Annotated in this window: 45 protein-coding genes and 1 riboswitch (2 of these 46 cut by a window edge); of the genes, 14 read left to right on the top strand and 31 right to left on the bottom strand. The window is 68.1% G+C overall.

Translation table 11 applies throughout. The annotated features are described in order from the left end of the window. The 3 genes from cpdA to FG99_RS07570 form a co-directional block, all read right to left on the bottom strand. On the bottom strand, window positions 1-120 hold the 5' end (the start) of the coding sequence (gene cpdA / locus FG99_RS07580) for a 3',5'-cyclic-AMP phosphodiesterase (protein WP_043268558.1). The gene continues 693 nt to the left of window position 1, outside the view; only the first 120 of its 813 coding nucleotides appear in the window; it begins with the start codon at window positions 118-120; its stop codon lies off the left edge, out of view. A gap of 156 nt (window positions 121-276) precedes the next feature. After that, window positions 277-735 carry a DUF1249 domain-containing protein gene (locus FG99_RS07575; RefSeq protein ID WP_009613530.1) on the bottom strand — a complete coding sequence of 153 codons (459 nt, stop codon included), beginning with the start codon at window positions 733-735 and terminating at the stop codon, window positions 277-279. Further along, the gene (locus FG99_RS07570; protein WP_009613531.1) at window positions 726-1343 is read right to left on the bottom strand and encodes an NUDIX domain-containing protein; all 618 of its coding nucleotides are present in this window, start codon (window positions 1341-1343) and stop codon (window positions 726-728) included. The genes FG99_RS07575 and FG99_RS07570 overlap by 10 nt, the downstream gene beginning before the upstream one ends. 193 nt (window positions 1344-1536) lie before the next feature. Here FG99_RS07570 and FG99_RS07565 point away from each other — a divergent pair, with 193 nt between their 5' ends. Further along, window positions 1537-2292, top strand: a complete 756-nt coding sequence (locus FG99_RS07565) for an RsiV family protein (protein ID WP_043268556.1) — start codon at window positions 1537-1539, stop codon at window positions 2290-2292. Window positions 2293-3063: 771 nt separating this feature from the next. On the opposite strand, the gene cytX is transcribed toward FG99_RS07565, so the two are convergent. Both cytX and thiC read right to left on the bottom strand, forming a co-directional pair. Beyond that, complete coding sequence (gene cytX, locus FG99_RS07560) at window positions 3064-4341, bottom strand: putative hydroxymethylpyrimidine transporter CytX (protein ID WP_043268554.1); 1278 nt, start codon at window positions 4339-4341, stop codon at window positions 3064-3066. Window positions 4342-4470: 129 nt separating this feature from the next. Beyond that, window positions 4471-6351 (bottom strand): phosphomethylpyrimidine synthase ThiC, encoded by a 1881-nt coding sequence (gene thiC / locus FG99_RS07555; RefSeq protein WP_043268552.1) that lies wholly within the window; start codon window positions 6349-6351, stop codon window positions 4471-4473. A 112-nt stretch (window positions 6352-6463) separates the two neighbouring features. After that, a riboswitch (TPP riboswitch) is annotated at window positions 6464-6571 on the bottom strand. 182 nt (window positions 6572-6753) lie between these two features. On the opposite strand from thiC, the gene FG99_RS07550 reads away from it, so the two are divergent. Continuing rightward, window positions 6754-8214: a TolC family outer membrane protein gene (locus tag FG99_RS07550; RefSeq protein WP_043268550.1), complete on the top strand. Its 1461-nt coding sequence runs from the start codon at window positions 6754-6756 to the stop codon at window positions 8212-8214. A gap of 264 nt (window positions 8215-8478) precedes the next feature. Here the strand turns inward: FG99_RS07550 and FG99_RS07545 are convergent, their stop codons facing one another. Beyond that, window positions 8479-9264: a class II aldolase/adducin family protein gene (locus FG99_RS07545; RefSeq protein ID WP_051878580.1), complete on the bottom strand. Its 786-nt coding sequence runs from the start codon at window positions 9262-9264 to the stop codon at window positions 8479-8481. A 125-nt stretch (window positions 9265-9389) separates the two neighbouring features. Then, window positions 9390-10433, bottom strand: coding sequence for an ABC transporter substrate-binding protein (locus FG99_RS07540; RefSeq protein WP_043268548.1), 1044 nt, complete (start codon window positions 10431-10433; stop codon window positions 9390-9392). Window positions 10434-10773: 340 nt separating this feature from the next. Between FG99_RS07540 and FG99_RS07535 the strand changes: the two genes are divergently transcribed. From FG99_RS07535 to FG99_RS07525, 3 genes are all read left to right on the top strand, one after another. Beyond that, a complete protein-coding gene (locus tag FG99_RS07535) occupies window positions 10774-11124 on the top strand; it encodes a cupin domain-containing protein (RefSeq protein ID WP_009613539.1) in 351 nt (116 codons plus the stop codon). Between the two features lie 33 nt (window positions 11125-11157). Continuing rightward, complete coding sequence (locus FG99_RS07530) at window positions 11158-13110, top strand: oxidoreductase (protein ID WP_043268546.1); 1953 nt, start codon at window positions 11158-11160, stop codon at window positions 13108-13110. Between the two features lie 202 nt (window positions 13111-13312). Beyond that, window positions 13313-13906 carry a helix-turn-helix domain-containing protein gene (locus FG99_RS07525; protein ID WP_009613541.1) on the top strand — a complete coding sequence of 198 codons (594 nt, stop codon included), beginning with the start codon at window positions 13313-13315 and terminating at the stop codon, window positions 13904-13906. Window positions 13907-14228: 322 nt separating this feature from the next. Here the strand turns inward: FG99_RS07525 and waaA are convergent, their stop codons facing one another. After that, window positions 14229-15497 (bottom strand): lipid IV(A) 3-deoxy-D-manno-octulosonic acid transferase, encoded by a 1269-nt coding sequence (gene waaA / locus FG99_RS07520; protein WP_043268544.1) that lies wholly within the window; start codon window positions 15495-15497, stop codon window positions 14229-14231. A gap of 132 nt (window positions 15498-15629) precedes the next feature. Next, window positions 15630-16508 (bottom strand): LysR family transcriptional regulator, encoded by an 879-nt coding sequence (locus tag FG99_RS07515; RefSeq protein ID WP_043268542.1) that lies wholly within the window; start codon window positions 16506-16508, stop codon window positions 15630-15632. A 112-nt stretch (window positions 16509-16620) separates the two neighbouring features. Here FG99_RS07515 and FG99_RS07510 point away from each other — a divergent pair, with 112 nt between their 5' ends. The 4 genes from FG99_RS07510 (at window position 16621) to FG99_RS07495 (ending at window position 20205) form a co-directional block, all read left to right on the top strand. Continuing rightward, the gene (locus FG99_RS07510) at window positions 16621-16953 is read left to right on the top strand and encodes a DMT family transporter (protein ID WP_043268540.1); all 333 of its coding nucleotides are present in this window, start codon (window positions 16621-16623) and stop codon (window positions 16951-16953) included. Window positions 16954-17008: 55 nt separating this feature from the next. Further along, entirely contained in the window at window positions 17009-18184 is a 1176-nt protein-coding gene (locus FG99_RS07505) for an NAD(P)/FAD-dependent oxidoreductase (RefSeq protein ID WP_043268538.1), read from the top strand. Then, window positions 18181-18984 (top strand): aldo/keto reductase, encoded by an 804-nt coding sequence (locus FG99_RS07500; RefSeq protein WP_043268536.1) that lies wholly within the window; start codon window positions 18181-18183, stop codon window positions 18982-18984. The genes FG99_RS07505 and FG99_RS07500 overlap by 4 nt, the downstream gene beginning before the upstream one ends. Before the next feature lie 309 nt (window positions 18985-19293). Continuing rightward, window positions 19294-20205 carry a hypothetical protein gene (locus FG99_RS07495; protein WP_043268534.1) on the top strand — a complete coding sequence of 304 codons (912 nt, stop codon included), beginning with the start codon at window positions 19294-19296 and terminating at the stop codon, window positions 20203-20205. 264 nt (window positions 20206-20469) lie between these two features. Here the strand turns inward: FG99_RS07495 and FG99_RS07490 are convergent, their stop codons facing one another. From FG99_RS07490 to msbA, 7 genes are all read right to left on the bottom strand, one after another. After that, entirely contained in the window at window positions 20470-21555 is a 1086-nt protein-coding gene (locus FG99_RS07490) for an IS110 family RNA-guided transposase (RefSeq protein WP_081884568.1), read from the bottom strand. 287 nt (window positions 21556-21842) lie between these two features. Next, window positions 21843-23051, bottom strand: coding sequence for an acyl-CoA dehydrogenase family protein (locus FG99_RS07485; protein ID WP_043268532.1), 1209 nt, complete (start codon window positions 23049-23051; stop codon window positions 21843-21845). Window positions 23052-23062: 11 nt separating this feature from the next. Continuing rightward, window positions 23063-24346, bottom strand: coding sequence for an acyl-CoA dehydrogenase family protein (locus FG99_RS07480; RefSeq protein ID WP_043268530.1), 1284 nt, complete (start codon window positions 24344-24346; stop codon window positions 23063-23065). A 258-nt stretch (window positions 24347-24604) separates the two neighbouring features. After that, window positions 24605-26029: a bifunctional D-glycero-beta-D-manno-heptose-7-phosphate kinase/D-glycero-beta-D-manno-heptose 1-phosphate adenylyltransferase HldE gene (gene hldE / locus FG99_RS07475; protein WP_009613552.1), complete on the bottom strand. Its 1425-nt coding sequence runs from the start codon at window positions 26027-26029 to the stop codon at window positions 24605-24607. A 75-nt stretch (window positions 26030-26104) separates the two neighbouring features. Next, complete coding sequence (locus FG99_RS07470; RefSeq protein WP_043268527.1) at window positions 26105-27520, bottom strand: PIG-L deacetylase family protein; 1416 nt, start codon at window positions 27518-27520, stop codon at window positions 26105-26107. A 44-nt stretch (window positions 27521-27564) separates the two neighbouring features. After that, window positions 27565-28461, bottom strand: coding sequence for a GNAT family N-acetyltransferase (locus FG99_RS07465; RefSeq protein ID WP_043269118.1), 897 nt, complete (start codon window positions 28459-28461; stop codon window positions 27565-27567). A gap of 6 nt (window positions 28462-28467) precedes the next feature. Then, a complete protein-coding gene (gene msbA, locus FG99_RS07460) occupies window positions 28468-30288 on the bottom strand; it encodes a lipid A export permease/ATP-binding protein MsbA (RefSeq protein ID WP_043268525.1) in 1821 nt (606 codons plus the stop codon). A gap of 99 nt (window positions 30289-30387) precedes the next feature. Between msbA and FG99_RS07455 the strand changes: the two genes are divergently transcribed. Next, window positions 30388-31035, top strand: a complete 648-nt coding sequence (locus FG99_RS07455) for a lipopolysaccharide kinase InaA family protein (protein ID WP_043268523.1) — start codon at window positions 30388-30390, stop codon at window positions 31033-31035. On the opposite strand, the gene FG99_RS07450 is transcribed toward FG99_RS07455, so the two are convergent. From FG99_RS07450 to glnE, 14 genes are all read right to left on the bottom strand, one after another. Then, on the bottom strand, window positions 31022-32191 hold the full coding sequence (locus FG99_RS07450) for an O-antigen ligase family protein (protein ID WP_256204839.1): 1170 nt from the start codon (window positions 32189-32191) through the stop codon (window positions 31022-31024). The two genes, FG99_RS07455 and FG99_RS07450, sit on opposite strands and share 14 nt — an antisense overlap. Before the next feature lie 71 nt (window positions 32192-32262). Continuing rightward, a complete protein-coding gene (locus FG99_RS07445) occupies window positions 32263-33129 on the bottom strand; it encodes a glycosyltransferase family 2 protein (RefSeq protein ID WP_081884588.1) in 867 nt (288 codons plus the stop codon). 50 nt (window positions 33130-33179) lie between these two features. Beyond that, entirely contained in the window at window positions 33180-34136 is a 957-nt protein-coding gene (locus tag FG99_RS07440; RefSeq protein WP_043268519.1) for a glycosyltransferase family protein, read from the bottom strand. A gap of 25 nt (window positions 34137-34161) precedes the next feature. Beyond that, a complete protein-coding gene (locus tag FG99_RS07435; RefSeq protein WP_043268517.1) occupies window positions 34162-35298 on the bottom strand; it encodes a glycosyltransferase in 1137 nt (378 codons plus the stop codon). Then, on the bottom strand, window positions 35282-37039 hold the full coding sequence (locus FG99_RS07430) for a carbamoyltransferase family protein (RefSeq protein WP_043268515.1): 1758 nt from the start codon (window positions 37037-37039) through the stop codon (window positions 35282-35284). The genes FG99_RS07435 and FG99_RS07430 overlap by 17 nt, the downstream gene beginning before the upstream one ends. 326 nt (window positions 37040-37365) lie before the next feature. Further along, window positions 37366-38850 (bottom strand): lipopolysaccharide kinase InaA family protein, encoded by a 1485-nt coding sequence (locus FG99_RS07425; protein WP_043268513.1) that lies wholly within the window; start codon window positions 38848-38850, stop codon window positions 37366-37368. Beyond that, complete coding sequence (locus tag FG99_RS07420; RefSeq protein WP_043268512.1) at window positions 38847-39602, bottom strand: lipopolysaccharide kinase InaA family protein; 756 nt, start codon at window positions 39600-39602, stop codon at window positions 38847-38849. The genes FG99_RS07425 and FG99_RS07420 overlap by 4 nt, the downstream gene beginning before the upstream one ends. After that, window positions 39599-40333 (bottom strand): lipopolysaccharide kinase InaA family protein, encoded by a 735-nt coding sequence (locus FG99_RS07415; protein ID WP_043268510.1) that lies wholly within the window; start codon window positions 40331-40333, stop codon window positions 39599-39601. The genes FG99_RS07420 and FG99_RS07415 overlap by 4 nt, the downstream gene beginning before the upstream one ends. Next, window positions 40333-41139, bottom strand: a complete 807-nt coding sequence (rfaP, locus tag FG99_RS07410; protein WP_043268509.1) for a lipopolysaccharide core heptose(I) kinase RfaP — start codon at window positions 41137-41139, stop codon at window positions 40333-40335. The genes FG99_RS07415 and rfaP overlap by 1 nt, the downstream gene beginning before the upstream one ends. A gap of 48 nt (window positions 41140-41187) precedes the next feature. Then, window positions 41188-42309 (bottom strand): glycosyltransferase family 4 protein, encoded by a 1122-nt coding sequence (locus tag FG99_RS07405; protein WP_043268507.1) that lies wholly within the window; start codon window positions 42307-42309, stop codon window positions 41188-41190. Beyond that, entirely contained in the window at window positions 42306-43373 is a 1068-nt protein-coding gene (gene waaC / locus FG99_RS07400; protein WP_043268505.1) for a lipopolysaccharide heptosyltransferase I, read from the bottom strand. Before waaC ends, FG99_RS07405 begins: the two co-directional genes overlap by 4 nt. Continuing rightward, on the bottom strand, window positions 43370-44404 hold the full coding sequence (gene waaF, locus FG99_RS07395) for a lipopolysaccharide heptosyltransferase II (protein ID WP_043268504.1): 1035 nt from the start codon (window positions 44402-44404) through the stop codon (window positions 43370-43372). Before waaF ends, waaC begins: the two co-directional genes overlap by 4 nt. An 80-nt stretch (window positions 44405-44484) precedes the next feature. Next, window positions 44485-45408 (bottom strand): branched-chain-amino-acid transaminase, encoded by a 924-nt coding sequence (ilvE, locus tag FG99_RS07390; protein ID WP_043268502.1) that lies wholly within the window; start codon window positions 45406-45408, stop codon window positions 44485-44487. Between the two features lie 82 nt (window positions 45409-45490). Beyond that, window positions 45491-48439: a bifunctional [glutamate--ammonia ligase]-adenylyl-L-tyrosine phosphorylase/[glutamate--ammonia-ligase] adenylyltransferase gene (glnE, locus tag FG99_RS07385; RefSeq protein ID WP_043268500.1), complete on the bottom strand. Its 2949-nt coding sequence runs from the start codon at window positions 48437-48439 to the stop codon at window positions 45491-45493. Window positions 48440-48682: 243 nt separating this feature from the next. Here glnE and aceE point away from each other — a divergent pair, with 243 nt between their 5' ends. From aceE to msrA, 4 genes are all read left to right on the top strand, one after another. Beyond that, window positions 48683-51331 carry a pyruvate dehydrogenase (acetyl-transferring), homodimeric type gene (gene aceE / locus FG99_RS07380; protein WP_009613590.1) on the top strand — a complete coding sequence of 883 codons (2649 nt, stop codon included), beginning with the start codon at window positions 48683-48685 and terminating at the stop codon, window positions 51329-51331. Window positions 51332-51342: 11 nt separating this feature from the next. After that, the gene (aceF, locus tag FG99_RS07375) at window positions 51343-52980 is read left to right on the top strand and encodes a dihydrolipoyllysine-residue acetyltransferase (protein WP_043268495.1); all 1638 of its coding nucleotides are present in this window, start codon (window positions 51343-51345) and stop codon (window positions 52978-52980) included. A gap of 299 nt (window positions 52981-53279) precedes the next feature. Further along, complete coding sequence (locus FG99_RS07370; protein WP_043268493.1) at window positions 53280-55967, top strand: putative bifunctional diguanylate cyclase/phosphodiesterase; 2688 nt, start codon at window positions 53280-53282, stop codon at window positions 55965-55967. An 82-nt stretch (window positions 55968-56049) separates the two neighbouring features. Then, a complete protein-coding gene (msrA, locus tag FG99_RS07365; protein ID WP_043268492.1) occupies window positions 56050-56697 on the top strand; it encodes a peptide-methionine (S)-S-oxide reductase MsrA in 648 nt (215 codons plus the stop codon). A gap of 203 nt (window positions 56698-56900) precedes the next feature. Here the strand turns inward: msrA and FG99_RS07360 are convergent, their stop codons facing one another. Further along, window positions 56901-57671, bottom strand: partial view of a 23S rRNA (adenine(2030)-N(6))-methyltransferase RlmJ gene (locus FG99_RS07360; RefSeq protein ID WP_043268490.1) — the 3' portion only. The gene runs 78 nt beyond the window's last position; only the last 771 of its 849 coding nucleotides appear in the window; its start codon lies off the right edge, out of view; its stop codon occupies window positions 56901-56903.

The raw sequence follows: 57671 nt of genomic DNA, 5'->3' as shown, positions 1-57671 counted from the left end.
TTGCAGGCTGTCCGCGGTATCCATGCCGAGAAGCCGGCCATCGTGCTCGGCGAACAGATGGCTGTCAGTGAGCTGCACCAGCAGCACCGGCTCATTTGAGGAAAATTCTTTCGCAGGCAATGCGCCTTCTCCTGTCAGGCGAGGCGTCGTCGTTGAAGGAAGTATGGTGACAGCCCCGGTGCCGGGCAAACCGGGAAAGAGTCACAGTTCACAGTATGCTCGCCGTCGACCGGACGAACGACATCCTATCATGGCGCAACGCCATCACCCGCGCTTTCAGCGTTGCAGGACCGGTTCCAGCTCGTGGCCGCAGGCCAGGCAGTGGCTCAGCCATTCGCCGAGGAAGAGGTTGAGCTGGCTCTTCTCGTCCGGCTGGTGCATGGCCTGGTTCGGGTAAGGGTAGATGGCCAGCAGGCGGCGCGCCTGCTCGGCGCCGACCACTTCGGCCATGCGCGCGTCATGGTAGACGCGCACTTCCAGGCGCGGCGCGGGCAGCCAGGGCAGGCCCAGTTCCTGGCGCACCTGCAGGGTGGTGGTGTAGGGGCAGGCCTCGATCACTTCCAGGGCCAGCACGCCGAGCAGGCGTTCGCCCTCGCTCAGTGCCACGCGGCGCTGCGACTGCACTTCGCGCATGTCCGGCAGCAGCCGCATCAGGCGCAGGTAGTTGGCCTCGCAGGTGGCTTGCAGCCCGGCCAGGTCGACGCGGTAGCGTTCACGCAGCAGGTTCACACCCATAGGCCACGAACCTCGGCGCGGTTCAGCGCCAGCCATTGCAGGGCGAGCATGCTCGCGGCGTTGTTGACGCGCCCGTCGCGCACGGCCTGCAGGGCATCCTCGAGGGCCAGCACGTGGACGCGGATGTCCTCGCCCTCCTCCTCCAGGCCATGGATGCCCGAGGCCAGGCTGCTGTCGCAACGGCCGACGAACAGGTGCACCAGTTCGTTGCTGCCGCCGGGCGACGGCAGGTACTGGCTGATCGGCCAGAGCGCGCCGAGGTTCAGGCCGGCTTCTTCCACGGCTTCGCGGCGGGCGACCTCTTCAGGTTCTTCGTCCTTGTCGATCAGCCCGGCGACCAGCTCCAGCAGCCAGGGGTTGACCCCGGCCTCCAGGGCGCCGACGCGGAACTGCTCGATCAGCACCACTTCGTCGCGCTGCGGGTCGTAGGGCAGCACGCAGACGGCATCGTGGCGGACGAACAGCTCGCGGCTGATCAGCGGCCCCATGTCGCCGGCGAACTGGCGATGACGCAGGTGCAGACGCTCGATGCGATAGAAGCCGCGGAAGCACTCCTCGCGTCGAGTGATCTCCACGTCGTCCGGACCCGCCTTGAAGATATCCGCCATCCCACACACTCATCGATCGGTTGAACTTCGCGCCATCCTATCGCGACGCCGTGCCCCGCGCAGCCTCTTTCCGCCACCGCCCGGCGGGGAGCCGCGCGACACTGCTACACTCGGCGGCGCGGCGAACCCGGCGCGGCTGCGCTGGTCCAAGCCGCGCGGCCGACCGCCGCCGGACACGCAAAGAAGGACACCCATGAATTTTCTGAAAACCCTTGCCGCCACCGGCCTGCTGCTGGCGCTCGGCGGCTGCCAGAGCCTCTTCGGCCCCGGCCTGGGCGACCCGCTGAGCGCCCGCCACACCGCCTTCGAACACCTGCAGCCGGGCTGCCAGGGCGAGCAGTGCCCGCTGTTCAACCTGGACACCCTGAGCTTCGACGCAGAGCCCGCACTGGACGCCGCCATCGAGACGCAGTTGCTCGACCTCACCCGCAACACCCCGGACGACCCGCGCCCGGCCAGCCTCGCCGGCTACGAGCGGGATTTCCTGGCCAGCGCCAAGCCGGGCTGGAGCAGCTACCTGCAGGCGAAGATACGCGAGCAGCATGACGGCCTGGTGATCGTCGAGCTGTCCAGCTACGTCTTCACCGGCGGCGAGTACGGCCAGCCGGGGCGCGCCTTCATCAACTACGACCGCCGCCTGCACAAGGTGCTGACGCTGCAGGACGTACTGCTGCCCGGCCAGGAAGAGGCCTTCTGGCAGAACGCGCGCCTGGCCCACCAGGCCTGGGTGGTGCAGAACAAGCTGGTGGAGCAGGACGCGAACTTCCTCAGGGACTGGCCGTTCCAGAAAACCCCGCACTTCGCCCTGACCTTCGGCGCGCTGACGCTGAAGTACGACATCGACAGCATCGCCCCGCACTCGGTCGGGCACCCGGAGCTGAAGATTCCGTATCCGCGGCTCAACGGCATCGTCAAGCCGTACTATTTCCCGGGGCGTGGGGCGCAGTAGGGCATCGCGGACAAGGTCCGCTCTTACAGATCACCGTGAGGCATGGCGCTGCCCGTAGGAGCAACTGTCTTGCCGGCCGCGCCGAGACGCTTTTCGTAGGATGGGTTGAGCCTTGGCGAAACCCATGCGGTTGCGGTGATGGGTATCGCTTCGCTCAACGCCATCCTACGAAAGCCATGCTCGCTCATGCGGTAGGAGCCATGCTCGCTCATGCGGTAGGAGCGGACCTTGTCCGCGAACGGTGTTCACCGGCGGCAACGGTGCTTCGGATTGACTCCGTTCCCTCTCCCCAACCCTCTCCCGCAAGCGGGAGAGGGGGCTGTCCGGCATGGACGGGAAGTTCGGCATCGACCTGTAGGAACAACTGTCTTACAGGCTGCACCGAAGTGCTCTTCGTAGGATGGGGTGAGCTTGCGAAACCCCTGCGGTTGCGGGGATGGGGATCGCTTCGCTCAACACCATCCTACGAAAGCCATGCTCGCTCATGCGGTAGGAGCGGACCTTGTCCGCGAACGGTGTTCACCGGCGGCAACGGTGCTTCGGATTGACTCCGTTCCCTCTCCCCAACCCTCTCCCGCAAGCGGGAGAGGGGGCTGTCCGGCATGGACGGGAAGTTCGGCATCAACCTGTAGGAACAACTGTCTTACAGGCTGCACCGAAGTGCTCTTCGTAGGATGGGTTGAGCTTGCGAAACCCATGCTGCCATGGTGATGGGTATCGCTTCGCTCAACCCATCCTACGCTTGAGTTTCTCCCGCACTCCGCCAGGCGCTCAGCCCTTCGCGCCGATACGCCCCAGCGCAAGCTGCAACACCCCGGCCACCAGCAACGCCGGCAGGGTGGCGCCCAGGTCCGGGGCGTAGTTGGCCAGCAGGTGGTAGGTGACCACGCCGCCGGCCCAGGCCAGCAGCGAGCCCCAGCGCAGGCCGGGGCGGACTTCGGCGGCGGCGCGGCGGCGCAGCAGGAAGTGGTCGACCAGCACCACGCCGAACAGCGGGGCGAACACCGAGCCGATCAGCAGCAGGAAGTTCTGGTACTGCGCAAGCGGCGCGAACCAGGCGATCAGGGTGCAGAGCACGCCGATGATCAGCGCCAGGTGCTCGACCTTCAGCGGCACCAGGATGCCGCTGGAAACCGCCGCCGAGTGGATGTCGGCGAAGGCCTTTTCCGATTCGTCGAGCAGGATCAGCAGCAGCGGGATGCCCATGCCGGCGCCGGCCAGGGCCAGCAGCAGGGCGTTGGCGTCGCTGCCCTGGGCGAACGCCAGGGTGTAGGCCACGCCCAGGCCCATCAGCCAGAAGCAGCCGATGAAGAAGCCCAGCGCGGCGCCGCCGAACACCTGCCCGGCGTGCTTGCCGAAGCGCGAGTAGTCGGCGATCAGCGGCAGCCAGGACAGCGGCATGGCGATGGCGATGTCGAAGCCCACCGCCAGCGGCAGCGAGCCGTCGCCGCCGCGGGCCCAGATGGCCGCCAGATCCGCGCGGTGCAACAGGTCCCAGGTCAGCCAGATACAGGCCGCCAGCAACAGCCAGATGCCCCACTTGCGCAGCACCCGGCGAACGAAAGCCAGCGGCCCGCTGACCGCCAGCAGGGTGGCCAGGGCGCCGAACACCAGGGTCCACAGCGCCGGGCTGGTCCAGGCGCTGCCCTCGCCGAAGGCGCGCGCGACCAGCAGGCTGGCGGCATCGCGCATGACGATCACCTCGAAGGCGCCCCAGCCCACCAGTTGCAGCAGGTTGAGCACGGCCGGCAGCGCCGCGCCGTGGCCGCCCAGGCTGAGCTTGAGCGAGGCCATGGCGGCCAGCCCGGTGTCGCTGCCGATTACCCCGGCGGCGGCCAGCAGCAGCACGCCGACCAGGGTGCCGAGGAAGATCGCCAGCAGCGAGCCGGCCAGGCCCAGGCCGGGCGCCAGCAGCGCGCCGGTCTGCAGCACCATCAGGCCGATGCCGAGGGAGAACCACAGGGAGAACAGGTCGCGCAGGCCGAGCACGCGCTGGGCGGCGCCAACGGCGATGGCCGGTGAGTAGTTGGTTGCAGTGGTGGTGGTCACGATGTGCGCAAGGCTCTGGGGTTATTGGGATGTGTCTTCTTTTCGTAGGAGCGAGCTTGCTCGCGAACCGGCCCCGAGCCTGGGCTGTTCGCGAGCAAGCTCGCTCCTACAGGTGCCGCGGTGTAGCGATCAGACCTGTTTGTAGATCACCGAGCCTTCGTCCTTGAAGCGCGCGGCCTGTTCCTGGAAGCCGGCCTCGATGGCCTTCTGCTCGTCGGTCAGGCCGTTTTCCTTGGCGTAGTCGCGGACTTCCTGGGTGATCTTCATCGAGCAGAACTTCGGCCCGCACATGGAGCAGAAGTGCGCGACCTTGGCCGAGTCCTTCGGCAGCGTCTCGTCATGGAAGGTGCGGGCGGTGTCCGGGTCCAGGCCGAGGTTGAACTGGTCTTCCCAGCGGAACTCGAAGCGCGCCTTGGACAGCGCGTTGTCACGGATCTGCGCGCCCGGATGACCTTTTGCGAGATCGGCAGCATGCGCGGCGATCTTGTAGGTGATGATGCCGGTCTTCACGTCGTCCTTGTTCGGCAGGCCCAGGTGCTCCTTGGGCGTGACGTAGCAGAGCATGGCGCAGCCGAACCAGCCGATCATCGCCGCGCCGATGCCCGAGGTGATGTGGTCGTAGCCGGGGGCGATGTCGGTGGTCAGCGGGCCGAGGGTGTAGAACGGCGCCTCGTCGCAGCATTCCAGCTGCTTGTCCATGTTCTCCTTGATCAGCTGCATGGGCACGTGGCCGGGGCCTTCGATCATCACCTGCACGTCGTGCTTCCAGGCGATCTTGGTCAGCTCGCCGAGGGTTTCCAGCTCGCCGAACTGGGCGGCGTCGTTGGCGTCGGCCACCGAGCCCGGGCGCAGGCCGTCGCCCAGCGAGAAGCTGACGTCGTAGGCCTTCATGATTTCGCAGATGTCTTCGAAATGCGTATAGAGGAAGTTCTCCTGGTGGTGCGCCAGGCACCACTTGGCCATGATCGAGCCACCGCGGGAGACGATGCCGGTGACGCGCTTGGCGGTCAGCGGCACGTAGCGCAGCAGCACGCCGGCGTGGATGGTGAAGTAGTCCACGCCCTGCTCGGCCTGCTCGATCAGGGTGTCGCGGAAGATTTCCCAGTTCAGGTCCTCGGCGATGCCGCCAACCTTCTCCAGCGCCTGGTAGATGGGCACGGTGCCGATCGGCACCGGGCTGTTGCGCAGGATCCACTCGCGGGTCTCGTGGATGTGCTTGCCGGTGGACAGGTCCATCACCGTATCGGCGCCCCAGCGGATGCCCCAGGTGAGCTTCTCCACCTCTTCCTCGATGGACGAGCCCAGGGCGCTGTTGCCGATGTTGCCGTTGATCTTCACCAGGAAGTTGCGGCCGATGATCATCGGCTCCAGTTCCGTGTGGTTGATGTTCGCCGGGACGATGGCGCGGCCGCGGGCGATCTCCTCGCGGACGAACTCGGCGGTGATCTCCTGCGGGATGCTGGCGCCGAAGCTCTGCCCCGGGTGCTGGTCCTTGAGCAGGCCGGCGGCGCGGGCTTCCTGCAGCTTCATGTTCTCGCGGATGGCGATGTATTCCATCTCCGGGGTGATGATGCCCTGGCGCGCGTAGTGCATCTGCGTGACGTTCTTCCCGGCCTTGGCCCGGCGCGGGGTGCGCACGTGGGCGAAGCGCAGGGCGTCGAGGCTGGCGTCGGCCAGGCGGGCCTGGCCGAAGTTGGAGGTCAGGCCGGGGAGGATCTCGGTGTCGCCGCGCTCGTCGATCCAGCGCGAGCGCACATCGGGCAGGCCCTTGCGCAGGTCGATGCGCACTTCGGGGTCGGTGTAGGGGCCGGAGGTGTCGTAGACGAACACCGGGGCGTTCTTCTCGCCGCCGAAGGCGGTGGGGGTATCGGCCAGGGAAATTTCCCGCACCGGTACGCGGATGTCCGGGCGCGAGCCGGTCAGGTAGACCTTGCGCGAATTGGGGAAGGGCTGCGCCGACTGGCGATCGAGCTGTTCAAGGCGGGTTACGTTGTTCTTCTGGGTGCTCATCCTGGCTCTCCTGGGTTGATTGTCGGGAGAACCTGGGTGACGCGGGAGCCGCAAGGCACTGCGGAGAAAGGACGCGTCCGGGGAGGGCTGGGGCCGGCCGGAAAGGCACTGGGGACGCGGACTTCTTGTTCCCTACGCGGGTGCTAACCCGATCAGGTTCAACGGGATCCGGAACTATCCGATCTCAGCCCCTCGCAATGGGGCACCCCGACAAGAACGTCCGCAGTCTAAACAAGAGTTCGGCGCTTGGCCAATGCCGCCGGGCCGAAAGTATCGGATGCGACTTCGCGGTCACGCCCCGGCAACTACAATGCTGCAACGAATTGCCCGAAGATGGCGCCTTGACCGCCAATCGGGGCGACCGTAGCCTTGCCCCACCCGCACACTTTCTAGGACGAACGAATGCTGCGCAGACTCTCCCTGGCTGTCGCCGTGGCCGCCTCCACAGGTTTCGTCTGGGCAGCACAGCCCACGTCGAGCGTCGCTCCGCTGCCGACCAAGACCGACCTGATCAGCGTCTACAAGGATGCCGTAGACAACAACGCCGACCTCGCCGCCGCCCAGGCCGACTACCTGGCGCGCAAGGAAGTCGTGCCCCAGGCGCGCTCCGGCCTGCTGCCGCAGATCAACGCCGGCGGCAGCCTGGGCACCAGCCGCACCTCGCTGGACACCCCGGACGTGACCCTCAACCGCAGCAGCCAGTTGGTCCAGGCCAGCCTCAGCCAGCCGCTGTTCCGCGCCGACCGCTGGTTCCAGCTCAAGGCCGCGGAAAACATCAGCGAACAGGCCCAGCTGGAATTCTCCGCGACCCAGCAGCGGCTGATCCTGCAGACCGCCGAGACCTACTTCGGCGTGCTCCGCGCCCAGGACAACCTGGCCGCCAGCAAGGCCGAGGAAGCGGCCTTCAAGCGCCAGCTCGACCAGTCCAACGAACGCTTCGACGTCGGCCTGTCGGACAAGACCGACGTGCTCGAATCCCAGGCCGGCTACGACACCGCGCGGGCCAACCGGATCGTCGCCGAGCAGGCGGTGGAAGACGCCTTCCAGGCCCTGGTGACCCTGACCAACCGCGAGTACAGCGGCATCGAGGGCATCCTTCACTCGCTGCCGGTGGTGGTGCCGACGCCGAACGACGCCAAGGCCTGGGTGGATACCTCGGTGCAACAGAACATCGCCCTGCAGGCCAGCAACTTCGCGGTCACCGCCGCCGAGGAAACCCTGCGCCAGCGCAAGGCCGGGCACCTGCCGACCGTGGACGCGGTGGTGCAGTACCAGAAGGGCGACAACGACGCGCTGGGCTTCACCAACACCGGCACCGCCCCGACCTACGGCAAGTGGGTGGACCAGACCAGCGTCGGCGTGCAGTTGAACATCCCGATCTACAGCGGCGGCCTGACCAGCTCCCAGGTGCGCGAGTCGTACCAGCGCCTGAGCCAGAGCGAGCAGCTGCGCGAAAGCCAGCGCCGCCAGGTGGTGCAGGACGCGCGCAACCAGCACCGCGCGGTGAACACCGACGTGGAAACGGTGAAGGCGCGGCGCCAGGCGATCATCTCCAACCAGAGCTCGCTGGAAGCCACCGAGATCGGCTACCAGGTCGGCACCCGCAACATCGTCGACGTGCTCGACGCCCAGCGCCAGCTGTACAGCGCCGTGCGCGACTACAACAACAGCCGCTACGACTACATCCTCGACAACCTGCGCCTGAAGCAGACCGCCGGCACCCTCAGCCCGGCCGACCTGCAGGCCCTGGGCACCTACCTCAAGGCCGACTACAACCCGGACAAGGACTTCCTCCCGCCGGACCTGGCCAAGGCCGCCGAGCAGCAGCTGGAAAGCAGCAGCAAGGCGCGGACCCAGCAGTGAACAACAAGCCCGGCGGAAGCCGGGCTTGTCGTTTGCGGAGCGGACTCCGTCCGCTCCTACGCCACACCCCCACACCATTTCCATGTAGGAGCGCGCCCTGCGCGCGATTTCGCGGGCAGGACGCGCTTACAAGGAACAGGAGAAACGCCGTCGTAGGATGGGTTGAGCGAAGCGATACCCATCACCACGGCCGCACGGGTTTCGCAAGCTCAACCCATCCTACGAAAAGCACCTCGGCGCGGCCGGCAAGACAAGGCCGGTCGCTCAGTCGCGATACCCCGGCGCAATGCGCTCCAGCATGCGCAGCAGCGCCTCCCAGGCCAGGTCGATGCCGTCCGGGTCGCTCAATTCGCCTTCGGCCTGCGGCTGATACGGTTCGTTGAACTGGCGCTCGGTGCGCCGGCACACCGCGTCCGGCGGGATCACCAGTTCGCCGCCGGCCTGGGCGGCGATCTGGATGTCGCAGGCCTTCTCCAGGTAGTACATGCGCAGGAACGCCTGTTTCACGCTCGCGCCCACGGTCAGCAGGCCGTGGTTGCGCAGGATCATCCCCAGGTGGTCGCCGAGGTCGCGCACCAGGCGCTGCTGCTCGTCGAACGACAGCGCGATGCCCTCATAGTCGTGGTAGCCCAGGCGCCCGTAGAACTCCATGGACATCTGGTTCAGCGGCAGCAGCCCCGCGGCCTGGGCCGCCACCGCGCAGCCGGCGCGGGTGTGGGTGTGCAGCACGCACTGGGCATCCTCGCGGGCGGCGTGGATGGCGCTGTGGATGACGAAGCCGGCCGGGTTGACCTTGTAGCGCGTCGGCGCCACCGGGTGGCCGGCCAGGTCGATCTTCACCAGGCTGGAGGCGCTGATCTCGTCGAACATCAGCCCGTAGGGGTTGATCAGGAAATGATGCTCCGGCCCCGGAAGGCGCAGGGAAATGTGGGTGAAGATCAGGTCGCTCATGCGGAAATGGGCGATCAGCCGGTAGCAGGCGGCCAACTCCTCGCGCAGCTTCCACTCTTCGGCGGAGCAGGTTTCACGGGAAGGCATCGGGATGGTCATGCCGGGGTTCCTCTTGTTGTTCGAACAACAGGCTACAGGCGAAGAGCATGTGCGGGGCTCTTCGCTCTTGCTTGCAGCTTGCAGCTTGCAGCTTGCAGCTTGCAGCTTGCAGCCTATAGCTTGACCTATTGCGCCGCCCAGGCGTTGAAGCGCTCTTCCAGCTCCTCGCCATGGTCGGCCCAGAACTCGTCGTCCATGGCCAGGCCCACCTTGATGTTCGCCGGCGCGGTCGGCACCCAGCGCGCCAGATCCTGCGGCAAGCGTTCGGCGGCCTGCTTGTTGGTCGGGCCGTAGGGGATGTTGTGCACGTACTCGACCTGGGCGTCGGCCTGGTTGGCGAAGGCGATGAAGCGCTTGGCCAGGTCGACGTGCTGCGAGCCCTTGATGATCGCCCAGTAGTCCATGCCGTACAGCGCGCCCGGCCAGACCAGGTCGAGGTTGCGCCCGCTCTTGTGGGCGTCGGCGATGCGCCCGGTGTAGCTGGTGGTCATCACCACGTCGCCGGCGGCGAGCCACTGCGGCGGCTGGGCGCCGGCTTCCCACCACTGGATCGACGGCTTGATCTGGTCGAGCTTGGCGAAGGCGCGGTCGACGCCGGCCTTGGTGGAGAGCACCTTGTAGACGTCCGCCGGGGCGACGCCGTCGGCCATCAGGGCGAACTCCAGGTTGTACACCGCGCGCTTGCGCAGGCCGCGCTTGCCGGGGAATTTCTTCAGGTCCCAGAAGTCCTGCCAGCCGCCGGGCGCGGTCTTCAGCTTGTCGGCGTCGTAGGCGATGGCCACGCCCCACACCAGCGCGGCCGAGCCGCATTCCTTGGCGGCGTTGGGCACCAACTGGTCGGCGCCGCCCAGCTGCTTCCAGTCCAGCGGCACGAACATGCCCAGGTCGCAGTTGCGCGCCAGGTCCGGGCCCTCGATCTGCACCACGTCCCAGTCGGCATGGCCGGTGTCGGTCATCACCTTGATGCGCGCCATCTCGCCGTTGTACTCGGCCTGGGTCAGGCGTGCCCCGCTGGCCTTGGCGAAGGGCTGGAAGAAAGCCACGTCCTGGGCCTTCTGCCCGGCGCCGCCATAGCCGACCACGACCATGGAATCCTGCGCCTGGGCGCTGCCGAGACCGAGTCCCAGGAGCAGCAGCAGGGGTTGCAAAGCGTTCTTGCGCGAAATCATCGAGCGGACCCTCTGTGGATGCGAACCGTGGCCACCGCGGTGGCACGGCGGAGGTGGGTTGGGCGTACCGGAACAACTCGCGGACGGAGGCGACTGGCAGTCAGAGGCGAAGGGGCGCCGCGGCCTGGTGCGGCCGGCGCGGGTAGATACCGTGGGGCACGGTTCATGCGCATCTCCTCTTGTAGTTGTTGTGGAGTACGTCGCTGGATACGCCCCGTCGGCGACGGGGCGTGGAAATGAAACTACCCAGTCACTTTTAAAAAAACAAGTTGATTTTTTACTGAAGGTAAATTTCCATGGAAATACGTTAGATGACCATCCGCCCACCAGGAGCCCCGCCGTGTCCGACGTCATCCACTTCCAGAAGTCCGCCCTGCAGTTCCAGCCCTATGCCGGCCAGGCGCCGGAGAACGCCGCCATCTGCCGCCTGATCGGCCCGGCCGACAGCCAGACCATGGGCGCCGGCCTGGCCCGCTTCGACGGCTGCTCCATCGAGTGGACGGTGCTCTACGACGAGCTGATCGTGGTGCTGGAAGGCCACTTCCGCCTGCGCCTGGGCGAGCGCGTCATCGAGGCCGCTCCGGGCGACGTGATCTGGGTACCGGAGCGCACGCCGCTGGCCTACGAGGGCGAGAAGGCCTGCGTGTTCTACGCCCTCTACCCGGTCGACTGGCAGGCCCGCAACGCCTGAGCCCCCACAGAACAACAAGAAAGGACGACGCCCGTGAGCCATGCCTTCCCGCACCTGTTCAGCCCGCTGCAAATCCGTGGCAAGCGCCTGAAGAACCGCATCATGTCCACCGGGCACGATACCTCCATGCCCACCGACAACCTGGTCAACGACCAGCTGGTGGCCTACCACCAGGCCCGCGCCAAGGGCGGCGTGGGGCTGATCGTGATGCAGGTGGCGGGGGTGCACGACAGCGCCCGCTACACCTCCCACGTGCTGATGGCCACCGACGACGCCTGCATCCCCGGCTACCGCCGCGTCGCCGAGGCCTGCCATGCCGAGGGCACCCTGGTGCTGTCGCAGATCTTCCACCCCGGGCGCGAGATCATGGAGTCCAGCGACGGCCTGCTGGCGGTGGCCTACTCCGCCTCGGCCTCGCCCAACGAGCGCTTCCGCGTGATGCCGCGCGAGCTGGACCAGCGCATGATCGACGAGATAGTCGCCGGCTACGCCGCCGCCGCGCGGCGCCTGCACCAGGCCGGGCTGGACGGCGTGGAAGTGGTGGCCAGCCACGGTTACCTGCCGGCGCAGTTCCTCAACCCGCGGGTGAACCACCGCACGGACGGCTACAACGGCGACCTCGACGCGCGCCTGCGCTTCACCCGCGAGGTGATCGCCGCGGTGCGCGCAGCCACCGCCGAGGACTTCATCGTCGGCCTGCGCATCTCCGCCGACGAGCGCGACCCCGAGGGCCTGACCGAGGACGAGTCGCTGCTGGCCGTGCGCGCGCTGCAGGGCGAGCTGGACTACGTGCACATAGTCGCCGGCACCTCCGCTTCCCTCGGCGGCGCCATCCACATCGTCCCGCCCATGGCCATCGAGGCCGCCTACCTGGCCAGCAACGCCGCGACCTTCAAGGCGCGCCTGGACATCCCGCTGTTCGTCACCGGGCGCATCAACCAGCCGCAGGAAGCCGAGCTGATCATCGCCCGCGGCCAGGCCGACGTGTGCGGCATGACCCGCGCGCTGATCTGCGACCCGCAGATGCCGAACAAGACCGAGACCGGCCACGTCGAGGACGTGCGCGCCTGCATCGCCTGCAACCAGGCGTGCATCGGCCATTTCCACCGCGGCTACCCGATCTCCTGCATCCAGCACCCGGAAACCGGCCGCGAACTGCAGTACGGGCGCATAGAACCGGCCGCGCAACGCAAGCGCGTGCTGGTGGCCGGCGGCGGCCCGGCGGGCATGAAGGCCGCGGCGGTGGCGGCGCAGCGTGGCCATGAGGTGATTCTCTGCGAGGCCGGCGCGCAGCTCGGCGGCCAGGTCAACCTGGCGCAACTGCTGCCGCGCCGCGCCGAATTCGGCGGCGCCTCCACCAACCTGCAGCGCGAAATGCAGCTGGCCGGCGTGGAAGTGCGGCGCAACACCCGCGTCGACCGCGCCCTGGTGGAAGCCGAGAAGCCCGACCTGGTGATAGTCGCCACCGGCGCCAAGCCCTACTGGCCGCCCTTCGAGCGCGGCGGCGAACTGCAGGTGGTGGACGCCTGGCAGGTGCTGCGCGGCGAGGTGCAGGTCGGCCGCTCGGTGCTGGTCACCGACTGGCGCTGCGACTGGATCGCCCCCGGCATCGCCGAGCAACTGGTGCGCGCTGGCCACCAGGTGCGCCTGGCGGTGAACGGCACCCATGCCGGCGAGAACCTGCCGCTCTACGTGCGCGACCACCTGGCCGGCGAGCTGCACCGCCTGGGCATCGAGATCAGCCCCTACGCGCGGCTGTACGGCTGCGACGACAGCAGCGTCTACCTGCAGCACAGTGCCAGCGGCGAGCCGATGATCTTCGAAGGCATCGACACCCTGGTGCTGTGCCAGGGCCACCAGCCGGTGGACGACCTGGCCGCCGAGCTGGAAGGCCTGGTGGAATTCCGCCGCATCGGCGACTGCCTGGCCCCGCGCACCGCCGAAGAAGCGATCTACGAAGGCCTCAAGGCAGCCTGGGCAATCTGAGTCGATGGGGTGGGCGTAGGGCGGATAACCGTTCGCGGTTATCCGCCGCCTGACCTTGACCGTCGCGCGCTCGGAGCCGAACCCGAAGCCGCCCCACGCCAAGTCCAGCAACGGCATTCGCGGCAAGCAAGGTGCAGCGACCCACAGGCGCGGCGCATTGTCTTAGAATGCCCCACGACCGACTCGCCAGGACCCTCGCCGCATGAGCCCGAAAGCCCCGCAGCAAGCCCCCGCCAGCGCCGAAGCGCAGTTCCTCGGCACGCGCATTCGCGGCCTGCGCAAGCGGCGCGGCATGACCCTGGCCGAGCTGGCCGAGCAGAGCAAGCTCACCGCCGGCTACATCAGCCAGCTGGAACGCAACCTGGCCTACCCGTCGATCCCGGCGCTGTTCAACATCGCCCGCAGCCTGGGCGTGACCATCCAGTGGTTCTTCGCCAGCGAGGTGCAGGCCGACCCGGCCGACGCCGGCTACGTGGTGCGGCGCAACGCGCGCACCAGCGTGCACTACGAGGACGGCATCGTCGACGAACTGCTCAGCCCGCAGCCCACCCGCCAGTTGGAAATCCTCCACTCGCGCTTTCCGCCCGGCACCTACAGCCAGCAGAGCTACAGCCACGAGGGCGAGGAAGCCGGCTACCTGCTCAGCGGCACCTTCGAGCTGTGGGTGGGCGAGCGGTATTTCCTGCTCAACGAAGGCGACAGCTTCAGCTACTCCAGCCAGGAGCCGCACCGCTACGGCAACCCCGGGGACGTGGATGCGGTGGTGCTCTGGGTGATTACGCCGCCGACGTTCTGACACCGCGTTCATTGTGTAGGAGCGAGCTTGCTCGCGAACGGAGTTCGCCGGGAGTCGTGGGTGCTGGGGTTGAGAGCGCCCTCTCCCTAACCCTCTCCCTGAAGGGAGAGGGGACCGTTGGGCAGGGTTTGATGCTCTGGAGTCAGCCGGCTAGCACCGTGATTTCCGATTGAAACCATTCCTTCTCTCGGCACGAACAAGCCCCCTCTCCCTTCAGGGCGGGGCGCGCAGCCGAGGGCTGGGGAGAGGGGACAGTGGTGATCTCATGCGCCGCCATGACCGGGAAACTCCGTTCGCGGGCAAGCTCGCTCCTACAAAGGCCCTAGCCCAACAACCGCGCCAGACCGTCGAGCAGCCGCCGCAACGCCCCCTGATTGGCCTTCAGCACCCCCAACCCAGCCTCCGCCATGCGCTGCGCCACCGCCGGCTCGTCCCACAGCTGCCCCACTGCCACCGCCAGCGTCGGCGCATCCAGCACCTCGCGCAGGGCGCCGACCTCGCGTAGTTGCGCGGCGATCTCGAGGAAGTTGAACAGCTGCGGCCCGGACAGCACCGGCTTGCCCAGCGCCGCCGGCTCCAGCAGGTTGTGCCCGCCGTTGGGCACCAGGCTGCCGCCGACGAAGGCGACGTCGGCCAGGGCGTAGAGGAACAGCAGTTCGCCCATGGTGTCGCCGAGCAGCACCTGGGTCGCGGCCTGCACCGGCTCGCCGCTGGAGCGGCGCAGCGTGGCGAAGCCCTCGCGGCGGCACAGTTCGAACATGCCGTCGAAGCGTTCCGGGTGGCGCGGCACCAGGATCAGCAAGGCGTCCGGGTGCGTTTCCAGCAGCTTGCGGTGGGCGGCGAGGACGATCTCGTCTTCCCCGGCATGGGTGCTGGCGGCGATCCATACCGGCCGGCCCTCGGCCTGCCAGTCGTGGCGCAGGGCCGTGGCGCGGGCGAGCAGTTCGGCGTCGATGCTCAGGTCGAACTTGATCGAGCCGGTCACGCTCACGCACTCCGGGCGCGCGCCCAGGCGGCGGAAGCGCTCGGCCTCGGCCTCGGTCTGCACCGCCAGCCAGCTCATCTCGCCGAGCATCGGCCGCGTCAGCCCTTCGAAGCGCGCATAGCCGCGGGCCGAGCGCTCGGACAGGCGCGCATTGGCCAGCGCCACCGGGATGCCGCGGCGGGCGCATTGGTGGATGTGGTTGGGCCACAACTCGGTTTCCATGATCACCGCCAGGCGCGGCTTCACCCGGTTCAGGAAGCGCGCCGCGGCCCAGGGCAGGTCGTAGGGCAGGTAGCAGTGCTGGACGCTGTCGCCGAACAGCGCGCGGATGCGCTCGGAGCCGGTCGGCGTCATGCAGGTGACGGTGATCGGCAGCTGTGGATAACGCTGCTGCAGGGCGCGGATCATGGGCGCTGCGGCGATGCTTTCGCCCACCGATACTGCGTGCACCCAGATACCGCCCGGCTGCATGGCCGGCAGGCCGAAGGAAAAGCGCTCGCCGATGCGCCGGGCATAGGCCGGCGCCTTGCGCGAACGCAGGAACAGGCGCAGCGCGACCAGCGGCAGGCCCAGGTGGAACAGCAGGGTATAGAGAGTCCGGTTCATGGCGGCGGAGAGTAGCAAATAACGCCGGAGGTTCGCGCATGCGGGCCGCTCTTCGTAGGAGCGAGCTTGCTCGCGAACAAATCCCGCTGCGGACTCCGTTCGCGAGCAAGCTCGCTCCTACAGTCGTGCCTCCTATTCCTTCAGGTGTTCGGCGAAGCATTCGCCCAGCCACTGCGCCGCCGGGCCCAGGGGCTCGTCGCGGCGCCAGACCAGTTCCACCACCAGCGGCGGCGGCGTCCAGTCGCTGGCCAGCTCCACCAGCAGCGGCTGGTAGGCCGGGTACTGCGCCACGTGGCGCGGCAGCCAGGCCCAGCCGAGGTCGCGCATCAGCAGTTCGGCCATGGCGTAGAAGCTGTCGGCGCGCCACACCAGCGGGCTGATCTGCTCGCCGCCCGGGTAGTGGCTGTCCTGCGGCGCCATCAGCAGCTGGCGGTGCCGCGCCAGTTCGCGGCGATCGGCGTAGTCCAGGCTGGCCAGGACGTGGCCGGCGCCGCACACGGTGACCATCTCGATGGTGCCCAGGTGCTGGCGCTCCAGTTCGTCCGGCATGCCCTCGTGGTGGAACAGCAGGCCGAGGTCGGCGCGGCGCTCCAGCAGCTTGCGCGCCACGTCGCCCTGGGCGCCGCTGGCCAGTTGCACCTCCAGGGTGGGGAAGGCCCGGGCCAGCGCCTGCAGGCCGGAAAGCACCGGCTGGTAGGGCATGGCCTCGTCCTGGGCCAGGCGCAGGCGCGCTTCCTCGCCGCGCACCAGGGCCATCGCCCGGCTTTCCAGGCGCTGGCACTGGCGCAGCACCTCGCGGGCCTCGTCGAGCAGCGCCCTGCCCTCCTGGGTCAGCACCGGCTGGCGGCCGCTGCTGCGGTCGAACAGGCTCACGCCCAGATCGCTCTCCAGCAGCGCGATGGACGAGCTGACCGCCGACTGCACGCGCTTGAGCTGGCGCGCCGCCGCCGAGAAGGAGGATTGATCGGCGACGCTGACGAAGAGTCGCAACTGGTCCAGGTTCCACTGCATGGCCTATCTCCCTTTCAGATAGGTAATGACTTTATCCCATCGCCGGGAACACTAGAATGTCGCTATTCGCAACATCGGCCGGCCGCCCGGCCACCCCTGGGGAGGACTGAACATGCCCGGCTATCTCTATCTCGCCATCGCCATCGTCGCCGAAGTCATCGCCACCGCTTCGCTGAAGTCGGTGAAAGGCCTGTCCACGCCCCTGCCCCTGCTGCTGGTGATCGTCGGCTACGCCATCTCCTTTTGGATGCTCACCCTGGTGGTGCGCAGCATCCCGGTGGGCATCGCCTACGCCATCTGGGCCGGCCTGGGCATCGTGCTGGTCAGCGTCGCCGCGCTGGTGCTCTACCAGCAGAAACTCGACACCCCGGCGCTGCTGGGCATGGGCCTGATCGTCAGCGGCGTGGTGGTGATCCAGCTGTTCTCGCGCAGCGTCGGCCACTGAGCCATAGCCCCTCGGTTATACTGCGCGCTTCGTTTCACGCGAGGCGCGCCCTTCCATGACCCAACCCCTGAGCACCGACATCCTGGTCGTCGGCGGCGGTATCGCCGGCCTCTGGCTGAATGCCCGCCTGCGCCGTGCCGGCTATTCCACCGTGCTGGTGGAGAACACCGCGCTCGGCGGCGTGCAGAGCATGCGCTCGCAGGGGATCATCCACGGCGGCACCAAGTACGCCCTGCACGGCGCGCTGACCGGCGCCTCGGAAGCCATCGCCGACATGCCCTCGCTGTGGCGCCAGTGCCTGGCCGGCGACGGCGAGTTGGACCTGCGCGGCGTGCGCGTGCTCTCCGACGCCCACTACCTGTGGTCGCCGGGCGGCCTGGCCGGCAACCTCACCAGCTTCTTCGCCAGCAAGGCGGTGCGCAGCCGCGTCGCCCAGGTGAAGGGCGACGAACTGCCGCCGGCGCTGCAGGACAAGGCCTTCAAGGGCAAGGCCTACCGTCTCTCCGAACTGGTGCTGGACGTGCCCAGCCTCATCGCCCACCTGGCGGTGCTGGGCGGCGACGGCCTGCTGGCCGGGGAACGCATCGAGCCGCTGCGCGAAGGCGACGAGCTGGTCGGCCTGCGCGTCGACGGCCGCGATATCCGCGCCCAGCGCGTGGTGCTGGCCGCCGGCGCCGGCAACGAGGCGCTGCTGCGCGAACTCGGCCTGGAGCAGCCGGCCATGCAGCGCCGCCCGCTGCACATGGTGCTGCTCAAGGCGCCGACGCTGAAGCCGCTGTACGCCCACTGCGTCGGCGGCGGGCCCAAGCCGCGGGTCACCGTGACCACCCACCCGGCCGCCGACGGCCAGTGGGTGTGGTACCTGGGCGGCGACATCGCCGAGGCCGAAGGCGTGGCCCGCAGCGAAGCCGAACAGATCGCCGAGGCCCAGCGCGAGCTGCGCAAGCTGCTGCCCTGGGTCGACCTCTCCGCCGCGCGCTGGGCCACCCTGCGGGTGGACCGCGCCGAGCCGGCGCAATCCGGCCTGCTGCGCCCGGACAGCGCCTTCCTCGCCGACCAGGGCCGCCTGCTGGTGGGCTGGCCGACCAAGCTGGCACTGGCGCCGAACTTCGCCGACCGCGTCTTCGAGGCCCTGGACCGCGACGGCATCCGCCCCGCCGCCGGGCAGCCGCTGCCGGAGCTGCCGCGTCCGCCCCTGGCCCGCCCGGTATGGGAGGAGCTGCTGCCATGAGCGGCCTGCACGCACTGCACCGTCCGCTGGGCCGCACCGGCCTGAACGTCTCGCCGCTGGGCCTGGGCACCGTCAAGCTCGGCCGCGACCAGGGCGTGAAGTACCCCAGCGGCTTCCGCATCCCCGACGACCGCGAGGCCGCCGACCTGCTGGCGCTGGCCCGCGAACTGGGCATCAACCTGATCGACACCGCGCCGGCCTATGGCCGCAGCGAGGAGCGTCTCGGCCCGCTGCTGCGCGGCCAGCGCCAGGACTGGGTGATCGTCAGCAAGACCGGCGAGGAGTTCGAAAACGGCCAGTCGCGCTTCGACTTCAGCGCCGCCCACACCCGCCTGTCGGTGGAGCGCAGCCTGCGCCGCCTGGAGACCGACTACATCGACCTGGTGCTGGTGCACTCCGACGGCAACGACCTGCACGTCCTGCAGCGCACCGAGGTCTACGAGAGCCTCGAACGGCTCAAGCAGGAAGGCCTGATCCGCGGCTTCGGCTTCTCCGGCAAGACCGTCGATGGCGGCCTGCTGGCGCTGCAGCGCGGCGACTGCGCCATGGTCACCTACAACCTCAACGAACAGGCCGAGAAAGCGGTGATCGACCATGCCCTGGCGCAGCATCGCGGCATCCTGGTGAAGAAGGCCCTGGCCAGCGGCCATGCCTGCCTGGGCGAGGGCCAGGACCCCGTGCGCGCCAGCTTCGAGCTGGTGTTCGGCCACCCCGGGGTGGGCGCGGCCATCGTCGGCACCATCGACCCGCAGCACCTGCGGCACAACGTCGCGCTGGCGGCCGAAGTCCTCGGCGGCTGAGCCCCTGGCGGCCGAATCCGGCGGCGCCACGACCGTTGATCGGCAGTCACCCAAGGTTGACACAAAGGGCGCATTCCTGTGCCATGCTCAGACTCCGCGGTGAAAAACCGCGGCACGTAAAATTGCCGCCAAAAGCTCGCTGACAGGAAAAACATCCGAAAACAAAGCGCCTTTCAGGACTAACCTCGAAATAATCGAGGGTTTTCGAAGTTCGCCGTCAACGCCCTAGCCACTGGCAACCCGGAACGATCGGCCAGGCCGCCCACCCCTGAAGGCGGCCCGATGCGCCCTGTACGACGAGGACCGCCCATGCCCCGTACGCTCGCCCGCAAGGACCCGACCGCCTTCAAGACCCTGCCGTTGCTGGTCGAGGCCAACCCCGACAGCCTGGTCTACCAGGGCCTCGGCCTGCCGCTGAATTTCTCCCAGGTCCTGGAGCGCCGCCGCCCGGTCGAGGTGGCCGATACCCAGCGCTTCACCGCCGAGCTGGCCAACCTGGGCGTGTCGGTGCGACTGACGCTCAACTGGCAGGGCCGCGACTATTGGGTGCTGGTGCGCCAGCAGCGCGCCGACCGCGGCGACACCGTGCTCAAGCTGATTTCCGGCTACGTGCCGTCCCACGAACTGAACCTGCCGCTGCTCACCGCCATCCAGGAAGTGGCCGAAGAATGCCTGGTGGAAACCGCCGACGGCTGGCTCGGCGGGCGCTTCGGCGACACCTGGCTGCCGACGCCCTACCAGGGCACCCTGCGCTACCGCGAGGCCAGCCACTTCTCGCTGACGCCGCTGTCCGGCGCCGCGCGCCCGGTGCAGGCCGGCGCCCTGCGTCTACTCGAGCGCCCGCAGGCCTACGTGCACCTGCCCACCGCCTCGCTGCAGCTGGTCTACGACCTGCGCATGGAGCTGCCCAAGGACGTGCGCGACGTCAGCCTGTTCCACGTCGACGAGCGCCTGGAAAGCGGCCCCCTGGTGGCCCGCCTGGACCGCCGCCGCCCGGACCTGTACCTGCTGCCGCTGGAACACGGCCAGCCCACCGACGCGCTCTTCACCCTGCGCAAGGGCGAACTAGTGAAGGCCGCGACCCGCGGCATCTGGCTGTCGGAGAGCTTCGCGGAGCAGGACGGCTGGCTGGTGCGCGACGAACGCATCCGCTTCCGCGACTGGCTCGACAGCCTGCCGCCGGCCAACGGCAATTCCGGCAAGGGCCGGCGCACGGCCTGAGCCCCGCTCCTATGTATGGACTCACCCCCACCGTCAACCCGCTTTTGAACATGAAAACCCGACTGCATCTATGTATTAGGCCTGTTCGAGGAAGCCACGTCGGGCTTCTGGCCAACATTGGGTAAGCCCGCGGAATGCCGATTACAAAGAGGCCTCGAAGGCCGGTAGGAGCGTAGGCATCGATCCGCGACGGTCTGACCAGGGGTCAATGTTCTTCAGCAAGGGTTGGAGCGACTTGGCGCCCCGTTGGCGGGAACTCGTTGATCAGTGGCTCATTTCCATCTCCCGGCAAGCATTCGGCTTGCGCTGGTAGGTTTGTTCGCTGCACAGCAGCACCCAGGCGATACGCAGGTTGCGGTTGGCCAGTCGCACTGCCGCGCCCTTGCGCCCCAGACGTTGTAGCCAGCGCTGCAGGCGCCGATCATCCGGGTGTTCGGAATCGGGCCGCAGTTGCTTCAACACCGCATGCGAGCCTACGACCATCAGGCTGCGCACATAGGCGTCGCCACGTTTGGTCATCTTGCCCAGCCGCACCTTCTGCCCGCTGCTGTGCTGGTCGGGCACGATGCCGAAGTAGGCAGCGAACTGACGCGCATTGGCGAAACGTTCCGGCTCGACCTGTTTGGCCAGCAAGGCCGTAGCCGTGATCGGACCGATACCACGTACCGTCATCAGCCGTTTGGCTGTCGGGTCGGCGGCGGCACAGGCTTCCAGACGCCCGGTCAGCGCGGCGATACGCTCGCCCAGCCGTTTCCATTCGTTCAGCATCTCGTCGATCAGCTCGCGCAGCAGCGCCGGCAACGGCTGTCTAGCGTCTTCCAGCACCCGGGTGACACCTTGCTTCAAGCCCACATCCCCCTGCGCCAGGGCGATACCCTGCTCCAGCAGCAGCCCGCGGATCTGATTACCCATGGCGGTGCGCCGCCGCACATAGCCCCGCCGGACACGGTGCCAGGCCTGCATCGCCAGTGCCGCGACGCTCTTCACCGGCACCGACGCAATACTGCTATCCCGGCCCGCCCGCAGAATGGCGTGGGCATCATTGCGATCATTCTTCGCTCCGCTCCGGTGCTCGGCCACCCGCTGGGCCGGCAGGATACGCACCAGGTTGCCCTGCGCCTGCAGCAGCCGGGCCCAGGCTTGTGCTCCAGGACCGGTCTCCATCAGCACCGTCACGCCCTCCGGCAGCTTCTGCAGAAACACCTGAAACGCTTCACGCGACTTGATTCGCTGTTCGTATGCCAGTTGACCCTGGGCGTCTTCCCCCGCCACCTGGAAGACCTTTTTCGCCAGATCCACGGCGACTGTCGTGCACACCGATACATCGGTTGCAGACACCGGCTTATTCATCGTCGTATGCTTTTTCATGGATTCACCCTCACTGTCGGTGGCTTCTTAGACCGCCACCGTGGCGCCTCGACGCCTCGGTGAGGGTGAGTCCATCCAATTACGCCCCCCCCCGGCAAACACAACCCCGTAGGATGGGTTGAGCGAAGCGATACCCATCACCGATGACCGCATGGGTTTCGCAAGCTCAACCCATCCTACGAAAAGCACTACGCGTGCTGCATCCCCGACCTGTAGGAGCAGGCCCTGCCTGCGAATCGCGCGCAGGGCGCGCTCCTACATGTGAATGATCACTTCAATTGGCTGGAGGTCTTGCCCAATAGCCTGCGCGCCACGATCAGCAGCTGGATCTGCTGGGTGCCTTCGAAGATGTCGAGAATCTTCGAGTCCCGCGCCCACTTCTCCAGCAGTTCGTCCTCGCCGTAACCCAGGGCGCCGGCCAGTTCCACGCATTTCAAGGTGACCTCGTTGGCCACGCGCCCGGCCTTGGCCTTGGCGATGGAGGCCTCCTTGGAGTTGGGCTGGCGGTTGTCGGCCATCCACGCGGCCTTCAGCGTCAGCAGGCGCGCCGCTTCCCATTCGGCCTCCAGGCGGTACAGGGTCGCCTCGGCATGGCTGACGGAGAGCAGCGGCTTGGCGTAGTCGAAACGGCAGCCGGCCTTCTTCAGCAATTCGCGGGCGCGGTCCAGCGAGGCCTTGGCCACGCCCACGGCCATGGCGGCCACCAGCGGGCGGGTGTTGTCGAAGGTCTCCATCACGCCGGCGAAGCCCTTATGCACGTCGATCTCGGCATTGCCCAGCAGGTTGGCCGCCGGCACCCGACAGTCGCTGAAGCTGATGGAGGCGGTATCCGAGGCCTTGATCCCGAGCTTCTTCTCCAGACGGGTGACGGTCATGCCCGGGGTGCCCTTCTCCACCACGAAGGACTTGATCGCCGCGCGGCCCAGGCCGCGGTCCAGGGTGGCCCAGACCACCACGGCGTCGGCGCGGGCGCCGGAGGTGACAAAGATCTTCTCGCCGTTGAGCACGTAGTGGTCGCCATCGCGGGTGGCAGTGGCGCGGACGGCCGCCGAGTCCGAGCCGCAGCCCGGTTCGGTGATGGCCATGGCCGCCCAGGTGCCGCCGAAGCGTTTCAGTTGTTCGTCGTTGGCCACCGCGGCGATGGCGGCGTTGCCCAGGCCCTGGCGCGGCATGGCCAGCAACAGGCCGACATCGCCCCAGCACATTTCCATCACGCCCAGGCAGGCGGAGAGGTTGCCGCCGTTCTTCACGCCCTCCTCCGCCGCCGCGCCCTTGCGCTTGCTGGCCGAGGTGGCGCCCACGGCGTCCGGCGAGCCGGCGTTCATGCCGTCCAGCAGCGCGGCCAACAGGTCCAGTTCCTTGGGGTAGGCGTGCTCGGCCTTGTCGTATTTGCGCGAGATCGGCCGCAGGTAGTTTTCCGCCACCTGGTGCGCCTGGTTGACCAGGCCGCGGAATTTCTTCGGGGTTTCCAGGTACATGCAGGCGCTCCTCAGAGGTGCAGGCCGCCGGCCATCACGGCCACGGCGCGCAGGTCGCGATACCAGCGCTCGGCTGGGTGTTCCTTGGTGAAGCCGTGGCCGCCGAGCAGTTGCACGGCGTCGGTGCCGATCTTCATGGCCTTTTCGGCACACAGCAGGCGCGCCAGGTAGGCCTCGCGATGGAACGGTTGGCCGCGCTCTGCCAGGGCACAGGCGCGCCAGGTCATCAGGCGCATGGCGTCCAGTTCGATGGCGATGTCGGCGACCATGAAGGCCACGCCCTGGCGGTGGCTGATGGGCTCACCGAAGGCCTCGCGCTCGTTGCAGTAGCCGGTCACGTAGTCCAGCGCCGCCTGCGCTGTGCCCAGGGCCAGGGCGCACCAGGCCAGGCCGCTGAGGTCGAGGAAGGCCTGGTAGTCGAATTTCTCCGCGGCCAGGCGCCGTTCGGCGGCCACCTTCACACTCTTCAGGCGGATGCGCGCGGTGCCGGCGGCCTTCAGGCCCATGGCCGGTTCGGGGCGGCGTTCCACGCCCCTGGCGGCGGCATCGACCAGGAACAGCGCCGGGCCGTCGGCAGTCTGTGCGGCGATCAGCAACTGGCTGGCGTCCAGGCCGCGCACCACCAGGCACTTCTCACCGGACAGCAGGTAATGGCGGCCGCGCTTGCGCGCCTGGGTCTTCAGTTGTGCGGCGTCAGCCAGCAGCTGCGGCTCGCCCACGGCGATGCCGATCAGCGGCGGGCCATCCTCGCCGACGAACGCCGGCAGCCACTGCGCCTGCTGCTGCGGGCTGGCCCAGCGGCGGATGCAGTTGGCCGCAGACAACGGTACCAGCAGCGCCGCGGCCAGGCTCAGGTCGCCGCGGGCCAGGGCTTCGGCGATCAGCGCGTTGGTCAGCACGGTGCGCTCGCCGGCCATGCCGCCGTGCACTTCGTTCACCCCGTAGTAGGCCAGGCCCAGTTCCAGGGCCTGGTTGAGCAGTTCGGCGGGGACCCCGGCGTTGGCGTCGGCATCGTGGGCGGCCGGGCGCAGCACCTCGGCGGCGAAGCCTTCGAGCATTTCCACCAGCATCTGCTGTTCGTCGGACAGCGACAGGTCGAAGAGCCCGTCCGGGTCGACCTTGCGCGGCGTCTTGAGCTGCTTGGCAGCGCGCTGGCTGGCCATGCGGAAGCCGGTGCGGCTGCCGGTGTAGAGCAGTTTCTCGAAGGGTTTGCGCAATTTCAGGCGGTCCGGCCAGTCGGCCTGGGCCACCCGGTTGAGCACGGCCAGGGCGCGGCCCTGCACGTCGGTGGTCATGGCATCTCGCTCCACGCGGGGATGGGATGCCGGGATCATGCGCCGGGAAGCGGCGGGGGGACCATGACCGCTTTGCCGGGACGCGCTGGCGCGGCGGTCAGTGGGTGGGAAGCTGGAAGCTGGAAGCTAGAAGCTAGAAGCTAGAAGCTAGAAGCTAGAAGCTAGAAGCTAGAAGCTAGAAGCTAGAAGCTAGAAGCTAGAAGTGTGCGGCTCTCGCTTTCAGCTTCCAGCTTCCAGCTTCCAGCTTCCAGCTTCCAGCTAATTCTTACGACGTATCTTTTCGACGATGGCGGTGGTGGAGCTGTTCGGCACCAGGCCGAGGACGCGCACTTCGCCGCCGTAGCCGGCGACTATGTCGGCGCCGACCACCTGGTCGACGGAGTAGTCGCCGCCCTTGACCAGCACGTCCGGGCGCACCTGGGCGAGCAGGCGTTCGGGGGTGTCTTCGCTGAAGCTCACCACCCAGTCCACCGCGCCGAGGCCGGCGAGCACCGCCATGCGCCGGTCGACGCTGTTGATCGGCCGGCCCGGGCCTTTCAGGCGGCAGACCGAGGCGTCGTCGTTGACCGCCACGATCAGCCGGTCGCCCTGGGCGCGGGCCTGTTCCAGGTAGCTGACGTGGCCGGCGTGGAGGATGTCGAAGCAGCCGTTGGTGAAGACGATCTTCTCGCCGTGGGCGCGGGCATCCTCGATGGCCAGCAGCAGTTGCTCCAGGCCCAGCACGCCACGCTCGGAGCCCTGCTCGCGCTGCACCGCGCGGCGCAGTTCGGGGGCGCTGATGGCCGCGGTGCCGAGCTTGCCGACGACGATGCCGGCGGCCAGGTTGGCCAGGGCCACGGCCTGCGGCAGGTCCTCGCCGGCGGCCAGGGCGCCGGCCAGGGTGGAGATCACGGTGTCGCCGGCGCCGGTGACGTCGAACACCTCGCGGGCGCGGGCCGGCAGGTGCAGCGCCGGGTGGCCGGGGCGCAGCAGGGTCATGCCGTGCTCGCCGCGGGTCACCAGCAGGGCGCCCAGGTCCAGGTCGCCGAGCAGCTTCAGGCCCTTGGCCACCAGCTCGTTCTCATCCTGGCAGCGGCCGACGATGGCCTCGAATTCGGAGAGGTTCGGGGTGATCAGGCTGGCGCCGCGGTAGATGGAGAAGTCCTTGCCCTTGGGATCGGCCAGCACCGGGATGTTGCGCTTGCGCGCGGCCTGGATCAGCGCCTGGTGGTTCTTCAGCGCGCCCTTGCCGTAGTCCGACAGCACCAGCACGCGGACCTGGTCCAGCAGCGCTTCGGTCTCGCGGGCCAGGGCCTCGGCGTCGGTCCTGAAGGGTTCCTCGAAGTCCACCCGCAACAACTGTTGGTGCCGGCTCATGACGCGCAGCTTGACGATGGTCGGCTGCCCGGCGATGCGCTGGAAGCGGGTGGTCACACCCACCGCGCCGAGGCTGTCGGCCAGGCTGGCGGCGGCCTCGTCCTCGCCGGTGACGCCGACCAGGAAGGCCGGGGCGCCCAGGGCGGCCAGGTTCAGCGCGACGTTGGCCGCGCCGCCGGGGCGGTCCTCATGCTGCTCGACCCGCACCACCGGCACCGGAGCCTCGGGCGAGATGCGCGAGGTCGCGCCGTGCCAGTAGCGGTCGAGCATCACGTCGCCGACCACCAGCACAGGGGCCTGATCGAAACGGGGCATGGTCAGTTTCATGGGAACTCCGCAGGTCGAAATCGCCGCGGATAATACCATAGCCGCTCGCCCGGCCTCGCGCCGGGCGCCGGTCGTTCAGCGCAGCGGACGCACCCAGAACAGCTCGTGGCGACGCACCGCCTTGCGGAAGAATTCGTCCTCGCCGAAGGCCGGCCAGCAGCGCCCGGCCAGGGCCCGCTGGATCAGCCGGCGCAGGCGTTTCTTGGCCGGCAGCGGGACGGTCAGGTCGTGCTGCATGGCCAGGGCCTGGGCCTTGTCGAGGCGCGTGGCGGCGTCCAGCGTCGGGCTCCACAGGGCGTCGGCCGGCAGCGGCTCGATGCACGGCGGCAGGGCCACGCCACCCTCGGCCGGGCCCATGGGCCAGCGGTCGTTGTCGTGCAGGTGGTTGGCGTAGAACAGCAGGGTCTGCGGCTTCCAGGCGCTGCGCTCGATGGCCTCGCACAGCGCCCGCGTGGCGTGCACGTGGTCGGCATGGGGGTCCAGCTGCGGGTGCGGGGTGACCAGCACCTCGGGGCGGAAGTGCTCCAGCAGTGCCGCCAGGTCGGCCACCAGGTTGTTCCAGCTGGGCACGCCGTCGGCGTCGGCCGGCAGTTGCAGCGGGTTGTGCCGGCGCAGGTCGCGGATGTCGCTCTCGCCGGACTCCCGCGAGCCGAAGCCCTTGTCCGGTTCGCCGCACATCGCCGGCAGTTGCAGGCAGTAGTAGCCCAGTTGCACGCAGCGGCCGGCCGGCACCCCGCCCCACAGCGGCACAGCCAGGCTGTCCCAGGTACGCAGGCGGCCCTTCAGGCGTGCCGCGGCGGCCTGGTCCAGGCCCAGGCGCTGGTAGTGCTCGGCCTCGATCTCGCCCTGGGTGAGGGTGACGATGCTGGCCTCGGCGGCGCGGCTGTACAGGCCGAAGGCGGCCAGTTCGGCGTCGTCGGCGTGGGGCGCGATCACCATCAGCCGGCATTCGGCGTAGTCCGGGTTGTGGAAGGCGTGCAGGGTGCCCTGGCTGTCCAGGCGGCAGTGGCGGCCGCGGATGCGCAGGTGTCCGCCGCGCAGGGCCGCGCCCTGGCCGGACAGGTTGAGGTAGCGCACGCCGTTCACGCCGCGCTCGAAGTCCTGGCGGTCGACACCCTCGCTGCCTTCGATCAGCACCTGCGGGTCGAGCCAGCGCCCCAGCCAGTTGGCCTTGACGCGGATCTGCAGCAGCAGCGTCTCGTGGTCCGCGGGCAGCGCATCGGTGGCGACGTGCAGGCCATGCGGGCCGAGGGAGGCCGGCAGGCTCAGCTGGCCTTCCGGGAAGTCGTAGCGGTAGTCGTCGCGCGGCGAGTAGAACAGGTGGTCGGCGAACCAGGCCTCGTGGGCCACCCAGCCCAGCAGCACGGCCAGCGGCACGCTCCACCAGGGGGCGAACACGCCGAGGGCGGCCAGCGCCAGCAGCGCGACCAGCAGCACCAGGCGCTTCTTGCGGCGGTGGGCCTTGAGCAGTTGCTGCTTGCGGGCGCTCATGGGAGTTCTCCGGAGTCTGCTCCTACGAAGAGCATTTCGAGCATTTACACCTGGAACACCGGCACCCGGTGGCACCAGCGGTCCTTGTATTCGCGGTCGGCGCGGCCGAAGGAATAGCGTAGCGGCTTGCCCAGCGCCTCGGCCTCGGCCCAGGCCTGCTGGGTGTTGACGTGGGTGAGCACGCTGCCGGGGCTGAACTCGCGGTTCTCCGGGGCCACACCGCCGTTGATGTATTCGACGCTAATCCACTTCGGCGACTCGACGCGGTAGAGGATCTGGATCGCCACCGGCTCGCCGTCCAGGCGCACCAGCGAGCCGCGCATGAATTCGCGCATCAGTTCCAGCACTTCGGCCAGGCGCGCCTTGCCCGGCACCTCGAAGCCCCAGCGACGCTGGAACAGTTCGGCGTAGATGCGCGCCTGCTCGACCGGGCTCAGCTCGTCCATCGGCTGCAGCACGCCGCCCGCCTCTTCCAGCAGGCGCAGTTCGCGGCGCTGGTTGTAGCGGAATTTCTTCGAGAAGTCCGCCGGCGCGCGGTTCAGCGCCAGCTCTTCATCCTGCCGGCGGGCGTCGGTCACCTGCTGCTGGTTCAACTCGGACAGGTAGCGCACCCGGTGGCGCAGGGCGATCCGCGCGTCCTCGGCAACCGGCAGGATGACCTCGGCGTTGCCCAGGTCGAACAGCGCCTTCTTGCCTTCGCGCTTGAGCACGTCCTTGGACAGCGCCAGGTGCCGACCCCAGGTGGGGATAGCGGCGCGCAGCTGGCCGTCGGCGACCCAGCCCAGGTAGCGCACCGGGATGCCGGCCAGGCCGGCCAGGCGCTCCACCACCTGCGGGTGGGTGGCCACGCTGCCGCCGAAGCGTTGCCAGGCCTCGGCGTAGGCCGCGGCGTCGATGGGTGTCCAGCCGCGCTCGCGGAAGCAGCGCAGGCGATCGAGCAGGGCCATTCAGACCGACTCGCCGACGCCGTCCTCGGCCGGCTCGTCGGCGAACTGCCTGGCGTGCAGGCGCGCGTAGTAGCCGTTGAGGGCGATCAGCTCGTCGTGGGTGCCACGTTCGACGATGTGGCCCTGGTCCATCACCAGGATCAGGTCGGCGCGCTCGATGGTGCTCAAGCGGTGGGCGATCACCAGGGTGGTGCGGCCCTCCATGACCTTCTCCAGGGCGGCCTGTATGTGCCGCTCGGACTCGGTGTCCAGCGCCGAGGTGGCCTCGTCGAGGATCAGCACCGGAGCGTCCTTGAGCAGCGCGCGGGCGATGGCCAGGCGCTGGCGCTGGCCGCCGGAGAGCATCACGCCGTTCTCTCCGACCTCGGTGTCGAAGCCTTCGGCCAGGCGGTCGATGAACTCGCGGGCGAAGGCATCCTCGGCGGCTTTCTCCACCGCGCTGCGCGGCTTGCTGGCGAGGTCGCCGTAGGCGATGTTGTTGAGCACGCTGTCGTTGAACAGGTTGACCTGCTGGGTGACCAGCGAGATGTGCTTGCGCAGGTTGCGCAGGCGGTAGTCTTCCACGTCCACGCCATCGAGGAGGATCTTGCCCTCGCTGTGGTCGTAGAAGCGCGGGATGAGGTTGGCCAGGGTCGACTTGCCGCTGCCGGAGCGGCCGACCAGGGCGACCATCTGCCCCGGCTCGACGCTGAAGTTGAGGTCGTTGAGCACGCGTTTGTCGCTGCCCGGGTAGCTGAAGCTGAGGTTCTTCACTTCCAGGCGGCCCAGCACGCGCTCCTTCTCCACGCTGCCGCGGTCCACCTCGGGCTGCTCGTCGAGCTGCTCGAAGATGCTCTCGGCGCCGGCCACGCCCTTCTGGATGGTGGAGCTGACCTCGGAGAGCTGGCGGATCGGCTTGGGCAGCAGGCCGGCCATGGAGATGTAGGCCACCAGGTCGCCGACGGTGGCATCGCCGCGCAGCAGCAGCACCAGGTACAGCAACACCGCCATGGCGCTGTAGATCACCAGTTGCAGCATCGGCGTGTAGATAGCCGAGGTCTTGTTCATGCGCAGGTTCTTGCTGGTGTTCTCCTGGCTCACCTGCAGGAAGCGCTCGCGCTCGTAGGCCTCGCCGCCGAAGCTGCGCACCACGCGGTAGCCCTGGATGGTCTCGGAGGAAACGTGGGTCACGTCGCCCATGGCCACCTGGATCTTCTTGCTCTGCTTGCGGAACTTGCGGCTGGCGCTGGTCACCATCAGGGCGATGACCGGCAGGATGGCGACCATCACCAGGGTCAGCTTCCAGTTCATGTACAGCAGCGAGAGGAACAGGAAGACCACGGTCATGCCTTCGCGGATCACCACCTTGATGGCGTCGGTGGCGGCGCCGGTGACCATGGTCACGTTGAAGGTGATGCGCGAGATCAGGTGCCCGGAGTTGTGGCTGTCGAAGTAGCGGTTGGGCAGCGTCAGCAGGTTGTTGAACAGCGCCACCCGCAGGTCGTGCACCAGGCCCAGGGAGACGCGGGCGATGTAGTAGTTGCCGAGGAAGGAGCCGATGCCCTGCCACACCGCGATCATCACCACCAGCAGCGGCACCGCGTAGAGCAGCGAGAGGTCGCGCAGCCAGGGCCAGGGCGCGTTGGGGAACAGCTTGGCGTCCGGGTGCGTCAGGCCGTCGACGAAATACTTGAGGATGCCGGCCAGCATCGGCTGGGTGGCGGCGAAGATCAGGAAGCCGACGATGCTCAGGGCGAACATGCCCCAATAGGGCCGCACGTAGGTGAGCAGGCGGAAGTAGATCTTCAGGCTCGAGGGCTCTGCGGTGTCTTTGCCGGTCATGAAAGAATCGCACGCTGAAAAGGCCGGCGATTATAACACAGGCCTCTCGTTTGCCCGGCGCCTGGGCTACTATAGCCGGCCCCCGTCCAGGAAGCCGGTATGCAAGAGCTCGACCTACCCGCCTACGAATCGCTTCGCACCGGCGCCACCGTGCTGGAAGCCGACAAGCACGGCGACAAGGTCCTGCGCCTGCCCGACGGCAACTTCGTCAAGCTGTTCCGGCGCAAGCGGCTGATCTCCTCGGCGGCGCTCTACCCCTATGCCCAGCGCTTCGCCGACAACGCCCGGGCGCTGCAGCGGCTGGGCATCCCCTGCCCCGAGGTGATCGGCGTCTACCGCGTGCCCGGCATCGCCCGCGACCTGGTGCACTACCGCCCGCTGCCGGGCCAGACGCTGCGCCAGCTGATCGCCGCCGGCCAGGCCGACGGCCCCCTGCGCGAGCGCCTGGGCGAGCTGATCGCCCGGCTGCACGAGCGCGGCGTGTACTTCCGCTCGCTGCACCTGGGCAACGTGGTGCAGACCCCGCAGGGCGAACTGGGGCTGATCGACATCGCCGACATGAAGACCCAGCGCCGCGCCCTCGGCCGCGCCCAGCGCAAGCGCAACTTCGCGCACATGCTGCGCTATGCGGAGGATCGGCAGTGGTTGCTGGCGGATGAGGGCGGCGAGCTGAGCGAAGGCTACCTGCGCCACGGCACGGTACGCTGGGACGCCCGCGAACTGCGGGGCATCCTCAACGCCGGTTGAGTTCGCTCCCGGCTTCCCCGGCCGCGGCCGGGCGCTTCAGGCTCAGGCCGAGCAGGAACACCGCCCAGGGCATCAGCCACATGGCGCGGGTGCGCTCCCACAGGCTGAACACGTCGAACTGCATGGCCACGCTGGCATAGACCCACAGCAGCAGCAACGCCAGGCCCAGTTGCGTATGGCGGCTGCGCCAGGCCCGCAGGCCCAGCATCGCCCAGAGCACCAGCCAGACGAGCAGCGCCGGGATCCCATACTGCAGGGCGGTGTGCAGCAGGAAGTTGTGGGTGCTGCCATGGTAGCCACCGGCCCAGCCCTGGACCTCATAGGTGGTGCCGTAGCCCACGCCGATCCAGAAATGCTCGCGCAGGATCGGCAAGGCGCTGCGCAACAGCTCCAGCCGCTCCGAATCCCCCCGCGCCATCAGGCTCGGCTCCAGGCAGAACAGCGCGGCGCCGCCGGCCAGGGCCGCCAGGGCCGCCAGGCGCTTGCGCCAGCCTGGCAGCAACACTAGGCAGAACACCGCTGTGACCATCAGCGCCAGGAGCGCACCGCGGCTGCCGCACAGACCGACGTAGATCAGCGGGGGGAGTTGCAACAGCAGCCAGGCCAGCCACCAGCCGCGCCTCGCCGGACGCAGCGGCAACGCCATCACCAGCAGGAAACCCGTGGCGTAGGCGGCCGCGTTGGGGTTGTCGAGGAAGCCACCGAAGCCGTTCAGGCGTCCCGGTGCGTAGGCTGGAGCCCACAACAGCGCAGCCAGGCAATAGAGGCTGTTGACCATGCCAAGCAGCACCAGGGTGCCTCGCAGGCGCGACTCGCTGGCCCGGGCCCAGAGCAGCCAGCCACAGGCCAACAATACGAAGAGGCTCGACTGCTTGACCCGCGACAATCGGTCGAAATCCCCGACGGCCCACAACAGCGAGAGGTTGGCCCAGGCGAACAGCGCCAGGAACAGCCACATTTCCCTGCGTTCGGCGATCAGCCGCCCCAGCTCGGCGCGGCGGGCAACCACCAGCCAGAGCGCCGGCAGGTACACGAATAGCGCCACCATGGTGTAGTAGAACTTCATGGTCGGCGTCAGCAACACCCCGGCGATGGTCCAGAACACGCCGAACCCCAGCATCGCCTCGGCCACCCGGTCCCTGCGGGCGATTGGCACACCGCCTTGACTCATCGCGGGCCGCCAGGTCTGCCACGCTTGCAACAACATCGACTTCATCCCGGACGCACTCATCCCTCGTGGAACTTGAACATGAGGTGACGCAGGCGGCGCCAGGTCACGCGATTCCAGCGCCATGGCGGCAGCCGTAGAAGAAGCCGCAGGGCATAGGCCTTGTCCGACACCACCGAGTGCTTGAGCGCCTTGTTGATCACGCAGGTCAGGCCCTGCGAGTAGGCCGGATGGTCGCGATAGGGGGCGATGGCCATCAGGTCGTAGTCGAGCTGGCGCTGGTAGGCGGTCTTGGACATGTTGCCCGCATGCCTGCGGTAGAGCGTCACCAGGTCCGGCAGCACATCCGTGCGATAGCCCAGGTGGGCGATCTTCAGGGTGATCTGGAAATCCTGGATGCGGATCGCCGGGTCATAGCCCCCGGCACGGTCCAGCGCCTCGCGTCGATACATGGCCACGGGGGCGCCGATGGCGTGGGCGCGGGACAGCAGCTCGGCGAAGCTGTAGCTGCGCAGCGACTTGCCCTCCTCGGTCTTCAGCCGCCGCCCTTCTGAGTCGACGTAGACCACCCGCGCCCCGACGCAGCCCACCTGGGGATGCGCCTCAAGGTAGGCGGCCTGCAGCGACAGGCGGCCCGGCAGCATGACGTCATCGGAATCGGGCGTGGCGATGAACTCGCCGCGGGCATGGCTCAGGGCCGTGTTCAGCGCGGCGCTGACGCCCTGGTTGGCTTGCCGGTAGAACTGGAAGCCGTAGCGCTGGCGCAGGGCCTCGATCTTTTCGGCGCTGGCATCCTGGGAGCCGTCGTCGACGACGATCAGCTCGAAATTCGGATAATCCTGCTCGAGGATGCTCAGCAGGGCCTCCTCGATGTAGCGTTCGCGGTTGTAACAGGGAACCAGCACGGAGATCAGCGGCCTGGGCACGACCACCTCCGGCCCCGATGGCCGCCACGAAAGCTTCGGCGCATGAATGTTCAAATTCCCAGAGCCCGGCGTAATCGCTCCAGCCTGCCCGGTTGCGGGTGTGGACGCAAGGGTGGCGTCATCGCCTCGACGATGCGCGCCCCGATCTGGCTGAAGCCGAAGCCCTCCTCGGCCAGTTGGCGGCCCTGGGCGACGATGCGCGCCGCCAGCTCAGGGTCCTCGCGCAGCACCTGCAGCTTGCGGCGCAGCTCGGGAATGTCGCGATAGAACACCACGTTGTGCATGTCCACCAGGCCCAGCGCTCGGTTTTCCTCCTCGCCCTGGTCGTAGGCGAAAAGCACGCAGCCGCAGGCCATGGCCTCGAAGTTCTTGATCATGTATTCGCCCATGCCGACGTCCGCGCTGACGAAGAAGCGGATGCGGTTGAGCGTGTTCAGGTAGTCCTCGCCGGAGTTGGTCTTGGTGACCAGCAGGTTCTCCACCTTGCCCAGCTCGTCCAGCAGCGCCTTGCGCCCGCTGTAGGCGACGCTGCCGGTGCTGCCGACGAAGGCCAGTTCGATGTCGCGCTCGCGGCCCAGGTCGTGGAGCAGGTCCTGGTCGTAGCCCTTGGGCACGAAGACGGCGTCGAAGCCCTCCTCGCGCAGGCGCCGGGCGACCACCGCGCCGGAGCTGATCACCCGCGCCCAGGGCATGCGCCGGTAGTGGGCGCTGAACTTGCCGGTGTACTTGCAGGGGATGTAGTTCTGGTAGGCATCGTGTTCGAGGATCACCAGGTTCGGCACGCTGGCGATGAAGGAAGCCTGGCGCATTTCCTTCTTGAAGCGCAGGAAGAACAGGATGCGGTCGTAGCGCGTGACGTCCACCTGCTCGCGGAAGTAGCGGCGCAGGTTGGCCTGCTCGTCGCTGCTCAACCAGCGCAGGTCGCAGTCGCAGTGCTCGGCGATGCCGTCGTAGAGGCGGTCGAGAATGGCGCGTTGTTCTTTCTGGACCAGGAACAGGACTTTCAAGATTCACCCTTGGCGGCCGCGGCCGTCATTCGGAAACGCCACGCGTCAGCGCACGGACCAGCGGCAGGCTCCAGAACTCCCGGCGCACGGCCTCGTCGGAGAAGCGCTCATGCAGGCGCTCGTCCATCAGCCGGGCGCAGGCCTCGCGCTGCTGCCGGTCGAGCGCCGCCAGGTGCCCCAGGCCCTGGGCCAGGGCCGCGTCGTCGCGCAGCGGGAAGAGGATGCCCAGGCCCTCGACGATTTCGCCGGCGCCACCGCCGGCGGTGGAGATCAGCGGCACGCCGGCGGCCATGGCCTCCAGCAGGACCATGCCGAAGGGCTCGTGGTCGGAGCTCAGGGCGAACACGTCGAAGGCCTTGAAGTAGCGCCGCGCGTCCGGCACCTGGCCGAGGAACAGCACGCGCTCGGCGATGCCCAGCTCGCGGGCCAGCGCCTTGAGGTCTTCCTCCAGGCGGCCCTTGCCGAGGATCGCCAGCAGCGCGTTCGGCGGCAGTTGCGGCAGGGCCGCGGCGAAGCCGCGCAGCAGCGTGGCCTGGTCCTTGTCCGGGTGCAGGCGGCCGACGTTGCCGACCACCCAGGCGTTGTCCGCCAGGCGCAGGTGCTGGCGCGCCGGGTAGCGCTCCACCTGCTCGGCTTGCAGGGCGTCGACGTCGACGCGGTTATACAGCGTCTCGATGCGCTCCGCCGGCCAGGCCGGCAGGCACTGGCGCAGTTCGTCGCGCACGGCGTTGGACACCGCCAGCAGGCTCAGGCGCTTGGCGAACAGCTTGGCGAACAGCTTGCGGCCGAGCCGGCGGTAGTCACCTAAGCCATGGTGCACGCCGATCACCGGCAGGCGCGTGCCGAGCATGGCGATCCAGGTGGGTTTGAAGCGATGAGCGATGCAGAAGCGGAAGTCCCGCGAGCGGGCGATCTCGCGCAGGTCGCGGATGGCGCGCAGCTTGAGGCCGCGCACGTCCTTCGAGCTGTAGTCGAGGAACAGCACCTCGTCGCTGGCGCAGCCGGCGGCCACCTCGGCGTCGGGCGCCCCGGTAAGGAACACCGTGGTCACCCGGTAGCCGGTTCCGGCGAACAGGCTGGCGTACTGACGGGCGCAATCCAGGAAGGGCCCGTCATAGCCGTGGCAGAACTGCAGGACCCGCGGTTCAGCCGAGCGAGTCATAGGCCGCCGCGCCTTCCTTGACCACCAGGATGTCCTGCATGATCAGGTATTGCAGGTCCGAACCGTAGAACATGTTCAGCGCGTCGGTCGGCGAGCAGATCATCGGCTCGCCACGGCGGTTCAGCGAAGTGTTCAGCGCCACGCCGTTGCCGGTGAGCTTCTCCAGCTCCTTCATCAGGTCGTAGTAGCGCGGGTTGAACTCGCGCTTGAGCACCTGGGCGCGGGAGGTGCCGTCCTCGTGGACGACTTCCGGCACGCGGGTCTTCCACTCTTCGTTGACCTCGAAGGTGAAGGTCATGAACGGCGCCGGGTGGTCGATCTTGAACATCTGCGGGCCGACGGTATCCAGCATCGACGGGCAGAAGGGCCGCCAGCGCTCGCGGAACTTGATCTGCGCGTTGATGCGGTCGGCCACGCCCGGCACGCTCGGGCAGCCGAGGATGGAGCGGCCGCCAAGGGCGCGCGGACCGAATTCCATGCGGCCCTGGAACCAGGCCACCGGGTTGCCGTCGGCCAGCACCTTGGCGATGGTTTCGGGCACGTTGTCGATCTTGCGCCAGGCCGGCTTGGCCTCGTGGCGGGCGCAGGCGGCGATGACGTCTTCGTTGCTGTAGGCCGGGCCGAGGTAGACGTGCTCCATCTTCTCCACCGGCACGCCGCGCTCCCAGGACACGTAGGCGGCGGCGCCCACCGCAGTGCCGGCGTCGCTGGCCGCGGGCTGCACGTACAGCTCCTTGACCTCGGGGCGGGCGATGATCTTCTGGTTCAGCTTGACGTTCAGCGCGCAGCCGCCGGCGAAGGCGATCTTGCCGGTTTCGCGGAGGATGTCGCCCAGGTAGTAGTCCATCATCTCCAGCGCCAGCTTCTCGAACAGCGCCTGGATGCTGGCGGCGTAGTGGATGTACGGGTCGTCGGCGATGTCGCCTTCGCGTTTCGGGCCCAGCCACTCGATCAGCTTGGGCGAGAAGTAGTAGCCCTTGCCCTTTTCCTTGTAGCGGCGGAAGCCGATGACGTTGGCGTACTCGGTGTTGATGATCAGCTCGCCGTTCTCGAACTTGGCCAGGCGCGAGAAATCGTACTTGCTGGCGTCGCCGTAGGGCGCCATGCCCATGACCTTGAACTCGCCGTCGAGCATGTCGAAGCCGAGATACTCGGTGATCGCGCCGTACAGCCCGCCGAGGGAGTCCGGGTCGTAGAACTCCTTGATCTTGTGGATCTTGCCGTTCTCGCCGTAGCCGAAGAAGGTGGTGGCGTACTCGCCCTTGCCGTCGATCCCGAGGATCGCGGTCTTCTCCTTGAAGCCGGAGCAGTGGTAGGCGCTGGAGGCGTGGGCCAGGTGGTGCTCCACCGGCTGGATCTTGACCTTCTTCAGGTCGAAGCCCAGTTGCTGCAAGCACCACTGGATGCGCTTGTAGTAGCGCTTGTAGCGGCGGTTGCCGAGCAGGATGGCGTCCAGCGCGCGGTCCGGGGCGTAGGCGTAGCGCTTGGCGTAGTGCCAGCGGGCCTTGCCGAACAGGCTGATGGGGGCGAAGGGAATGGCCACCACGTCGACATCGGCGGGCTTGATGCCGGCCTGTTCCAGGCAGAACTTGGCCGACTCGTAGGGCATGCGGTTCTTCGCGTGCTTGTCGCGGACGAAGCGCTCTTCTTCGACCGCCGCGACCAGCTTGCCGTCGATGTACAGGGCGGCGGAAGGGTCATGGCTTACGGCGCCGGACAGGCCGAGGATGGTCAATGACACGGGTAAGAGCCTCTTTGAAAGCAGCTGGAAGCTTGAAGCCGGAAGCTTGAAGCAACAGCGATGTTCGTCATAGCCCCTGGGGGCTTTCGTCTTCCAGCGTCAAGCCTCGGGCTTGAAACCGGGATAAATTGTCTTAGAAGCAGCTGGAAGCTTGAAGCCGGAAGCTTGAAGCAACAGCGGTGTTCGCCATAGCCCCTGGGGGCTTTCGTCTTCCGGCGTCAAGCCTCGGGCTTGACGCTGGGATAAATTGTCTTAGAAGCAGTTGGAAGCTTGAAGCCGGAAGCTTGAAGCCCAAAACACCAGCGCCAACCTCCAGGCTCTTGCTTTCAGCTTCCAGCTTCCAGCTTCCAGCTGCTCTTAGGTATTCGCTCATCCAGCAACCGGTGCAGCGCGCTGCCTTGCGGCCAGTTGCGCAGGAAACGTGCGCGGTCGCGGGCATAGGCGCGCTCGAAACTGGCCTGGCCGTGGTACTTGTGCATGGCGTCGAGGTCGATCAGCGCCCAGCGCCCCGCATCGCCTTCCCCCTGCCAGAACAGGTTGTGGCCCTTGAGGTCGCCGTGGCTGATGCGCTCGCGCCGCAGCGCCGCGAACAGGCTGTCCAGGGCCTTGAGTTCGGCCTCCGGCGGCATGCCGGCCCCGTCCGGATCGTCCAGATGGGGTTTGAAACGGGCAATTATATCCTGCCCGGCCAGGTAATCGGTAATCAGGAAGGCCGGCCCGCGCAGCCACAGCCAGCGCCGTTCCAGCACCGCCAGGGGTTTCGCGGTGGCGATGCCGAGGGCTTCCAGACGGTTGCCCTCGCGCCAGGAGGCCCAGGCGCGGCTGGGGCGCCAGAAGCGCTTGAGCCAGTGCAGCAGGTTCTTGATGTTGTAACGCTTCACTACCAGCGGGCGGCCATCCAGCTCCACTTTCGCCACGGTAGCGGCACCGCCGGTCTTGTAGACATGCCCCCGGTCAATGAAAGCGTCCGGCTCGGCCAGCAGCGGCGCCAGGCCGGCTTCCTCCTCGCGGCGCACCGCGCGCAGGCCGAAGGCGCCGCGGCGCACGCTGAACAGGCTGCAGTCGCGGCCGATCTTCTTCAGCAGGTCGGCGACGCGCCAGCGGCGCACCCGGGCTATCTCCTTCTGCAGGGCCTCCAGCGGCAGCGCGTGCTCGCCGTTGACCAGCAGGTAGTGCACCAGCAGTTCTTCGAGGAAGGGGTCGAGGCTGGCCGGCAGTTGGGCGAAGAACACCCCGAGGTTTTCCAGCACGTGCTTGCGCGACAGCGGCTGGCCGGGCGTTTCGGCGCGGATGCCGGCGCCGTCGATCAGGTACAGGCGGCCGTCGTGGCGCAGCAGGTTGTCCAGGTGCAGGTCTTCCTGCCAGAGGCCCTTGGCGTGCAGTTCGGCGATGGCCGCCAGGGCCTCGCCGAGCACCGCCTGCTGGGCGTCGGACAGCGCCGGCTCGGCTTCCACCGCGCGCCAGGCGTCGCCCAGGCTGTGGGCGTCGTCGAGGAATTCGAAGAGCAGCCAGCCGCCCTCGCCTTCGCGCAGGCCGTCGGCCAGCAGCAGCGGCGTGGTCAGGCCCTGTTCGGCGAGCAGGCGCACGCCGGCCAGCTCGCGCTGGAAGTGCCGCGCGGCCTTGCCGCCGACCAGCAGCTTGGCCAGCACCTGGCGCCCGCGCCAGTTGCCTGCGCCGACGTAGCGCCGGCCCGGCAGCACGCGCAGCAGGCTGTCCAGGCGCAGTTCGGCGGGGCCGGCGCCATCGGCCAGTTCCAGTCGCAGCGGCAGCGTCGGCTGGCGCCCGGCGCTTCGCAGTTCGCCCAGCCTCACCCGCGTTTCTCCTTCTTGCGCCGGCGCGCGCCCAGGCGCTTGTACCAGTGGTCCACCTCGGCGCCGCCGGCCGCGCTGCCCAGGTAGGCGGCGAGCAGCTGGCGCACGTCCACCTCGCTCCAGTCCGGCGCGCGGCGCAGCAGCGGCTCCAGGTCCTTGACGCGGTCGCGCAGGCCGAACCACAGCGGACGGGTCTTCTCCAGGTCGATCAGGCAGGCCTGGAAGCCGTCCTCGGCCTCCCGCAGGAAGATGTGCTTGGGATAGAAGCAGCCGTGCATCTGCCCGGCCTCGTGCAGGCGCCGGGCGAGCATGCCGCAGGCGTGCAGGATGGCCAGGCGGCGCTCCGCCGGCAGGCCGGGCCAGTCCTTCAGCCAGGCGTCCAGGTCGCGCCAGCCGTCCAGCGCGCGGGTCACCAGGATGGCGCGGCGCTCGCCGCCCTCGCGGCGTTCGCCGAAGAAGGCCGCCTGCAACGCCGGGATGCCCAGTTGCTGGTAGCGCTGGATGTTGCGGAACTCGCGGGCGAAGGTCGGCTCGCCGCCCGGGCGCAGCAGGCTGCGCGTGAGGTGGTTGCTCTGCCGCTTGAGGTAGTAGGCGCCGCCGTCCAGCTCCAGGCGGAACACGCAGCTCATGCCGCCGCGCTCGGTGTTGGGCTCGTCCACCGCCTCCAGCGGCAGCGTCCAGAGCGCGTCGAAGTCGGCCAGGCCCTGGCTGTGCAGGCGCTCGCGGTCGTCGTCGGCGATGAAGTCGTTCACTCGCGTCCCTCGTAGAAATGGGCGATGCGCCGCACGCGGACCTTGTCCGAGGCGTTCAGCCGCTCGCGCCGGCGGTACTGCAGGTAGAAGCGCAGGCGCTGGGTGGCGGAAAGGTGGTACTTGGCCACCTTGTCCAGGGTCGCCAGGTCCTTGGTCACGCGGTGGCGCAGCATGAAACTGACCCAGTAGTTGCCGATCGGGCAGTCGATGAAATACACGGTGCCGGCGGCGTCGACCAGGATGTTGCGCCACTTCAGGTCGTTGTGGGTGAAGTGGTGGTCATGCATCAGCCGGGTATGAGCGGCCAGCTGCCGGCTGACGTGGTCGACCCAGGCGCGGTCGCGCAGGCGCGGGTCGTCGCGCCGGGCCAGCGCGGCCAGGTCCTCGGTGCCCGGCACTTCGCGGGTGACCATGGCGCCGCGGACGAAGGCGCCGTGCTTGCGCTCCAGGCCCCAGGCCACCACTTCGGCGGTGGGGATGCCCCACTTGGCGAACTGCTTGAGGTTCTGCCACTCGGCCTTGATCCGCGGCCGCGCCAGGTAGCGGTGGTAACCCTTGCCGGCGCTGTTGTAGCGCTTGACGTAGTAGCGCACGCCGTCGCGCTCGACGCGGATCACTTCGGACTTGGGGTCCTTGGTCAGGCGCTCGCCCTGCAGGGCGAATACCGCGTCCAGGCTGCCGAAGTCGGCGGACAGGTGGCTGTAGGCGGGTTCCAGGGTCCAGCCCGACATCAGAGCAGGTCTCCGTAGCGCTGCTTGCGATCGTAGAGTTTGGCAGCCTTGCGCTCCATCCAGGCGAGCAGAGCGGCCTCCTCGCGGAGGATGTCGCGCAGGGGCTTGCGGAAGTAACCGCGCAGGAAGCGTAGCTTGTCGCGTTGCGTCAGGCCGATGTCCAGCGCCGAGAAGTACAGCGCGGCCAGGTCCTTGTCGCGCCAGCGCCGCGGCGTGGCGGCGCGGGTCTGGGCGCGGTGCAGGTCGATCACCGACAGGCGCAGGTCGTCGGGCGTCGGCGGGCGGTCGGTGTGCAGCAGGAAGTGGCAGATGTAGCAGTCGCGGTGGTTCACCCCGGCGCGGTGCATGGTGCCGACCATCTTCGCCACTTCGTCGATCAGCGCGCGCTTGAAGCGCGGCTGCGGCGGCTCGCGCAGCCAGTTCAGCGACAGCTGTTCGAGATCGATGGTGGGCGCCAGTTCCTCGGTGACGATGAAGGAATGCTGGCGCGCCGGGTCGCCGCCGCGCTCGCCGTAGGCCACCGCGGTCATGGTCGCCACGCCGGCCTGGTGCAGGCGCTCCAGGGCGCGTTGCTCCTGGCCGGCGCCAAGCACCGGGAGCTTGGCGCTGAGCAGGTTCTTGAAGATTTCGCCCCAGCCGATGCCGCGGTGGATCTTGACGAAGTAGCCGCGGCCGTCGACCTCGGTGCGCAGGGTACGGCGGCCTTCCAACTCGCGGTAGACCTTGCCCTGCAGGCGCTCGACCTCGACGAAGGGGTCCTTGCCGGCCCACAGGCTCCTGAACGGCTCGCGCAGCTCAAGCTTCATGGGCGCCCGCCTTTCGTAGGAGCCCGGGGAAGCCGGGGAGTGGGGTGTTCATGGGCGCTCCTGCAGGATCACGTCCGCGGCGTGCTGCGGCATGGAGTACAGGTCCGCCGTGTCGGCAAAGGCCAGGCCGTTGCGCGACCAGGCGGCGCGCGCCGCGTCGTCCCGGAGCATCTCCGCCAGCATGCGGTTGAAGGCGTCCTGCTCGAAGGGCGAAGGCACCACGCGGCCGGCATCGGCTTCGGCGATGTAGTGGGCGTAGCCGCAGACGTCAGTGACCAGCACCGGCAGCCCGGCGACCACCGCCTCCAGCAGCACGGTGCCGGTGTTCTCGTTGTACGCCGGGTGGATCAGCAGGTCGGCGCCGAGCAGAAAGCGCGGGATGTCGCTGCGGCCCTTGAGGATCTGCACGTGGTCCGACAGGCCCAGGGCCTTGACCTGCAGCAGGAAGGGCTTGGGGTCGTCCTGGCCGATGGCGATCAGCCGGGTGCGCTTGCGCAGGTCCCGCGGCAGCGCCGCCAGGGCCTTGAGGCTGCGATCCAGGCCCTTGGTCTTGAAGCCCGAACCGATCTGCACCAGCAGCAGGTCGTCGTCGGCCAGTTTGAATTCGCGGCGGAAGTCGGCGCGGATTTCCGCGGCGTTGGCCGGCGCGCGGCGGTCCAGGGCGATGCCCGGGGGCAACAGGTGGAAGCGCTCGATCGGGGTACGGTAGTGCTTGATGAACAGCGGCTGCTGCACCTCGGAGATCATCAGCACCTCGGTCTTCGACTCGGGGGCGAACACCGCCCGCTCGTAGTCGGCGAAGTGCTTGTAGCGGCCCCAGCGGCGGTAGATGGGGTTGCGCAGGGTCTGTGCCTTGTCTTCGAAGCAGCCGTCGGCGGCGTAGTAGACGTCAAGGCCCGGCATCTTGTTGAAGCCGATCACCCGGTCCACCGGGTCGCGCGCCAGGTCGGCGGCCAGCCAGGCGCTGAATTTCTCGTTGCGGCGGTGGTTGAACAGCGCCTTGACCGGCGCCACGCGCACGTCGAAGCCGGGCGGCACCTCGCCTTCCCAGATCGGCGTGTAGACGCGGATGACGTGGCCGCGCTTCTGGCATTCCAGGGCGATGCGCATGAAGTCGCGCTGCAACCCGCCGAACGGGAAGTACTTGTACAGGACGAAAGCCAGTTTCATCGAAGCGTCTCCGGGGCCAGCAGCAGCGCCTCCAGTTGCAGCGCCACGCGCTGCGGGTTCAGGCGCGTGAAGCACAGGGGCTGCTCTTGCCGCAGGTCGAACTGGCGCTTGTCTTCGGCCGTCGGCTGGTAGGTGCAGGTCTTCTGCAGGCAGGGTGCGCAGGGCCAGTCGCTGGCCAGGTGCACCTGGGAACGCCCGTAGGCGCCGGTCAGCCCGGGATTGGTCGGGCCGAACAGCGACAGCGTCGGCACGTCCAGGGCGGCGGCCAGGTGTCCGAGCCCGGTGTCCACCGCCACGCAGGCGGAAGCGCCGGCCAGGACCTTGGCCATGCCTGCGAGGGATAATTTGGGGAGCACCGAGGCGTTTTCCAAGCCCTGGGCGATGCGCTCGGCACGCTGGCGCTCGTTGTCGTTGCCCCAGGGCAGGCGCACCGACCAGCCGCGCTCGCCCATGCGTTCGGCCAGCTCGCGCCAGTAGGCCTCGGGCCAGTGCTTGGTGACCCAGGTGGTGCCGTGCAGGAAGACCAGATAAGGCTCGCCGGCGCTCCCGTCGATCAGCAGGCCGCGGTCCAGGCCGTAGTCGCCGACGCCCGCCGGCAGCGGGTAGTCCAGCGCCTGGGCGAACAGCTGGCGCACACGCTCCACCGCGTGCTGGCCCCAGGCGACCGGGTAGCCGCGGTCGTAGAAGCGGCTGGCCGCCGGCTCGCGCGCGGACTCCCTGCCCAGCCCGGCGACCGGCACCTTCTTCGCGTAGCGCGTCAGCCAGGCGCTCTTGAGCAGGCCCTGGGCGTCGATCACCAGGTCGTAGTCGACCTCGCGCAGGCGCTTCTTGAAACGCCGCCACTCGCCATTCTTCAGGGTCTGCCAGAGGTTCTTGCGCCAGCGCCGGATGGCCACCGGGATGACCTGGGCCACCGCCGGGTGCCAGGCCGGGATCTCGGCGAAGCCTTCCTCGACCACCCAGTCGAACTGGATGCCGGGGATGGCCCGGGCGGCGTCGGTGAGCGCCGGCAGGGTATGGATGACGTCGCCCAGGGACGACGTCTTGATCAGCAGTACCCTCATTCGACGTCGACCGGGTCCGCGACCAGGCGGTCGAGCGCCTGCAGCACCATCGACGGCGGCAGCTCGCGCAGGCAGTTGTAGTGGCCGAAGCGGCACACGCGGTCGAAGCAGGGGCTGCATTCCAGGCCCAGGCGGACGATTTCCACGGCATCGGCCAGCGGCGGGGTGAACTGCGGCGAGGTGGAGCCGTAGACCGCCACCAGCGGGCGGTTCAGCGCGGCGGCCACGTGCATCAGGCCGGAGTCGTTGCTGACCACGGCGGATGCGCAGGACATCAGGTCGATGGCCTCGGCCAGGGCGGTTCCGCCGGCGAGGTTGACCGACTCCTCGCGCAGGCCGGGGATCAGCCGCGAGCGGATGTCCTCGCCGCCGGGGTGGTCGTTCTTCGAGCCGAAGATCCACACCTGCCAGCCGGCACGGATCTTCGCCTCGGCGACCTTGGCGTAGAACTCCGCCGGCCAGCGCTTGGCTTCGCCGAACTCGGCGCCGGGGCACAGCGCCAGCACCGGGCGGTCCAGGCTCAGGCCGAACTTGGCCAGGGCCGCGTCGCGGCTGGCCGGGTCGATGGCCAGGCGCGGCTGCGGGTAGGGCTTGGGCAGCTCGGCGCCCGGCGGGTAGGCCAGGGCCATGAAGCGCTCGATCATCAGCGGGTAGCGCGCCTTGTCGAGCTTGCGCACGTCGTTGAGCAGGCCGTAGCGCATCTCGCCCTTCCAGCCGGTGCGCCTGGCGATGCCGGCGAAGAACGGCACCAGCGCGGACTTGAGCGAGTTAGGCAGAAGGATGGCCTGGTCGTACCGGCCGGCCAGGGATTTGCCGATGCGCCGGCGCGCGGCGATGTCGAGCACGCCGTGGCCGAGCGGGAAGCTCAGGGCCTGGCGCACTTCGGGCATGCGTTCGAGGATCGGCCGGCTCCAGTCGGGCGCCAGCACGTCGATCTGGCAGTCGGGGTGTTCGCGCTTCAGGCACTCGAAGAGCGTCTGCGCCATCACCATGTCGCCGACCCAGGAGGGACCTACGATCAGAATGTTCATAAGCTGGAGGCTGAAAGCTCGAAGCTGGAAGCCTGTCTGGAACCGCGTTGGCTTCCGACTTCAGGCTTCCAGCTTCCGGCTCATTTGACCAGAGTGCGCCACTCCGGATGGGCGCTGGTCTTGCCGGTGACCAGGTCGAAGTAGGCCTTCTGCAGTCGCTCGGTCACCGGGCCGCGGCGGCCGATGCCGATCTGCCGGCCGTCCACCTCGCGGATCGGGGTGACTTCGGCGGCGGTGCCGGTGAAGAAGGCTTCGTCGGCGATGTACACCTCGTCGCGGGTGATGCGCTTCTCCACCACCCTGATGCCCAGCTCGTCGGCCAGGGTCAGCACGGTGTTGCGGGTGATGCCGTTCAGGCAGGCGGTGACTTCCGGGGTGTAGATCACGCCGTCCTTGATGATGAAGATGTTCTCGCCCGAGCCCTCGGCCACGTAGCCTTCGGGGTCCAGCATCATGGCCTCGTCGGCGCCGCCGGAGATGGCTTCCTGCAGTGCCAGCATCGAGTTGATGTAGGCGCCGTTGGACTTGGCGCGGGTCATGGAGATGTTCACGTGGTGGCGGGTGAAGGAGCTGGTGCGCACCTTGATGCCCTGCTCCAGGGCGTCGTCGCCCATGTAGGCGCCCCAGTGCCAGGCGGCGACTATCACGTGGACCTTCAGGCCGGCGGCGCGCAGGCCCATGCCTTCGCTTCCGTAGAACACCATCGGACGGATGTAGGCGCTTTCCAGGTTGTTCTCGCGGACCGCGGCGCGGGTCGCTTCGTTGATCTCTTCCCTGGTGAACGGCATCTTCATGTTCATGATGTGCGCCGAGTCGAAGAGACGGTCGGTGTGGGCCTGCAGGCGGAAGATCGCGGTGCCCTGCGGGGTGTTGTAGGCGCGCACGCCCTCGAACACGCCCATGCCGTAGTGCAGGGTGTGGGTCAGAACGTGGGTGGTCGCGTCGCGCCACTGCACCAGTTCGCCGTCATACCAGATCACGCCATCACGATCGGCCATCGACATATTTGCCAGCTCCTCACAGAAATTCGTCGTCCGGTCGCCGCGGAACCCAGCCCCGCCGGCGACCTGTGCGTACTGCCCGGGATCAGGCGAGCTCGAGCTCGCGCCAGATCCGCATCACTCCGCGGCGTTCTTCATGGAAACGGTCGCCGCCCACTACCCCTGGCTGTTTCTGCAGCGCCAGACGGTGCGCGGCTGCGCGATAGGCCTTGTAGGCCTCCTGCAGGAAACGGACGTCCTCGCTGGCGATCAGGCCAGCCCGCTCCAACCCTTCCAGGATGCGGATGTTGTCGGTGAACTGCAGCAACCCAGGGTGCTGCCACGACCAGGCAAGGGCCGCATATTGCACCATAAATTCGATATCGACGATACCACCGGCATCCTGCTTGAGATCGAAGGGCGCCGCGGCTTCGAAGGCATTCGGCGCGGTGCCGGCGGCGGTCGCGGGGGTGCCCAGGTTGTCGCGCATCTTCGCGCGCATCTCGCTGACTTCCCGGCGCAGCTCGGCCAGGTCGCGATGGCGCCCCACCACCGCGGCGCGGATGCCCTCGAAGGCCTCGGCCACCCGCGCACTGCCGGCCAACACGCGGGCGCGCACCAGGGCCTGGTGTTCCCAGGTCCAGGCCTCGTTCTGCTGGTAGGCCTGGAAAGCCGCCAGCGAACTCACCAGCAGGCCGGCGGCGCCGCTGGGGCGCAGGCGCATGTCCACCTCGTAGAGCGCGCCGGAAGTGGTCTGGGTAGTCAGGAAGTGGATGATCTTCTGCCCCAGGCGGGTGAAGAACTGCGAACCGTCGATGGGCTTGGCGCCGTCGGTCTCGCGCTGCGGGTCGCCGTCGTGGATGAACACCAGGTCCAGGTCCGAGCCGTGGCCCAGCTCCAGGCCGCCGACCTTGCCGTAGCCGACGATGATGAAGTCGGTGTCGCAAGGCGTGCCGTCGGCGCGCAGCGGCCGGCCGTGGCGCTGCACCAGCTGGTGCCAGGCCAGGGCCAGGACCTGTTCGAGGATGGCCTCGGCGAGCCAGGTCAGGTAGTCGCTGACCTTCATCAGCGGCAGGGTGCCGGCGATCTCCGAGGCCACCACGCGCAGGCCGTGGGCCAGCTTGAAGTGACGGAGGGTCTCCATCTGCTGTTCGAGGTCGTCCTCGGGGATGCGCATCAGCCGCTCGCGCAGCTCGGCGATCAGCTCCGGCGCCTGCGGCGGGCTGAGCAGGCGCCCTTCATTAAGCAGCTCGTCCAGCAGAATGGGGAACTTGGCGATCTGCTCGGCCACCATCGGGCTGGCCGCGCACAGCGTCAGCAGGCGCTCCAGGGCGCCGGGGTTCTCGGTGAGCAGCACCAGGTAGGCCGAGCGCCGCGCCACCGCCTCCACCAGGGGCAGCACGCGCTCCAGGGTCAGGTCCGGTTTCTCGTGCTCGGCGAGCATGTTCAGCAGCCGCGGGACGAAGGCGTCCAGGCGCTCGCGGCCCAGGCGCTGCATGGCGCGCACCTGGTTGCCGTGGCGCAGGTCGATGAGCCGCTTGAAGGCCGCCGCCGGCTCGGCGAACCCGGCCTCGGCCAGTTGCCGGCAGGCGGACTCCTCGTCCATCTGCTCTTCCCATAGCGGCAGCCACTCGGCGCCAGGGGTGGCGCCCTCGTTCTCGCCGCGCTCGTCCTCGTCGGGGTCGGCGATCACCTGGCGGAAATGCCAGTCGACGCGCTCGCGCCAGTGGTTGATCGCCTCGTGGAACGCCGACCAGTTGGCGAAGCCCATGATGAAGGCGACGCGGATGCGCGACAGCTCGTCCTCCGGCAGCATCTGCGTCTGCCGGTCGTCGATGGCCTGCAGGGCGTGCTCGGCGTAGCGCAGGAACTGGTAGCCCTCGCGCAGCTCGGCGATCACCTGCGGCGGCAGGTAGCCCTGCCCTTCGAGGGTCGCCAGCACCCGCAGCAGCGGCCGCTGCTGCAGGCTCAGGTCACGGCCGCCGTGGATCAGCTGGAAGGCCTGGGCGATGAACTCCACCTCGCGGATGCCGCCGGCGCCGAGCTTGATGTTCTCGCTCATGCCCTTGCGCCGCACTTCCTGCTGGATCAGCTGCTTCATGCTGCGCAGCGCCTCGATGGCCGAGAAGTCCAGGTAGCGCCGGTAGACGAACGGCCGCAGCAGCTCCAGCAGGCGCTGGCCGGCGTCCTGGTCGCCGCCGACCACCCGCGCCTTGATCATGGCGTAGCGCTCCCAGTCGCGGCCCTGGTCCTGGTAGTACTGCTCCAGCGCGGCGAAGCTGTGCACCAGCGGGCCGCTGGAGCCGTAGGGGCGCAGGCGCATGTCGACGCGGAAGACGAAACCTTCGACGGTGATGGCGTCCAGCGCCTTGATCAGCTTCTGCCCCAGGCGGGTGAAGAACTCCTGGTTGTCCAGGGCGCGGCGGGCGCCCTGGGTCTCGCCGCCCTCGGGGTAGCCGAAGATCAGGTCGATGTCCGAGGACAGGTTCAGCTCGCCGGCGCCCAGCTTGCCCATGCCCAGCACCACCAGTTGCTGCGGCAGGCCGGAGCGGTGGCCGATGGGGGTGCCGAACTGCTGGCAGTGCCTTTCGTAGAGCCAGCGGTAGGCCAGGTCGATGCCGTTGTCGGCGAGGTCCGACAGGTCGCGGCAGGTGCCGGCCAGGTCGCTGCCGCGGGTCAGGTCGCGCCAGACGATGCGTATCTGCTGGCGCCGGCGGAAGCGGCGCAGGCGGCGGCCCAGTTCGTCCTCGTCGGCGCAGTCGGCCAGCAGCGCCTCCAGTTGCGCGCGCATCTCGCCGCGCTCCAGCGGCCGGTCCAGCTGGCCGCTGGCCACCAGCTCGAGAAAGCCCGCGGCATCGCGCGCCGCCTGCTCGGCGACGAAGTCGCTGGCGGCGCAGACCTGGGCGAAGTCGGCGTGGCGCTCGGCGGACCACTGCTCATAAAGGGCGGCGTTTTCGGCGGGAAGATCGGCTACGGCGGTACTGAAGGTCTGCCCCGCGCGCTCGGCGAGGGGCTTCAGGGTGGCCGGCAAGGCGGCCCGGGACGGCAGAGTCATGCATCGATCCTGATGAACGGCAACCCCGCGGAAGCCCCGCCATTCGGGCGCCTGTAGTTTTACTACTAACTTTTTTCGCCCAAGGGCTGTATCCAGTCGCGTTTTGTAGTAAAACTACAACCCGCCGGAACCACCCCCGGTGCACTTCCAAGAATTCGCGGCGTCGCCCACGAGGCCGGCGCTGCTATCGGCAACGATCTACTGGCTTTCGATTCTGGAAGCCTTTCCGCCCTGGAGCAAGCCATGCAAGACCTCGATCCCGTCGAAACCCAGGAATGGCTGGACGCCCTGGAATCGGTCCTGGACCGTGAAGGTGAAGACCGCGCCCACTACCTGATGACCCGCATGGGCGAGCTGGCCAGCCGGTCCGGCACCCAACTGCCCTACGCCATCACCACGCCCTACCGCAACACCATCCCGGTGACCCACGAAGCACGCATGCCCGGCGACCTGTTCATGGAACGCCGCATTCGCTCGCTGGTGCGCTGGAACGCGCTGGCCATGGTGATGAAGGCGAACAAGCACGACCCGGATCTGGGCGGCCACATCTCCTCCTTCGCTTCCTCGGCGACGCTCTACGACATCGGCTTCAACTACTTCTTCCAGGCCCCGACCGAAGAACACGGCGGCGACCTGGTGTTCTTCCAGGGCCACGCCTCCCCCGGCGTGTACGCCCGCGCCTTCCTCGAAGGGCGCATCAGCGAAGACCAGTTGAACAACTTCCGCCAGGAAGTGGACGGCCACGGCCTGTCCTCCTACCCGCACCCCTGGCTGATGCCGGACTTCTGGCAGTTCCCCACGGTGTCCATGGGCCTGGGCCCGATCCAGGCGATCTACCAGGCGCGCTTCATGAAGTACCTGGAGAGCCGCGGCTTCATCCCCGCCGGCAAGCAGAAGGTCTGGTGCTTCATGGGCGACGGCGAGTGCGACGAGCCCGAATCCCTGGGCGCCATCTCCCTGGCCGGCCGCGAGAAGCTGGACAACCTGATCTTCGTCATCAACTGCAACCTGCAGCGCCTCGACGGCCCGGTGCGCGGCAACGGCAAGATCATCCAGGAACTCGAAGGCGTGTTCCGCGGCGCCGAGTGGAACGTCAACAAGGTCATCTGGGGCCGCTTCTGGGACCCGCTGTTCGCCAAGGACACCGCCGGCCTGCTGCAGGCGCGCATGGATGAAGTCATCGACGGCGAATACCAGAACTACAAGGCGAAAGACGGCGCCTACGTGCGCGAGCACTTCTTCGGTGCGCGTCCGGAACTGCTGGAGATGGTCAAGGACCTCTCCGACGAGGAAATCTGGAAGCTCAACCGTGGCGGCCACGACCCCTACAAGGTCTATGCGGCCTACCACCAGGCGGTCAACCACAAGGGCCAGCCGACCGTCATCCTGGCCAAGACCATCAAGGGCTATGGCACAGGTTCGGGCGAAGCGAAGAACATCGCGCACAACGTCAAGAAGGTCGACGTCGAGAGCCTGAAGTCGTTCCGCGACAAGTTCGACATCCCGATCAAGGATGCCGACCTGGAAAACCTGCCGTTCTACCGCCCCGAAGAAGGCAGCGCCGAGGCCAAGTACCTGGCCGAGCGCCGCGCCGCCCTGGGTGGCTACATGCCGGTGCGCCGGCAGAAGAGCTTCCAGGTCCCGGTTCCCCCGCTGGACACCCTCAAGGCCATCCTCGACGGCTCGGGCGACCGCGAAATCTCCACCACCATGGCCTTCGTGCGGATCATCTCGCAACTGGTCAAGGACAAGGAGCTCGGCCCGCGCATCGTGCCGATCGTGCCCGACGAAGCCCGTACCTTCGGCATGGAAGGCATGTTCCGTCAGCTCGGCATCTACTCCTCCGTCGGCCAGCTGTACGAGCCGGTGGACAAGGACCAGGTGATGTTCTACCGCGAGGACAAGAAGGGCCAGATCCTCGAGGAAGGCATCAACGAGGCCGGCGCCATGTCCAGCTGGATCGCCGCCGGCACCTCGTACTCCACCCACAACCAGCCGATGCTGCCGTTCTACATCTTCTACTCGATGTTCGGCTTCCAGCGCATCGGCGACCTGGCCTGGGCCGCAGGCGACAGCCGCGCCCACGGCTTCCTGGTCGGCGGCACCGCCGGGCGCACCACCCTGAACGGCGAAGGCCTGCAGCACGAGGACGGCCACAGCCACATCCTGGCCTCGACCATCCCCAACTGCCGCACCTACGATCCGACCTATGCCTACGAGCTGGCGGTGATCATCCGCGAAGGCGCGCGGCAGATGATCGAAGAGCAGCAGGACATCTTCTACTACATCACCGTGATGAACGAGAACTACGTCCAGCCGGCCATGCCCAAGGGCGTGGAGGAAGGCATCATCAAGGGCATGTACCTGCTCGACGAGGACAAGAAGGACGCCGCTCACCACGTGCAGCTGCTGGGCTCGGGCACCATCCTGCGCGAAGTGGAAGCCGCGGCGAAGATCCTCCGCGAGGACTTCGGCATCGGCGCCGACGTCTGGTCGGTCCCCAGCTTCAACGAACTGCGCCGCGACGGCCTGGCCGTGGAGCGCTGGAACCGCCTGCACCCGGGCCAGAAGCCCAAGCTGAGCTACGTCGAGGAATGCCTGGGCGGCCGCAAGGGCCCGGTCATCGCCTCCACCGACTACATGAAGCTGTACGCCGAGCAGATCCGCCAGTGGGTCCCGAGCAAGGAGTACAAGGTCCTGGGCACCGACGGTTTCGGCCGCAGCGACAGCCGCCGCAAGCTGCGCGACTTCTTCGAGGTGGACCGCCGCTGGGTCGTCCTGGCCGCGCTGGAAGCCCTGGCCGACCGTGGCGACATCGACGCCAAGGTGGTGGCCGAGGCCATCGCCAAGCTCGGTATCGACCCGGAAAAACGCAACCCGCTGGACTGCTGAGGAGACGCATTGTGAGCGAGCTGATCCGCGTACCCGACATCGGCAACGGTCAGGGTGAAGTCATCGAACTGCTGGTCAAGGTCGGCGACAAGGTCGAGGCCGACCAGAGCCTGCTGACCCTGGAATCCGACAAGGCCAGCATGGAAATCCCCTCGCCCAAGGCTGGCGTGGTGAAGAGCCTGAAGGTCAAGGTGGGCGACACCCTGAAGGAAGGCGACGAGATTCTCGAGCTGGAAGTCGAGGGTGGCGCAGCCGAGGCCCCGGCCGCGGCGCCCGCCCCGGCCGCCGAAGCGCCCAAGGCCGAGGCTCCGGCCCCGGCCGCCGCACCCGCCCCTGCCGCCGCCCCGGCGGCAGCGGCCAGCGTCCAGGACATCGCCGTCCCGGACATCGGCTCGGCGGGCAAGGCCAACGTCATCGAGGTCATGGTGCAAGCCGGCGACACGGTCGAGGCCGACCAGTCGCTGATCACCCTGGAATCGGACAAGGCCAGCATGGAAATCCCCTCGCCGGCTGCCGGCGTGGTGGAAAGCGTGTCGATCAAGGTCGGTGACGAAGTCGGCACCGGCGACCTGATCCTTAAGCTCAAGGTCGCGGGCGCCGCTGCCCCGGCGGCCGCCGAACAACCGGCCGCCGCGCCGGCTCCGGCTGCTGCTCCGGCCACTCCGGCTGCCGCTGCCCCGGCTCCGGCCGCCAAGGCCGAAACCCCGGCCCCGGTCGGCGCGCCCAGCCGCGACGGCGCCAAGGTCCATGCCGGCCCGGCCGTGCGCATGCTGGCCCGGGAGTTCGGCGTCGAGCTGGCCGAGGTGAAGGCCACCGGTCCGAAAGGCCGCATCCTCAAGGAAGACGTGCAACTGTTCGTCAAGGAACAGCTGCAGCGCGCCAAGTCGGCCCCGGCCGGCGCCACTGGCGGCGCGGGCATCCCGCCGATCCCGGAAGTCGACTTCAGCAAGTTCGGCGAAGTGGAAGAAGTGGCCATGACCCGCCTGATGCAGGTCGGCGCCGCCAACCTGCACCGCAGCTGGCTGAACGTGCCCCACGTGACCCAGTTCGACCAGTCGGACATCACCGACATGGAAGCCTTCCGCGTCGCGCAGAAGGCCGCCGCCGAGAAGGCCGGCGTCAAGCTGACCGTGCTGCCGATCCTGCTCAAGGCCTGCGCCCACCTGCTCAAGGAACTGCCGGACTTCAACAGCTCCCTGGCCCCCAGCGGCAAGGCGCTGATCCGCAAGAAGTACGTGCACATCGGCTTCGCCGTGGACACCCCGGACGGCCTGCTGGTGCCAGTGATCCGCGACGTCGACCGCAAGAGCCTGCTGCAGCTGGCCGCCGAAGCCGCCGAACTGGCGGAAAAGGCGCGCACCAAGAAACTCTCGGCCGACGCCATGCAGGGCGCCTGCTTCACCATCTCCAGCCTCGGCCACATCGGCGGCACCGGCTTCACGCCGATCGTCAACGCGCCGGAAGTGGCGATCCTGGGCGTGAGCAAGGCGACCCTGCAGCCGGTGTGGGACGGCAAGGCCTTCCAGCCGCGCCTGATGCTGCCGCTGTCGCTGTCCTACGATCACCGGGTGATCAACGGCGCCGCCGCCGCGCGCTTCACCAAGCGCCTGGGCGAGCTGCTCGGCGATATCCGCACCCTGCTGCTGTAACCGCATCGGCCCCCATTCGGGGGCCGATCGCTTTCTACCAACGAGCACGCCACGCTCGTTCTCTCCAGCCCTGTCGGATGACGGGGCTTTTTTTATTCGCGCCGGCCGCGATAATGGCAAACAGCCATTACCCATGGCATTCTCCGATCAACGGCACCCCGCATGCCGCTCAAAATCCTCCCGGTCCCGCCGATACAGGCATTGCTTGTCAGACAAAACCGCATCATGCACCCTTGCCTTCGCCCAACAGAAGTCGGCCGAGGCAAAGTACCTCGCCCAGTAGTGGAAAACCGCCGAGCATGAAGAGTCATCCCGATACCGCCAATCGCCCGGCGGTCGAGGCTGTCACCCAGCTCCCCGTCCCGTCGCGGCTGGGGCTGCTGCGCTTCGAGCGGTTGAATGAACCGAGCTGGACCCTGCTGTTCCTCGACCCGGCCTGCGAGCGCGCCTTCGGCGTGCCCGCCGCCGAGCTCTGCGGCCTGCTCGATGCCCCCTACGCCAGCCTGATGGAACCCGAGGCGCGGCACCGCCTGCACGAACAGATCCAGCAGCAACTGGTGGAACATGCCCATTACCAGGTGCGCTACGCCCTGCACACGCCCCGCGGCGTGCTGAACCTGCTGGAAGTCGGCGAGGCCTTCCAGCAGCGCGGCCGCCAGCTGCTCCACGGCTACCTGCTGCAGGACGAAGAAGGCGCCCGCCAGGAAACCCAGGGTGAGCTGGCGGAACAGAACCTGCGCCTGCAGATGTCCCTGGAGATGTACCAGCGCTCCCAGGACGAGCACCTGCAGCACCTGGTGCGCTCGCGCGCCCAGCAGAACCTGATCGTGCGCCTGGCGCGGCACCGCTACCAGTCCAGCGACCCGCTGCTGGAAGCCGCGCAGCTGATCGCCCAGGCCGCCAGCGAGGCCTACGACGTGGCCCGCGCCGGCATCTGGCGTCTGACCGTCGACGACCACATGGAGCCGATCGCCGTCTACCGCCGCGACATCGACCAGTTCGAACTGCCGCGCGGCTTCGACGCCAGCCGCTACCCCAACTACCTGGAGGCCATCAACAGCGGCCGCGCCATCGACGCCCACAACGTCCTGCAGGACCCGCGCACCCGCGAGCTGGCCGAGGCCTACCTGCGCCCGCAAGGCATCAGCGCCATGCTCGACGCCACCATCCGCGTCGGCGGCGAGGTGGTCGGCGTGCTCTGCCTGGAGCACATCGGCGAAGTGCGCCTGTGGCAGAGCGACGAGATCGCCTTCGCCGGCGAGCTGGCCGACCAGTACGCCCAGGTGCTGATGAACCACGAACGGCGCAGCGCCTCCAGCGCCCTGCACCTGTTCCAGCGCGCCGTCGAGCAGAGCGCCAGCGCCTTCCTGCTGATCGACCGCGACGGCGTCATCGAATACGTCAACCCCAGCTTCACCGCCATCACCCAGTACGGCGCCGACGAAGTGCGCGGCCGCCGCCTGGCCGAGGTGCCGGCCCTGGCCAACCTCAGCGAGCTGCTGTTCGACGCGCGCTCCACCCTGGTCAACCAGAACAGCTGGCAGGGCGAGTTCCGCAGCCGACGCAAGAACCTCGAGCCCTACTGGGGGCAGTTGTCGCTGTCCAAGGTCTACGCCGACGACGGCGAGCTGACCCACTACATCGGCATCTACGAAGACATCACCCAGAGCAAGCTGGCCCAGCAGCACATCGAGAAGCTCGCCTACCGCGACAACCTCACGGGCCTGGCCAACCGGCACTACTTCATCAACGTGCTGGAAGAGCGCCTACGCGCCGGCTCCGGCCCGCCCCTGGGCCTGCTGCTGGTGGACATCGACAACTTCAAGCGGATCAACGACAGCCTCGGCCACCAGACCGGCGACAAGCTCCTGGCCAGCCTGGCCCGGCGCCTGCGCAGCAGCCTGGTGGACGGCACCACCCTGGCGCGCTTTGCCAGCAACGAATTCGCCGTGCTGCTGGAGGAATCCAGCCCCGGCCGCGGCGAGCGGGTGGCGGCGCAGATTCTCGACGTGCTCGACAAGCCGCTGTTCGTCGACAACCAGTTGATCAACATCACCGGCTCCATCGGCCTGGCCTACGCGCCGCAGCACGGCCATGACCCGCAGACGCTGATGAAGAACGCCGGCCTCGCGCTGCACAAGGCCAAGGCCAACGGCAAGCACCAGTTGCAGACCTTCACCGAGGAAATGACCGCCGAGGCCAGCCACAAGCTGTTCGTCGAGAACAACCTGCGCCGCGCCCTGGTGCAGAACGAACTGGCGGTGCACTACCAGCCCAAGCTGTGCCTGCGCAGCGGCCAGTTGCTGGGCCTGGAGGCGCTGCTGCGCTGGCAGCACCCGGAGAAGGGCATGATCCGCCCGGACCAGTTCATCAGCGTGGCCGAGGAAACCGGGCTGATCATCCCCATCGGCAAGTGGGTGATCCGCGAGGCCTGCCGCATGGGCCGCGAGCTGGCGGAAAACGGCCTGGGCGACCTGAACATCGCCATCAACCTGTCGCCCAAGCAGTTCAGCGACCCCGACCTGGTCGGCTCCATCGCCGCCATCCTCCACGAGGAACAGGTGCCGGCCGGGCGCCTCGAACTGGAACTGACCGAAAGCCTGCTGCTGGACGCCACCGCCGACACCAAGCAGCAACTGGAACGCCTCAAGCAGCTGGGCCTGACCCTGGCCATGGACGACTTCGGCACCGGCTACTCGTCGCTGAGCTACCTGAAGAAATTCCCCATCGACGTCATCAAGATCGACCGCAGCTTCATCAAGGACATTCCCGACAACCAGGACGACATGGAAATCACCTCGGCGGTGATCGCCATGGCCCACAACCTCAAGCTGCAGGTGGTCGCCGAAGGCGTCGAGACCGCCGCCCAGCTGGCCTTCCTGCGGCGCAACCGCTGCGACATCGGCCAGGGCTACCTGTTCGACAAGCCGATCCCCGGCGCCCAGCTCGCCAGCAGCCTGCAGCGCTATCCCTGCCGCGGCGAGTGAAAAGCTCCACAGCCCGCACAAAGGCTGTAATCTCCAGGGTCTTCGCGCGTCTATCGCCACCCGGACAAAGGAGACCCAGGCCATGACCCTTCGCTCGCAGATACTCGTCAACAAGCAGGAACTGCCCACCCAGGCCCAGGCCCTGCCCGGCCGTGAGGCACCGATGCCGGTGCCGGAAACCCACTACGTCAACGGCCATCCGCTGTGCCCGCCGTTCCCCGGCGGCCTGCAGCAGATCGTCCTCGGCCTGGGCTGCTTCTGGGGCGCCGAGCGGCGCTTCTGGCAGCAGCCGGGGGTGTGGGTCACCGCCGTGGGCTACGCCGGCGGCCTGACGCCCAACCCCACCTACGACGAAGTCTGCTCCGGCCTGACCGGGCACAGCGAGGTGGTGCTGGTGGTGTTCGATCCGCAGCAAACCAGCCTGGAACAGCTGCTCAAGGTGTTCTGGGAGTCCCACGATCCGACCCAGGGCATGCGCCAGGGCAACGACACCGGCACCCAGTACCGCTCGGCCATCTACTGGTACGACCAGGCGCAGAAAGCCGCCGTAGAGGCCAGCCGCGCCGCCTACCAGAAGGAGCTCAGCGCCGGCGGCTACGGCGAGATCACCACCGAAATCCGCGAAGTGCCGCCGTTCTACTACGCCGAGGCCTACCACCAGCAGTACCTGGCGAAGAACCCCAACGGCTACTGCGGCCTGCGCGGCACCGGCGTGTGCCTGCCGGCATAACGCGACCCGTAGGAGCGGACTCTGTCCGCGATTGGATCCCCGGCCACGCCGGGCGCCCCGGTGGCACGAACGGCCCCTGTTCGCGATCCGTCGTAGGATGGCGTTGAGCGAAGCGATACCCATCGCCGCCACCGCATGGGTTTCGCCAAGGCTCAACCCATCCTACGAAAAGCACCCCGGCGCAGCGAACAAGATCGTTGCGCCTACGAAGAGCGCCCTTCTTCCACCAGCCAATCCAGCCGCCAGCCACCTTCGCTCTGCGCCAGCACCTCGGCCAGCCAGGGCAGCAGCTCGCGCAGTTCTTCCTCCAGCGGCCACGGCGGGTTGGCGATGGCCAGGCCGGAGCCGTTGAGGCGGTCGGCGCTGTCCGCCGGGTGCACCAGCAGTTCGACGCGCAGCAGCTTGGGCGCCTTGCTGCGTTCCAGGCCCTGGTAGAAGCGCCTGAGCTGGCGCTCGTCCTTGATCGGGTACCAGATCGCCACCACCGTCTGGCGCATGCGCCCGATGGCCTCTTCCAGGGCGATGACGCAGCGTTCCAGTTCGTCGGCCTCCTCGAAGGGCGGGTCGATCAGCAGCACCCCGCGTTTTTCCTGCACCGGCAGCAGCGCCCGCGGCAGCAGCCAGCCGTCGTTCTGGTGCACGGCGATGCGCCGCTCGCCGCCCATGTTGGCCTTGAGCAGGCGGCCGTCCTCCGGGTGCAGCTCGTTCAGGTGCACGCGGTCCTGGGAGCGCGTCAGGCGCCGCGCCAGCTCGGGCGAGCCGGGGTAGTACTGCAGCTCGCCGTCGGGGTTCAGCGCGCGCACCACTTCCATATAGTCCGCCGCCAGCTCCGGCACCTCGTCGAGCTGCCACAGGCGGCCGATGCCCGCTACCCACTCGCCGGTGCGGCTGGCCTCGTCGCCCTGCAGGTCGTACAGGCCGATGCCCGAATGGCTGTCGAGGAAGGCGAAGGGCGTGTCCTTGCGCACCATCAG

The sequence above is a fragment of the Pseudomonas sp. AAC genome (assembly GCF_000725445.1).
Taxonomy (GTDB): Bacteria; Pseudomonadota; Gammaproteobacteria; order Pseudomonadales; family Pseudomonadaceae; genus Pseudomonas; species Pseudomonas citronellolis.
The sequence above is the reverse complement of the archived record's forward strand: the minus strand, read 5'-3'. Positions and strand labels throughout refer to the sequence as shown.

Coding starts and splice junctions, on each gene's coding strand:
- FG99_RS07480 (WP_043268530.1), bottom strand. CDS start 24,346: ATGACCACCGACGTGCAGGGCCGCGCCCTGGCCGTGCTCAACCGGGTG.
- FG99_RS07490 (WP_081884568.1), bottom strand. CDS start 21,555: ATGAATAAGCCGGTGTCTGCAACCGATGTATCGGTGTGCACGACAGTC.
- msrA (WP_043268492.1), top strand. CDS start 56,050: ATGACCCTTCGCTCGCAGATACTCGTCAACAAGCAGGAACTGCCCACC.
- FG99_RS07510 (WP_043268540.1), top strand. CDS start 16,621: ATGCCCGGCTATCTCTATCTCGCCATCGCCATCGTCGCCGAAGTCATC.
- FG99_RS07550 (WP_043268550.1), top strand. CDS start 6,754: ATGCTGCGCAGACTCTCCCTGGCTGTCGCCGTGGCCGCCTCCACAGGT.
- hldE (WP_009613552.1), bottom strand. CDS start 26,029: ATGAAACTGACCATGCCCCGTTTCGATCAGGCCCCTGTGCTGGTGGTC.
- FG99_RS07505 (WP_043268538.1), top strand. CDS start 17,009: ATGACCCAACCCCTGAGCACCGACATCCTGGTCGTCGGCGGCGGTATC.
- FG99_RS07495 (WP_043268534.1), top strand. CDS start 19,294: ATGCCCCGTACGCTCGCCCGCAAGGACCCGACCGCCTTCAAGACCCTG.
- FG99_RS07470 (WP_043268527.1), bottom strand. CDS start 27,520: ATGAGCGCCCGCAAGCAGCAACTGCTCAAGGCCCACCGCCGCAAGAAG.
- FG99_RS07500 (WP_043268536.1), top strand. CDS start 18,181: ATGAGCGGCCTGCACGCACTGCACCGTCCGCTGGGCCGCACCGGCCTG.
- waaC (WP_043268505.1), bottom strand. CDS start 43,373: ATGAGGGTACTGCTGATCAAGACGTCGTCCCTGGGCGACGTCATCCAT.
- FG99_RS07485 (WP_043268532.1), bottom strand. CDS start 23,051: ATGTACCTGGAAACCCCGAAGAAATTCCGCGGCCTGGTCAACCAGGCG.
- waaA (WP_043268544.1), bottom strand. CDS start 15,497: ATGAACCGGACTCTCTATACCCTGCTGTTCCACCTGGGCCTGCCGCTG.
- thiC (WP_043268552.1), bottom strand. CDS start 6,351: ATGAGCACCCAGAAGAACAACGTAACCCGCCTTGAACAGCTCGATCGC.
- FG99_RS07545 (WP_051878580.1), bottom strand. CDS start 9,264: ATGACCATCCCGATGCCTTCCCGTGAAACCTGCTCCGCCGAAGAGTGG.
- FG99_RS07570 (WP_009613531.1), bottom strand. CDS start 1,343: ATGGCGGATATCTTCAAGGCGGGTCCGGACGACGTGGAGATCACTCGA.
- msbA (WP_043268525.1), bottom strand. CDS start 30,288: ATGACCGGCAAAGACACCGCAGAGCCCTCGAGCCTGAAGATCTACTTC.
- FG99_RS07515 (WP_043268542.1), bottom strand. CDS start 16,508: ATGCAGTGGAACCTGGACCAGTTGCGACTCTTCGTCAGCGTCGCCGAT.
- FG99_RS07565 (WP_043268556.1), top strand. CDS start 1,537: ATGAATTTTCTGAAAACCCTTGCCGCCACCGGCCTGCTGCTGGCGCTC.
- FG99_RS07455 (WP_043268523.1), top strand. CDS start 30,388: ATGCAAGAGCTCGACCTACCCGCCTACGAATCGCTTCGCACCGGCGCC.
- FG99_RS07370 (WP_043268493.1), top strand. CDS start 53,280: ATGAAGAGTCATCCCGATACCGCCAATCGCCCGGCGGTCGAGGCTGTC.
- waaF (WP_043268504.1), bottom strand. CDS start 44,404: ATGAACATTCTGATCGTAGGTCCCTCCTGGGTCGGCGACATGGTGATG.
- FG99_RS07525 (WP_009613541.1), top strand. CDS start 13,313: ATGAGCCCGAAAGCCCCGCAGCAAGCCCCCGCCAGCGCCGAAGCGCAG.
- ilvE (WP_043268502.1), bottom strand. CDS start 45,408: ATGTCGATGGCCGATCGTGATGGCGTGATCTGGTATGACGGCGAACTG.
- aceE (WP_009613590.1), top strand. CDS start 48,683: ATGCAAGACCTCGATCCCGTCGAAACCCAGGAATGGCTGGACGCCCTG.
- glnE (WP_043268500.1), bottom strand. CDS start 48,439: ATGACTCTGCCGTCCCGGGCCGCCTTGCCGGCCACCCTGAAGCCCCTC.
- FG99_RS07435 (WP_043268517.1), bottom strand. CDS start 35,298: ATGACTCGCTCGGCTGAACCGCGGGTCCTGCAGTTCTGCCACGGCTAT.
- FG99_RS07540 (WP_043268548.1), bottom strand. CDS start 10,433: ATGATTTCGCGCAAGAACGCTTTGCAACCCCTGCTGCTGCTCCTGGGA.
- FG99_RS07405 (WP_043268507.1), bottom strand. CDS start 42,309: ATGAAACTGGCTTTCGTCCTGTACAAGTACTTCCCGTTCGGCGGGTTG.
- FG99_RS07415 (WP_043268510.1), bottom strand. CDS start 40,333: ATGTCGGGCTGGACCCTGGAACCCGCCTACAGCCACCTGTCCGCCGAC.
- FG99_RS07575 (WP_009613530.1), bottom strand. CDS start 735: ATGGGTGTGAACCTGCTGCGTGAACGCTACCGCGTCGACCTGGCCGGG.
- rfaP (WP_043268509.1), bottom strand. CDS start 41,139: ATGAAGCTTGAGCTGCGCGAGCCGTTCAGGAGCCTGTGGGCCGGCAAG.